This window comes from Acidobacteriota bacterium (assembly GCA_040754075.1).
Taxonomy (GTDB): domain Bacteria; phylum Acidobacteriota; class Blastocatellia; order UBA7656; family UBA7656; genus JBFMDH01.
The window spans coordinates 1-57,671 of sequence record JBFMDH010000034.1 but is presented as its reverse complement, the minus strand read 5'-3'; the positions used below and the strand labels follow the sequence as shown (position 1 = coordinate 57,671).

Genomic DNA, 57,671 nt, shown 5'->3' with positions numbered 1-57,671 from the left:
CGCCGCTTGCGGAAACCGAGGTCACATTTTCAATCGCGGTTTTGCCGCCCACCGATTGAATATATCTATCAAGGATGCGCGCGACTTCTGCGGTAACCGCTGCGCCCGGTTCCGCGGGTCGCGGGTTTGCGGGTCGCGTAGGCGTAGTTTTACGCGCGGGGTCAGATGGCGTCGGATAAGCGCGGCGTCTGGCTAACCCCGCAAAAGTGCCGTTCGGATATTTTTCCAGATAGGCTTTGAAATCTTCGGGGTCGTTGCTGTCTTTTATCGTTTCCCAGAAACTGAGTTCGACTGCCGCCGGGTCAACCCGCGCAGGCGGCGTGGTACTGACGGCGCTCACCGTTGAACCGGCAACCGCTAGAACCAGTTCGTCAGCTTTGTAGCCTTGAATGTCTGCCCACGGGTATTGTCGTTCGCCCGCGCCATAATCGATAGCGACGCGCTTGGGCACGGTTTCCTGTACATATTTCACCAACCCCGCAAGGGTGACTTCGCCTTTGCTGTTTGCCGCAGCGCCTCTCATGCCTTCAACCAATGCCCAGGTGAAATAGCCCTGCTTTTTATCTTTGAATTCCAGCGCCGCCTGTCCGACCCCTGTGGCATACAGGGTTGCAAACGCCGTGATGTCCTGATTGCGTAAATCAAAATTGAAGCCATCGGTATAGGTGCGGGTTAAAATGCTCCGCGATTCGCCGCGTCCGGTTGTCGGATTGTTGCGACAGGCATCAAGGATGAGCAGCACCTGCCCGACATTGGTTTGCCGTATGCGGTCACGCATGGCTTCGACATTAATCGCGGAATCTTCGAGCAAGGCGATGTCTGTGCTGACCTGCGCATCCATCGGCAACAGGTAAGCGCGACCATTGCGTTCAATGCCATGTCCTGCGAAGGAAAACAATAAGAGTCCATCTTTAGGAACCACCTGCCGCAAATTCGACAACCGGCGCAGTATGTTGGCGCGTGTCGGTTGCAATTCGACCGCCTGATTGGAAGTCAAAAGGATGACATTTTCGCCCGGAAATCCTGCGTATTTGACCAGCGCGTCGGCGAGCGCCTTGGCATCATTGGATGCGCCGGTGAGTTTGTTGATTTGCGAATCCTGATATTCATCAACCCCGACAATCAACGCATAACGTTTGGCATTGCCGGGCAGGCGATTGACGGATGGTTGTACCTGTAGGCGTCGCTGGTCATCTGCCGATTGCGCGGGGGATGTCGAAACCGCCATCAGCAAAACACTGAAAGCGAAAAAAGTGGCACGAACAAAAGGTTTCATCAGATTAGATTTCATTGCGATCCCTCTGACAAACTGAGTTGTTAAGAATTTTCGGCGCTTGTTCGCGAGGTTTTTACTCAAGCGTCCGGTTGCGAATCCTTGGCTGTTGACCTACTTAATCATACTCGCTTCGGCGAAATTGAAAAACATCAATGTAGAAATTACGGAAGGTTTTTTAGAATGGATTTCTCAGGGCGCTTGATTATCGCGGGTTGAAATGCTGTCGAGGATTAAACGTCAGGAAAAAAATATAGAGCTTTGCCTGCAAGTATAGGAGGACCGTATTACCATATAGACCCGTGTCTCGATGGTAAAGCCAAACTTACAGGCAAAGCTTATCGTTGGGCATATCGGCAATTGAGCCATGAATGATTGCCGTTCGCCCGATTCTAGGGTTTGGTGGATTGCGCTTTCGTTGTACATTCCGTCGTGCTATCCCGCATATTGGAATCGCTCAAATATTCTTTAATCGGTTCAATATCGAATTTATTTCCCCAGCGCGTGAAAATTTCAATAGCCGCTTTTGCCTGTTGGTCGCATTCATCGACCGAAGCCAGCACCCGATGGAGTTTATCGATTGATTCAAAAGTCACTGCACAGCCATTTAATTTTACGGTTCCTATACCGGCAAAGGTCAGACCATCACGGCAACGATAAAATTTGTATTCGCCGCTTGAAAGACTGATGAGTAAAAAATTCCCTGTACTGTCATCTTGAATCGTGATGAGGTCGCTTTCGGGAATCGGTTGACTATAAAGGGTTATGTATTTCTCCTGCGCGACGACCGGAGCGACCAGCAGGCAAGTGACGGTGACTAAAATGCATAGAACTCTCTTCATGAGGAACTCCCTTGTTGTTTATTTATTCAGGTCGCTCCTACATTTTGGAAGAACTGCGAAAGCGCAAAAAGATACATTGGGAATTGTTAAAATTTGTTAAAAAGCCTGAATTTGGTGAGTGTTTGATTATGCATAGGAGAGGTTGCAGCCACTTTCAGCGGATTGATTTCCAGGCGATAATGCAGAGCAAAGGCGTGCCAGGAGTTGCGGAGTTTTAAAAGATAACGCTTATCAACCGGATTCTCCGCCGCTTCTGCAATCCGCACACGCGAGGCAGCTTCGCGTACCCTTCACCCTTTGTCACATCTTCTGCTTTTTTTCCCTGCATTGCTTTTTGGAGGAGATTTATTTAATCAATATTGAGAGTGGCGTTGTTTGCATTGAGCAAAGTTTTTGCGGTATTGACTGAAGCTTCGTCGCTGCACCGCACAGCCATAACCACCTTGTCATCGCTGACCGCTTCATCGTAATCAACCGGCGAGCCGCCGAATAATCGCGCTTCGTAAAGCATTCGCCCCAGTGCGAACAACACGGCAGTGAACATCGCGGTTTCAAAGATAATGACCCCGAAAGCCCAGAACGAAACGACCGGCATTCCCCCTGTGACAATGTTGACGTGACGCGAGGTCAGAACGGTTAGTAATATCGCCGCCGTCGCGCCGGTGATGCCGCCCGCAATCGTAAACCAGGTGATGAGGCTTTTTGACGAGTCGCCATTCATCGCTTCGTGAATCGGTTCGCTCGACATCAGTTCGATTTCCCGTAGCCCCTCGCGGCGCAAAGCGCGCGCCGCCTCTAAGGCGTCTTCGTGAGTGGCGAATGCTGCCAGAATGGTTTCAGTCATAAATTCCAATGGAACCTGAAGCGCACAAAGAACCCGAAACAAATTTTATTTTGTTCTTCGTGGCTTCGTGTCTTTCGTGAAGAATTCAACTTCAATAGCTAAAACAATCAAACGCCCCTGCTTAATCGCTTACCATCATTGCCGGTTCTTTCACAACCGGATGGAGTTCTTCGCGATGATGACGCAAGCCTTCTTTGTATTCCCAGATGGCGACGATTGGAAAAAGCTTGGTAAACATGGCATACAACAACACGAAATAAGCAATCGTGCCGACGGCGATGGCGATTTCATAAATCGTCGGCTGATAGCTGCCCCAGTTAAACGTGAAGCGCGGTTGCGCCAGCGTCGGCACAATAATTAAAAAACGTTCAATCCACATGCCAACCAGCACCGCCGCCGAAGCAATGACCATTCCCGTAATGGTGCGCAATTTTTTAATCGCCAGAATCGGCGCGGGGATAAAAAAGCAACAGATGACCATCGTCCAGAACATCGGCGCATAGTGCCCGCTCACTTTGGAATCGAACACCACTTTTTCATGCGGCTCGTTGCCGTACCAGACGGTCAGGTATTCGGCAAAGGTGAAGTAAAACCAGATCAGGCTCATGGTCAGCAGCAAAAAGCCGAGGTTCGTAAAATGCAATGGGCGCAGGTATTCTTCGAGATGAAAGATGCGGCGGATGACAGCCATTGCCAAAATCAACGCCGCGATACCGGAAAAGATTGCCCCCGCGACAAAGTACGGACCAAAGATGGTTGAATGCCACATCGGTTGAATCGCCATCGCAAAATCCCAGGACACGATGGTATGCACGGAAACCGCTACCGGAATGATGATGACCGCCATCACCTGTACGGCTTTCTCCAGTCGCGCCCATTGACGCTGGGTGCCGCGCCAACCGAGACTCAGTTTGGCGTAAATCCGTTTGCGCGCGCCGGTGGATTTATCGCGCACCAAAGCAAGGTCTGGAATCAGCGGCAGATAGAGATAAATCAACGAGCCGATAAAATAGGCATTGATAGCGAAGAAATCCCAGAGCAGCGGCGAGCGGAAATTGGGCCATAATCCGCGGTCGTTCGGATAAGGCGCGAGCCAATAAAACAATAAAGGTTTGCCGAGATGGACAATCGGAAAAATGCCGCCAATCATCAACGCAAAGACCGTAATCGCTTCGGCGCAACGGGTGACCGGCCGACGCCACTCCGCGCGACTGACGCGCAGAATGGCTGAAATCAAAGTGCCGGCGTGGGAAATGCCAATCCAGAAAACGAAATTGGTAATATCAAACGCCCACATCACCGGGCGATTGATGCCCCACACGCCGATACCGCGACTCAGTTGCACAAGAAACGAGGCAAATGCCGCCGCTAAAAATAACAGGCAAACGATGACCGTGACGCGCCAAGCCCATCCGGTCTCTTTGAGCGGTCTCAACAAATCGCTATTGACTTTTTCGTTGGTCATTTCCGTTTCTTGCATGGTGATGCTACTCTCTCAGCCCGCCATCCGGCATCAATTCAAAGTAAAAGAGACTACGGAACAAATGGAAATAACCGAATAGACAAAACCGCATCGGCAATTTTTTGCATTACCTTTTTCAAAAGTTTTTCGATCTGTTTGTTCCGATATTTCCGTTTGTTCTGTCATCTTTGGGTTCATCTTTAAGTTCAAAGCATTGGGTTACAGGCGCAACGATAAACCTCAATCATTCGCCGCCTTTGAGATAAATCACGCGCGGTTTAGTGCCTAAATCTTCGAGTAATTTTTCCGCGCGGCTGCTCCTGGATAATTTCGCGACGGCGCTGGTCGGGTCAGCGATGTTGCCGAAAACCATCGCCGTCGTCGGACAGGTCTGCACGCAAGCCGGGGTGACATCGCCATCTTTCACCGGGCGATTTTCATCTTTGGCTTTCTCTTCGCCGGCGCGAATGCGTTGAATGCAGAAGGTGCATTTTTCCATCACCCCGCTATCACGAATTGAAACTTCCGGGTTCCAGGCTTTTTCGAGAGGCGCATCATATTTGGGGTCGTAAAAATTAAAGAAGCGCACCGAGTACGGGCAATTGTTGGCGCAGTAGCGCGTGCCGACGCAGCGATTATAGACCTGCGCGTTCAAACCTTCGTCGGTATGATAAGTGGCATAGACCGGGCAGACCGGCTCGCATGGCGCTTCTTCGCAGTGCTGGCACATGACGGGGCGAAACTTGACGCGCACGTCGGGAAATTCGCCTTCAAAATAACGTTCGATGCGAATCCAGTTGATGGTGCGCCCGCGCGCCGCTTCTTCTGCGCCGACCTGCGGAATGTTGTTTTCGACGTTGCAAGCGACAACGCAGGCTTCACACCCTGTGCAACGATCAAGGTCAATGACCATCGCCCACTGCGGTTTATTAGTTGTTGATTTGGCTTCGCTCATAGTTTTTTTAGTCTCGCGGTTCGCTGCGCTCCCAGTCTCGCGAGTCTGGCGAGTTTTAGAATTTCGATTGTGAATAACTCTTTAGGCTCGTCAGTCTGCAAGACTCGCCAGACTCGCGAGACTTTCTAGACTCGCGAGACCTTGCTCATCTTTTCGATTCAATATGCTCAGGCAATCCCGTGCCGAAGCGAATGAGTTTTCCGTCACTTGAAATCTTCGTCACTTTCACGCGAATTGGTTTTGAATCTTCAACCCAATCGGCAATCGGCAATTCAAACAGGTTGGTGCCAATATTTTTCGCATAACGTCCAAAACTCGTGTGTCCTTGACCGAGCGGCATGGCAATCACATCGGGGCGGATTGCCGGATACAAAACTACAGGAGCGCGCACGGCACCGTTTTGCGAAGAGACTTCAATTAAATCGCCATCTTTGATACCAAGTTGCGCAGCAGTCTTAGGATTAATCTCAACCCAACTGCCCCACATCACCGAAGTCAACGCATCCGGCAGTTCTTGAAGCACGGGCAAATTGGCCTGTTCGCCTGAACCATGTGTCGGGTGTTCGTAAGGCAAAAAGGTCAAAGAATATTCGGAATTTTCCTTTGCAACGGTAAGCAACGAATCATCGAGAGTTTTTGCCGGCGCAGTTCGTTGCGGTTCACTCGTTGTCTGATTTTTAACCTGACTGATTAAAAATCCCTTTTCGCTGAGCGGCGTCCAGGTATCTTCTTCCTCTTCAGCTTCTTCATCTTCAGACTCTTCGGCTTCAGAAGCTTTCTGTTTCGGAACCGGCGGAGCGCCGTTATTTGCAAAAGCGGTGAAATCCTGTTTAACGATCTCTTCGGCTGACGTAATGGGAATTGAGGAAGCCACTTTATCCCCCAACAAGCGACTAATGGCAATCAACACGTCGGCAGTTTGCCTAGTGTTGAATTCGGGTTGAACGACCGGTTTCGTCAAATTCACAATAAAATCGCTAGTGATGTCACTGGTAGTTAAATCCCAACTCTCTAAAAAAGTATGGTCGGGAAGCAGTAAATCTGCCAGTTCAGTTGTTTCATCAAAAAACGATGAAAAACTGGCGATGAAGGGAATGGCTTTCAACTTCTCTTTTGTTGCTGGAAGAACATAAACCGGATTGAACTGATGAATCATTAAAACTTCTATTGGGCGGTCAGCCAGTATCATCGGAATATTGCCATACCTGACATCGGGGAATCGGTCTACAGGGTTTAATTTTTTCAATGGAAAATTGTAGTCTCTATTCGATAACAACACGCCGCCTTTTTGATTAATATTACCGACCAAGGTGTTTAAGAAATTTCCCCACACTTGACCAGGCAAACCATTCGTCATGGCGACCGCATTACTAGTCAACGCAAGCGGCTTTTCAGCTTTCGCAAATTCACGCGCAACCTGAATAATTTTTTCGGCAGGAATATCGGTTAAAACGGCGGTTTTTTCAGGCGCGTAGTTTTCAAGCGATTTAACAAACGCCGCATCAGGCGCATGCTTAGCTAAACCTTCACGGATAATCACCTGCGCGATAGCAAGCGCAACCAATGCTTCACTGCTGGTTTTTGCAGGCAACCACTCATCAGCGTTTGCGCCGGTCAGCGACATTCGTGGTTCGACTTGAACGAATTTGCCGCGCGCTTTTCCGCTTGCGCGGCGAAACTCGCCATAGGCGCGGGCGTACATTAATGGCGAATGCCAATTTTCTAAAAACCGCGCACCAAATGAGAGTAAAAACGTCGCATTCGCTATATCAAAGACCGGTTTATTAACCCCTGGAAAACTATCTGAGTATCCACCTAGCGATTGTTCTTCGCTAAACAACGGTTTTACCAGATAAGCTTGCGAACCATACGCATTCATCAAACGCGATGCGACGTGCGCAGTAATCCCTCTCTGGTCAGTTGTAAAAAAGTGTGCGGCGTTTGCCTTTCCACCCGCGCTTAGTTCGCGCAGTTTATCACCAAGCGTCTTTATCGCTTCGTCCCAAGTGATTTCTTCAAATTGACCTGCGCCGCGTTCGCCCGCGCGTTTCATCGGCGCTTTGATGCGGTCGGGGTTGTATAGCACTTGCAGTCCCGCTTGCCCACGCGCACACAGCGCGCCGCGATTGACCGGGTGATTGGGGTTGCCTTCGATTTTATTGGCTTTGTGGTCGCGGGTTCTCACAAGAATGCCGCAGCCCGCGTCGCACATCGCGCAGGTCGAAGCTTTCCATACATCAATACCGGGGATGTATTCTTCATCAGGAATGAGCGCGGGAATGAGTTTTTCTTCCGGGTGCCCGCACGCCGAAAAGACGCCCGCTGCACTTGCGCCTACGCTTGAAAGGATGATGAATTCACGTCGTTTCATATCAGTGGTCGGTAGCCGGTAGCCGGTGGTCGGTAACTGGCAGCGAGTAATCGGTGCCGGTTATTTATTCTGTGTTTTGCTTCGTAAAAATCTGATTAAACCGTTCAGCAATCGCCCTACCTCTCCTGTTTTAGCCAATAAATGATTTGCTTCTGATGAAGCCAGATAATTGAGCCGTGCGGCTATTTGAATATGCGTTTCCAACTCTGTTAGCGAACCGGGTGCGACATATAGAAATTGAATAAATTCTGAGTCATATTGCCGCCCTTGCCCTTCCGCGATATTAGCCGGAATTGACACGGCAGCGCGTTGTAACTGATTGGTCAATCCATAAACTTCGCTCTTTGGAAAAGCTTGTGTGACCCGATAGCATTCAACAACCACATCCATTGCTCTCTGCCAAACTTCTAAATCTTGATAGCTTTTTGAAGTCATACAAAATCCCGGAAGAATCAAAGCCACCGGCTACCGGCTACCGATGGCATACGTAACAATCGATGCTTGCCTGACGCTGGCGATGACAATCCAAACACCAGCTCATGGTCATGTTGACTTCGCGTTTGACTCCGGGCGATGCGGTCACCTCGCCGTGACATTCTTTGCACTCCATTTTGGCTTTGAGGTGCGGCTTATGCGAAAAAAAGACATTGGCTTCGCGCTCGAAATAATAAACCCGCACCCACTTGGGTTGTTCTTTGCGCTTGTAAAATTCCGCGAGTTTTTGAATCTCCGGGCTTTCGGTTTTGACCGCGACGTGGCAGCCCATACAGGTTGAAATATTCGGGATCGTCGCGTGCGGAGATTTATCGGCATTTTCATGACAGAAATCGCAATCAAGTTGCGGGCCGTCTTGGCTCACAACGTGCTGCCAGTGATTGTATTCAATCGGTTGTTTGGGCGCGGTTGGGCGATTTGTGGCGCGAGGGATGAAAAATCCCAAGGGCACAAAGATGATGACGAGAAGCGCGATGATTTTTAGGCTTCGGCTCATTCAGATTTCGAGTGTGTGCTCAAGAATTTGTCGGCGGTCACAGATTAAATCATCAAACCGGCATTTTAGAAAAGCAGGGAATGATTTTTTTGATTGATGAATTGATAAATGTGGTTCAGATAATCGAGTCGGGAATCGGGAGTGGGGTTTTAGTCGGGTTTCAAAATTCGTGAATGCTCAGACGGAAAATCATTGTTCTACATTCCGTTTCATCCGCCCGATCCGGGAATCAAGATTCAAACTGATTCCTGAGCCGGTTGATTTTCCATCAATCTACTTCGCCTTAGAAAATTGTTTTTATAGCAGTTTGCAAAACTATTTACTCAAGTTGAGAAAGCGGTCTTTGACCGGGTTTCCCGTCATACGCGGTCAAAGACCGCTTTCTCAACCGAGGCTGAGTAAACTCAATCGCAAACCGCTCTAGTTCGCAAACGCAGAGGGCACAGAGTTGCAGAAGGTCACACGACGGTTTCTACAACTGCTGTGTCTGCTCCGCGCGGAAGCGGCGAGACACTTTATGCCCAAAATGCTCTACCCGCTTTGACTCAATAAATTTTCTGCACGCTGACCCCGGCGTAATATTTTTGCAGAATGCCAATGTAGGATTGTCCCTGTTTAGCAAGTCTGGCTGCGCCGATCTGGCACATGCCGACGCCGTGTCCCCAGCCTTTGCCTGTAAAAATAAAGTTGGTGATTTCACCCTGGGCGTTGCGTTCGCGTTCAATCATTAAAGGATTTTCTTTGAGTCCGAATGCCGTGCGAATCTGTTGCCCGCGCAGTTGCAGAGTTTTATTCGAGCCGACGATTTCGAGTTCAACCACGCGACCCGACGCGCCATATTTGAGCGGCGTAATGGTTTCAATGTCGCCGACATCAATACGAGCGCGTGTCAAACGCCTGGCTGTATCATCGGGGCTTAAACTCTCCTGCCATTTCGAGGCGTCTGCGACCTGCTCTCTTGCGACATCGCGATGCGCGCCATCGACTTCGAGGAAATCAATTCGCCCGCTGGCGTTCAAATGATAGGTGAGGCGTTCGCCACCGATGATGCCGAGGCGTTCAACCGCGTAGCTGTGGTCGCCGAATACTTTAAATAACCGCGCGTCCTTTTCAATTTCTACATCCTGTTGCCCGTTCGCTGTCCTCGATGGACGTGCGCTTGCCATCGTCACAGATGGGGTTCGCGCGATGGCATTTCTGGCTGCGACAATCGTCAACACGTTGTTTTTTGCAATGACAGCGGTGGCGCTCTGTAAATTTATCGTGCCGGTTTGCGATTTGAACCGAATGGCGCGGGCAAAGGTTTCAAGCGCATGAGCGCGTGTAATGGACGAGCGGGTGTTGATTTGCCCGCTTCCCGGCAAACGCAAAATGTTGTCTTTGATAAGCAAGGCTAAATCGGCGCGCATCTCGCGCGAAACTTCTTCGCCGCCAAGTCCCGCCAGGAGATAATCGGTTTCGGATTGCGACATAAACAAGCTTTCGCGATTTTCGCCGTAGGTTGCAAGCGCAATCAATGTTGCAAAAGACGGAAGTTTGGTGATGTCGCGTTTGTTCGAGCGCAGCAAAGCCATTTCATGGTGGATGTCAAAGGCGTTTGTTTCATCGCGGCTCGAAGAGTCCCGGCGCGAATCTCTTGGGGCAATTTCCCGCGTCAGTTTCGCGGCGCGTTCAGCCCACGTCTGCAATTCGCTGCGGTCAACCGCATCGTCCAGATAATCTTTGGAAACCTTATTGGGCAGGTTGAATCCTAAAACCGCAAGCAGGGCGACATCACGCGACAGCGAATGCCCGAAGGGTTCATTGAGTTGTTCAAATTTGGCGACCGATGCAAGCTCGCGGCTTTGGGTCAAATCCTTATCCATCGCGCAATCAACCGAACGCAGATAACCGATTGCCCGACCGCTAAAAATATTTTCACTGTTTTCGGTTTTGCCGCCACAATCCGCCGTGTAGAGGGCTTCGATGGCGCTGCCTTTGCCGCTTTCATTGAACGTTAAAGCGACCACCCCGCGGGTCTCTTCGACGGCGCGATTGGTGGTGGGGTGTTCAACCGAATAGCCGCCATAAACTTGTGAACGCTGGTCATCGCGCAAATCAAATCCTTCATCTTTAAAGCGCCCTAAAGTCGCAAGCGCATAGGAGCGCGCCGCTACCGCCTGCGCTTTTAACGCTTCGATTTGCGCAATCGAAGGCGAGAGTTCAACGGGAACCACGCCGCGCAAATAATCTTCCATCGGCAGGACATTGATAACATTGATGCGCCCGCGTTCATTGAGTTTCAGATGAATGTCGCCGCGATAATCCTTGCCGCTTACGCGAATGGTCAAGGGTTTGCCGGTTGATGAAGCAGCAGTTTTCGCTGTGCGATAGGAACGGTTTTCTTGGTCATCACCGGCTTCGATATCAGAGGCTTCGGCGGAAATGATAAGCGTTTTATCGCTTGCGGCAATCATTTTGCTGGCGCTGAATGCGGCAATCTGGGTTGTGAGAATCGCCGGTCGCGAATTGGGCGCTGCGGGTTTTGCTACATCCTTGCTTGCCGGTTGGGCTTTGTAGGTTACCGGTTTGGTGCTGCTGGTGTTTTTTGCGGCGTTGTTTTGTATGGCGACGAGTCGCGCTTTGCCGTAACCGGCTTCGCGTAAAACCGCGAGCATATCCAATGCCTGAACTTTCGATTTGTAATTGCCGGTGATGATTTTATAAGTGCCGTTTTGCCCGTCGTAGCTGTATTTCGCAGTCTGGTCATAGCGGGTTTTGACATTTTCAGTGATGCGTTTGGCTTTGGCTAAATCGCTGGCAGAAGTGATTTCGACATGATAGGCGCTGCCGGTGGCGGTGATGGTGGTCGAAGTCGGCGGTTTGAGCGGCGCATCGTCAGAGGCCTGCGCGATGGTGTCGGGTTTGGTCGGTTGGTGAATTTCGGCAAGGATTTGCCCGTTGGCAAAAACTTTTTTATCCGACGAATTTGCGCGAATCGCCAGTCCGGTTGCTGAACTGAGCGCGACGGATGCGACATCCGTAACCAGTGCGATGCGGACGAGGGGCCCGCTTGCGCCGTAACTATTGGTCGCGCTGGTGCGCGTCGTTGATGAAGTTGCACTTTTGTTGATGGTCGCGCTGGTGCGATTTTTACTGTTTTGCGCCAACGTCAGATTGTTAAAAGTCAAACCGGTTACGAGTAAACCGACAAGCGCGAAAGCCAGGCTTCGCTTGTAATAGAGAAAACTTCTTTGTGAAAGCATGAGAGATCACCGCCAGGGCGCATAATAAACAGTCACCGTGAGTGTGATTGTATCTCCTGCATTTGAGGGGTAGCCGTCGAAGGGCTTAGCTGTGTATATCGCTTGTCGCGCGATGTTGTCAAGCGCAGAAAATCCGGTTGAGCGCAGTTGTTGCAAAGAAGCGATCTCACCGCCGCGCCGAATGACCAATCGAAAGTCAGCAGAAACGCGGTCGCCGAGCAAATCTTTGACCAATTCTTTCGGATAAATGCGTTCGTTGACCTTTTTGATTTTGGCGCGAATATAGGCATTGTACTGGGCTTCGGTTTCCTGTGTGCCGAAAGCTTTATTCTGTTGGTTTCCGGCATTGGGAGTTCCCGCAGGGGTAGCCGGTTGCGCCTTGGTGGCGGGTTCACTCGGTTGCGGCGCGGGCGCTGTGGCAGGGGGTGAGGTTGCCGGTTGCGATGAAGTTTCCGCTGTTGCAGGGGTTGGCGGCGCAGTTGCCGGTTGCACGCTTGGGCTATCGGCGGGGCGGGGGGCGGGCGTCGCTGGGCTTGCCGTCGCCGTGTTTGCCGTGCCGCTTCCAGAGGTGGCGTTGTTTCGCGTCCGTTCAACCTGCTTTTCAATCTGGGTGGCGCTCGGCAGTTTGGTTTCTACGCCGCGCGCGGTGGTCGGATTGGGCGACCGCGCCAGCAAATTTTTATCGTTGGCATTATTGGGGTCGTATTTTAACTGGCTGAGGTCTGCGCGTTCGAGCGGTTCATTAATCGAACGCGGCAGTAAGCCTTTATTCGCGGGCGGCGCAACTTCGACAATTTCGACGCGCTCGCCTTGCCCGCGCGCTTTTTGCTCGGCGAATTCCATCTTCAAATCGAAACGAACGAGAATGGCATAAAATATGAGATGCCCGATAATCGAAGCGATGAAGATTCTGGCAAAGCGGCGGTCATGACCAAGTTGCCGCCAAAGCGGCTCCAGCAGCCAGTTTGCGGTCGGTTCATCGGTGAGGTAATTTTCTAAAGTCTTCAGCACAACTTCACTTAATCAAATTCTAAATTTCTATCGACAACTTCATCTGGGTTTCCAAACCTGTATGTCAGAAATATTATCAAAATCATTATCGTTGGTTGCAAGGTGTTCGATGCCGAATTTTTTCATGGTCGTAAGAATGAGCGCGTCATTGGTGAGCAGGCGATATTGAACGGACAGTTCAGTTGCGGCTTCTAACAGTTCCAAAGTGATGGGTTCAACAATTACATTTAATCCTCGGATGATTGGAGGAATTGCTTTATGCAAATTTAATGAATCTAGCAACTCTGGGTGTTTTTTTACTCTTGCCAATATACCTGCCCGGGGAATGCCATGCAGAGCAACCAACTCTGTCATCATCACTTTATGCACAGCATCAGCAAGAATATCTGACGAAATCACCCGTGTTAATTCGCCCTGTTCCACCCGATATAAAAAATCCGAACATTCCTCCGAAAGTGGTGGGGTATCAAAAATGTGATAATAAACGATGTTGGCGTCAATAAAACAAACCGCTCCTTGAGGAATAGCTCGCAACATAGAGTTAATCCTCAAGCAAACTATATTTATCCGAATCGCCTATTTCACGAAAAAGTTCCGGATCACCTTTAATGCGGTGGCGGCGTTGATAATCAATCAAACTGACAGGATTGACTGTCAGCTTCACCTTTTCGTTTTCGGAAATATCCTTAACCGGCGTTAAAGGCTTGAAAACTCCGTTCTCATAAATCGCTTCAATGGTTATGCTCATCGCCCGTCCCTCCACAGACGATTCTATCATCAAGTTTCGGCTAATTCATACTGCGCGATTCGAGTTCCGCATAGGGGCGCAGTTCTTTCATCAACTGGGCGAAATCCGCAGGCGTGAGCGATTGCGGGCCGTCCGACCAGGCTTCCTGCGGGCGCGGATGCACTTCGATAATCAAGCCGTCTGCGCCTGCGGCAATTCCGGCTTTCGCCATCGCTTTAACCAGGCTGCGCTTGCCTGTTGCATGCGACGGGTCAACGATGACCGGCAGGTGACTGAGTTCATTCAAAACCGGCACCGCGGCAATATCCAGAGTGTTGCGGGTCGCCGTTTCAAAGGTGCGAATGCCGCGTTCACAAAGCATGATTTGTTCATTGCCGTGCGAAGCGATGTATTCGGCGGAAAGCAACAACTCTTTAATCGTTGAACTCATGCCGCGTTTCAGCAGCACCGGTTTACCGACTTTACCCAGTCGTTTCAGCAAGGCGAAATTTTGCATATTGCGCGCCCCGACTTGCAGAATATCGGAATATTCGGCAACCAGTTCGGTGTCATCGGTGGTGACGATTTCAGTGACGACTTTCAGCCCCGTCTGTTCACGCGCTTCGGCTAATAGTTTCAAGCCTTCTTCTTCAAGCCCTTGAAAATCGTAAGGCGAGGTGCGCGGTTTATATGCGCCGCCGCGCAAGATGTGCGCGCCTGCGGCTTTGACGGCGTGCGCGGTTTCCAGCAACTGGTCGCGGGTTTCAACCGAACAGGGACCAGCCATCACAATCAAATGTTGGTTGCCGATTTCCAAATCGCCGACGCGAACCGTGGTCTTCTGTTTTTTGAGTTCACGGTTGACCAGTTTGTAGGGTTGCAGAATTGGCACAACGTTTTCAACCCCCGGCACCGATACCAGACTTTGCAGGTGGTCTTTGTTGTCGCCGTGCCCGACCGCGCCGATGACGACGCGCTCTTCGCCGCGAATCAAATGCGGTTTGTATCCGTACCGTTCGATTTGCAGGCAAACTTCCTGAATTTGTGCTTCTGTGGCTTCCGGCTTCATTGCGATAATCATTTCTTCTCTCCTCATGGTTTTGCTCCTTTTGGCTTTGCGCCTTTGCGGTATCACGCGCTGAATACCGGGCGCAAAGACGCAAGGAAAAATTTAGTCTTTGCTGCGATAATATGACCCCAGCACACGGTAGCTTTCGGTCATCTCCGATAAGTGCGATAAAGCGCGTTGGACATTCAAATCGGTTTTATCGCCTATCAAATCCAGATAAAAGGTGTATTCCCACGGGCGACCTTCAATCGGTCGCGATTCGAGTTTGGTCAAATCAATATCCCGCAACGCGAACGCCGCCATGGCGCGAAAGAGCGAACCCGGAATATTAGCCACGCGAAAGATAATCGAAGTTTTTCGCGTATCGCTGGTCGCCTGGGGGTGAATGTCGCTGGCGCGTTCGGGTTTGGTAAGCAGTAAAAAGCGTGTGAAATTTTGCGGGTTGTCTTCGATGCCTTCGGCGATAATATTTGCGCCATAAGCTTGGGCAGCCATGGTTCCGGCAATCGCCGCTTCGTCCGCGCGTCCGCCCTCCATCATCAATCGAACGCTTCCGGCGGTGTCGTGCGCCGAAATCGCTTCAATCTGCGGGTGAGCGCGTAAAAATTTTTCGCACTGCGCGAGCGCCACCGGATGCGAATAAATGCGCCGCACCTCACCAAGCGTCACCTTGGGCGGCGCAATCAAGTTATGAACAATGCGCAGATTGATTTCACCGATGATTTCAAAATTGTGTTCTTCGAGTAAATCGTAATTTTTATGAATCGAACCGGCGAGACTGTTTTCGATGGGCGCAAGCGCCGCGTCAACCGCATCGGTGGCAACCGCCGAAAACATTTCGTCGAACGAATGGCAGGGAACACTTTGAATGGTTGCGCCGAGCAGTCGTTTGGCTGCCGCTTCACTGAACGCGCCGCGTTCGCCCTGATAGGCGACTTTGGTTGAGGTTGTCTGATCTGTGGTCATGAAAAATATTCGTCCTGAAAAATTTAAAAGCCCGCTGCCTTCGTTTGAAGGAGCGGGCTTTTAAAAACCTTTGCGATGTTTATCGGTTTACACCATCGCGTTCCCCGCTCCTCTGGCGATGCTAAAAAAGCTAAAGTAAAAGTAACGCCACGCGCCCTGCGTGTTGGAGTGGGAAGTGAATTTTGAATGATGGTGATTCATAAACCTGATTTGACTTTGCGCATTACAAAGTCAGGCGGCATTATCGGCAATCGAGCGCGAAGTTGTCAAGCGCGATGCTGATTTTCGCCGTTCGTCTTTTCGGGTTCATTTTTCAACACAATTTTTAATCGTCCCCTTGCGCGAGGAATAATTTATCTTGGGATTCGGCGGATGAAGCGGATTCATCGGATGCCTTCAAACCGCCCGACCTGCTCAATCCGACGAGAAGTTTTTCCCTTTCAAATAATCAGCATTGAATTGGAAGATGGAACTTTCCTGAATCGTTTACAATTTGTTGCAAATTATTTTTCGGTTAATGGTTGGTGTTTTGCAGAAATTCAATTAAAGTATGTGCACCCTTAATTTCGGGTAGCCAAGCGTCCGATAGAGCCGAATTTCTTTGCACCGGGAGCTTAAAATGTTGAGCTTCAAAAAAACTTTAGTCCTGCTTGCTGCACTCCTGCTATTTGCCGTCAGCACAACGGCTGCGCCGCGTTCGGACGACTCATCTTCGCAAGAGCATTTCGACGCTTTGTTTGACGGGCACAAAATCGTCAATGTGGTTGATGACTTTCTCAATTTCTGGGAACAGGCGCGCGGCAAAAAAATGAGCCGCCAGTACAAACTCTGGAAACGATTGGTAGAGAGCAAGCATCAGGAATATTTCGACCGCGCCATTTATCAAAACGCCACGCCGCCCGAACGCCTCGTAATGCTTCATCAATTTCTGATTCGGGTGCCGTCGCGCATTAATCGTTTGCGCGAATTCAACAAGATTGCCGAAGAAGAACTGCGCATCGCGATTTATAACTTCAAATCGCGCTTCCCGTTTTATCATCAACGACAGGATATTTTCATCGGTCTCAGTTTTTTCCTGTTCGATGGTTCGGTGCGTCCTGTGGGCAACGAAAATGGCGTACCCGACACCCTCTGTTTAGGCGCAGAAGTGCTGACCGAATACAACATCGAGCAATTGCAGATTGCTTTCACACATGAATTTTTTCACCTCTATCATTTCAATTACCTGCTCAATCAACCGACGCTGGCACAGGTGCGCACCGCGCACATCCCTTTGATTGTCGAGGGTCTCGCGGTTGCCGGAGCCGAAACCGTCTATCCGGCGATGCCGCCGACGCTGTACTTGCATTTCACCGATAAGCAATTTGAATCGCAGCGCGAAGAACTCGCCGCCAGTGCCCGCAAATTTTTGGAATTAATTAAAGCTGAAGCCACGCCCGACAAATATGAACAATGGTTTACCGATGCTGCGCCAACAGAGGTGCCCAAACGCGGCGGCTATCTGTTAGGTTATGAAGTCGTGCAACGCATCATGGCAATGTATACACTCGACCAGATTGTTCGCATGCCACCCACGCAACTGCGCGAACATGTCGAAGAGCAACTCGCCGCCATCGCCGCCGAGCGCGTGCTGCTCATCGAAACGGCTAACTGAATACTCACCTTTTGCGGAGGTTGTATGTTTAACCAAAAGCCTTTTTCGTTAAGGCAGTGGTGCCTTTTCTGTTTAGCTTTATTAGCGTTGTTTACTTCCGTGTTTGCGCAAAAACCGCAAACGGAATCCCCGGCAAGTGAAAGAAGAAAATTATTTCCTGCGCCGACCGTCGGGCTTGAAGTGATTACTTCGCGCCAAACCGAACCGGTTTATAAAGGCATTGTGGGACATTTTTCCATTGCCCGTGATGCGCTGGCTATCGTCAACACAGAAACGGCAAAGGATTTCTCGCTTGTTGAGGTTCAAGCCGAAATGGTAACAGGTGTCATTCGCGTTCGGTTATCGGTTATCTACAATAAACTTTCCGAACCGCAGTGGTGGAAAAATAAAAAAGAGAAAATGGTCGGTGAGTATTCTATTGCGATTGGCGAATTTTTACGCCCTGCCGAGTTGCTGCAATTCGGCATCGAGCCTTTTGAAATCAAAGCGATCAGCTTTAACCCTGTCGTATTAAAGCGCGATGAATATCCGCGCATTTTCAATCCTTCAAATGCGATTGAAATTACCGAAGTTGAAAAATCGGTCGCCGGTTATCGCTTCACAATCAAAAACGTCTCGGATAAAACGATTACGGCTGTTGAAATGCGGAGCGGAAGTAACGGCTTGGGTGCAGGTGATATAAAACCGGGAGAGACCTACGAAGCGATAAACAGGTTTTCCTCAACCAACATCGAAAAATACGGACTGACAATAAAAATGATTTTGTACAACGATGGCACCTATGAAGGCGATGCTAAATCCGCCAGCCGCTACCTTGCCAGGAATGAAGGCTATAAAATCCAAGCGGCAAAACTTCTGCCAATCATTGAACAGGCGCTCGCGGTTTCAGATGAAGAGTTGCCCGATGTTTTCATTAAAATGGAAGCCGACCTCTGGCAGATGCAGGAAGCAATGGATAAGCCAACAGCGATTGAATTTTTGAAAACCCAATACCCGGCTTTTGATGAACCAACCATCAGTATGTTGTACGAGGAGTTCAAAAGCGGATTTTATAACGCGAGAAATACTCTCCTAATGAATATGGGACCAGCCAAAAAAGATGTTGAAGCGCAAAGTCAAAATTATTCAAAGGCAAATCAAGTAACGATGTTCAGAGGTATTTTGACGCGCCTTAAAGAAACGATGATGAAAACCGTTTCATCCAACAACTAAATCAATGCCGACAAACTATTACCAACGAACTTGTAGTCCCTGCTTTCTCGAACCGCTGGGGCTGAGTGCAAAGGTTTGACTCAGCTTTTCCGCGACAGATACAATCCGCCTTCAAAGCTCGTTTCGTTTTTGCGAACCTGCCTGGTAAACCCGTTTTGATAAAAGGAGACTACATTCATGGATGAATTACTGACCAAAGAAAATATTCATTACCGCAATTTAACTAGAGAAATCGCCGAGAGGTACGTCCGCCCGATTGCCGCCGAACACGACCGCACCGGCGAATACCCGTGGAGCGCCATCAACGCCTTGAAAGAAGCGAACCTCATGGGCGTATGGATTCCTAAAGAATACGGCGGCGAAGGCGGTGGCGAATTGAACCTCTGCATCGTCGTCGAAGAGCTATCAAAAGCCTGTGGCGGCGTCGGCGTTTCTTACGCCGTCAACGCCCTCGGTTCATTTCCCATTATCGTCGGCGGCACCGACGAACAAAAACAGCAATATCTGCCCGACATCGCCAAGGGCAAAAAGTTAATCGCTTTCGGGCTTTCGGAAAAAGTTTCGGGTTCTGACGCCGGCAGTTTGAAATCGCAAGCCGTGAAAGACGGCGACCACTATGTTTTAAACGGCGATAAAAAGTGGACGACCAATGGCGGCGCGGCGCACCTCTTCACAATGTTTTGCACCGTCAGTCCCGAACGCGGCACACGCGGCGTCACAGGCTTTATCGTAGACCGCGAAACCCCTGGGTTTGAAGTTGGCAAACGCGAAGATTTGATGGGCATTCGCTGCGTTCCGGTTAATGAAACCCATATGAAAAATTGCCGGATTCACGAATCGCAAATTTTAGGCGGCAAAGAAGGGCAAGGATTCAAACACGCCATGCAGGCTTTAGACGTAGCGCGTCCGTTTGTTGCCGCACAGGCTGTAGGGCTTGCGGCGGGCGCTCTGAATTTGGCTTTGCAATACACCAAAGAGCGCCAGCAATTCGGGCAATCGGTTTCATCATTCCAGGGCATTCAATGGATGCTCGCAGATATGGCAACCCAGGTCGAAGCCGCGCGCCAACTGGTTTACACAGCAGCGCGGGCGATTGATGCAGGCGCAAAGAATGTCGGCAAACTTGCGGCAATGTCCAAAGTTTTCGCCACAGATGTTGCCATGCAGGTGACCACCAACGCCGTGCAACTGTTTGGCGGTTACGGTTATTCGCGTGAATATCCAATTGAAAAATATATGCGCGATGCCAAGATTACTCAGATTTACGAAGGCACCAATCAAATCCAGCGCGTCGTCATCAGCCGCGCTTTGATTAAAGAAGGCGCATCGGCTTAATGAAAACACCTGAGCCTGCCAAATTGATATTTGACAGGCTCAGGGAATAATACTTTTGATGCGCTTTTCAAGCAGCGGCAAAATCCGTAAAGGGGCGCATATCGGGATGCTGAAACGCTAAAACAATATCCTCTTTTGGCACTCCCGCCTCCAGCAAATCCGCAGCAATTCCCTTTTCTGTCCAGTCGGTCTCTATCCAAAACTTGCCGTCACGCAATCGAACATATACGGTTTCGGCATTCAGTCGTTTATTACCTGCCCAGCCTAAATTGAGCCACATATAATGACCCCGCTCATCATCGGCAATCAGCAGATACTCGACACCCGCTGTCGGTTGTCGTTTATCGAGTTCGATATACTCGTTGAGGATGCGTTTAATGATTTCCCGGTAATTCACTAGCTTATCCATTTGTTAATCTCCTCGTCGGCGATATTGATCAGTACCAGAGAGAGTTTCTGTTGGTGAATGATTAATTGGATTGCCTTGCCGCTTAAAAAATTATCTTCAAGCAGGTGACTCACAGCCAGATAAAGTTTTCGTTCAGGAGCCACGAGCGTCAACAATTCACGATAGACATTATATTGCCCAAGCGCCATTTCAAAATCATGAATCGGCGAAAGGTTGAGAAAGCTTTTGACTTCAACGACGATTTTTTGACCCGCGCGTTCTGCCGCAAATGGTCTTTCAGCCGCCAGATCAGCATACAGTTTGACTTCTTCATATTCAATTCGATACGGGTCGTCGGTAATTGTCCATCCGTCTTTGATGAGCGCATTCTTCACAGCCTCGTGAATCGTATCCCGCTTTGCCCTGCCAACAGTATATGAATTGCTTAAAAGTAGAGTAATTGACAATGTAAAACTGTTTTATCAATCGCCAGAAACTTTCCTTATTGCTAGAATACCCCTTCTTTTAATTCTATTTCGAGGAGAGTCTTATGCAACCCAACAACCCCCCGACCCCTGAACGGATTTTTGAAACCATCATCGCCTATCAACAATCCGCCGTATTGAAAGGCGCAATCGAACTTGATGTTTTTACAGCGATTGCCGAAGGCGCAAACACCGCCGATCAGCTTGCAGAAAAATGTCACGCTTCAGTGAAAGGTATGCGCGTGCTCTGTGATTACCTGACGGTCAAAGGTTTTTTGACCAAAGAAGGACAGACCTACGCCTTAGCGCCTGATGCAGCGTTTTATCTGAGTCGCCATTCCCCAGCCTATGCGGGAGCGGTGTCACGCTTTTTGCTCTCGCCAACCCTGATGTCGACTTATGATGATATTGCCGCGACGGTTCGCAAAGGCGGCACGGTTATAAGCGACGAAGGCACGGTTGAAGACAACCATCCTGTGTGGGTCGATTTTGCGCGCGGCATGGGCGGCATGATGGCGATGCCCGCGCAGTTGATTGCGCAGTTGATTGATGCCGCCTCGATGGCGAGTTGCAAAGTTTTAGACATTGCCGCCGGTCATGGAATGTTTGGTATCGCCATCGCCCAAGCCAATCCCCATGCCGAAATCGTCGCGGTTGATTGGCAAGCGGTGTTGGCAGTCGCCAAAGAAAATGCCGAAAAAATGGGCGTTGCCGACCGCTTGACCTGCAAACCCGGTTCGGCGTTTGAAGTTGAATTTGGCGATGGCTATGACCTGGTTTTACTGACGAATTTCTTTCATCACTTCGATGTGCCGACCTGCGAAGGCTTGATGAAAAAAGTTCATGCGGCGCTCAAGCCCAGCGGTCGCGCCGTGACTTTTGAATTCGTTCCTAACGAAGACCGCGTCAGTCCGCCGCAACCGGCAACCTTTGCGATGGTGATGCTGGCGTCAACCGCAAATGGCGATGCTTACACCTTTGCCGAATATGAAAAGATGTTTGCCAATGCGGGATTCGCTTCGACCGAGCTTCATCAATTGCCGCCGACATTTCAACAGGTGTTGATTTCGCATAAATAATTTTCATCTTGAAGGGTTGATACCGAAAAATCAGAAGGGTTGATATGGAAAATCATTGGGCAACCCATTAAGGTTGGCTTCCCAGCGGATTAAGCGGATGCGGCGGATCAACGCGGATTTTTTAAAACGGATAAATCTCTGTCATCGTCGTAAACTCTTGAATCAAATTATCCGTCTTCATCCGCTGTATCCGCTTAATCCGCTGGGAAATTCAAATTGGCAATTAGTCCGATCTTTTTCCGTAAGCCACCTGCCGATTCAGCAATCGGTTATCAGATGACCACCGATATTTATAAGGAACAGCTATGGCAAAAAAAGTAGAGCGCGTGAATGTCCGCCAAGGTTACGATCTGTGGGCGGAAACTTATGACACCACCCCCAATCCGATTGTGGCGATGGATGCGCGGCATACTTTGAAATTGCTGGCACCGCGAGCGGACGAGCGTATCCTTGATGCAGGATGCGGAACCGGCAGAAATTTGCGCGGCTTAATCAACGCCGGAAGTCAGGCATTCGGGTTGGATTTTTCTTTAGGCATGCTGAAAGTCGCGCGCCGCAATCACCCGCAAGCGCCGCTTGTGCAAGCCGATTTACAAAAACCTCACCCGCTTAAAGCCAACTGTTTCGACGCCGTGTTATGCGCCTTGATTGGCGAACATCTCGATAATTTACCTGCGGTCTTTCGCGAAGCTCACAAAGCCTTGAAAGCCGATGGTCGGTATCTGTTTTCGGTCTATCACCCGGAACTTGCCGCCGCCGGTAAAGAAGCGAATTTCGAGCGCGAAGAGGTTGAATACCGTCTTGGCGCGGTTCGTCATACGGTTGCCGATTATATGAATTTGCTCACAGATGCGGGATTCAAAAGTTTGCGCAAGTTTGAGTTTTTCGGCGATGAACAACTGGCTGAAAAAGTTCCCGCCGCGAAAAAGTATTTGAACTTTCCGGTGCTGTTGGTTCTGGAAGCGCGAAAAAATTAGCCCTGTTTAAAATCGTTTTCGACAGGTTCAACTTCAAGCGCGAGTTGTTTGAAACCGATGACGCGCACGCGCCTGCCACTGGGGATTTGAGTGTGCGCGGTGGCGTGCCACAGTTCGCCGCGCACCATCACCATGCCGCTTTCTGCGATGTCGGTTTTGGCTTGTCCGATGATGCCAATCATTGAGCCGCCATCAACCGGCATTTTTATCCGCCGCGAATAGAGCGCGAGTTTCAACAAAAAAAACAACAACACACACGCAGGCAGCGCAATCGCTAAAATGAAAATAATTTTGCCGGTGTATTGCATCAACGTTGTGCAGATATTAGCAGATTGCAAAACTATCAAACCTCAGTAAATCATTTTGCAAAGTTTGAGCTAACCATCCGCAAAAAATAAGGGATGAAGACCGCGCCTCATCCCTTAAATTGATTAACTGATTTTACAAACTTATTTCAATCGCATGGTGGGGTCGCCAAGCAGCACCCAGGTTCGGCGAACGTCGGTGTCGGTGATTGCCGCTTTCGCTTTTGTGGTGGCTTCACCAAGCGTGGTTTTACCGGGTTTTGCCATCAAACGGAAAAGCTGTTGATTCATCTGCGATTGAATATCGGCATAAGTCATGCCCGACGATGCCCAGACCGCAATTGCACCGCCTTGTTCGGCTTTCATGAGTCCTTCACCCAATGAATCAAGCGCGGCATCGTGGAAATAGCCATTCAAACAGGTCATCATAATGAATATCGGCAGATTGCCTTTGTTGGTCAAAGCCCGCGCTTCATCCGTGGTCAGAAAATTTCCTGCCCACAGATTGACCGAACCGTGCCCGTAATAATTCACGAATTTCTGTCCGGCATTAAGCGCGCTGATGAGTTGCGTTTTCGCCTCTTCGGTTGAAAGGCTACCGCGTTTAATCTGCGTCACCGAAACCGCGCCCGCAATCAATTGATTGATTTGCTCATTGGCTTCTTCAAAACTTGCGCTGGCGTCGCTCACAAGCAGCGCCGATTTTTTGAGTTTCGCAAGTTTGGTGCTGATGATTTTCGCAACCAGAGTTTCGGCTTCGCCAACCGTTCTAAACGGCAGACGACCGACTGCGAGATCGGCAAGGTCATCGTTGTTGAAATCAACGAACCAGTCGTCGCTGGCGCTTTCCATAAACGCTGTGTCAATCAATTTGGTCGGCACCCAATCGTTGTCGCCACGCCCCAGATAATTTTTCGGGTCAAGCGAGGCGTCGCCTGCAAAAATCACGAACTGCGGCGCGACGCTCCAGTTATTCCTGGCGTACAGCAGAAAATCTTTCACCGCCTGCGGTGATTTATTGCCGTTATTGAATTCATCGTAAATGTCTTCGGTATCGACGACGGCAACTTTAAATCCGTCGGCTTGCCGTTTGGCGACAAGCGGCGCAAGCGCGTCGAAAAACTCGCTGCGGGTGAGAATGATTAAATCGGCATTTTGTGAAGTGTTGCGCCAATTCGTCACCCTATCCAAAGCGACCCGCGCAGGCGCTAAAGATTGTTCGTCGGCAATCGCAAGCAAGCGTCTTTGCCCCGAACCGGTTGCCGCAAAACTGATGGCGTAGCCGGATTCTTTTTGCGCGACTTCGCCTGTGAGTTCTTCGACCACTGTAGGGTTGGTGACATCAAAAACGTGAATCGCCGCAGAGGTAAAGCCATCGATGGTCAACCGTTCATTGCCGTTTGCGGTAAAATTCAAACGGTCGCCGTCAGCGGTGTATTGATGCCTGTAGGTCAAACGAATCGTATCGACCAGCGAAATATCGCTGCCCTCAGCCATCGACGTTAGCGTGAAGGTGTTTCGTCCTTCGCGCAAAAACGGTGCGGGAATAGGGAACTGGCTTGCGCCTTGATTTTGTTCATCGAAATGCAATTCGCCAAGCACCAATCCGTTGAGTGAAACGCCGACGCGGTGCGCCTGTTTGGTGACGCCTTGCAATTTGAGTTCAACGCTTGCGGTTGCGGATGCAGCCAAATCGAGATGGGTCACGTCGAGGTGTTGTTCAACCGGCGCGCGACCGATGACTGCGCCAAAGAAATTTTCGATTTCGCCATTTCGCAGGCTCGAAAAATAGACCGAGCGATTCGCGAGTTCAACGGTTTGCTCGAAACTTTGCGCGCCGTTTGGCGAGGCTTCGCCTTGGCTTACAGGAATGCGCAAGCCCGGTTGACTATCGGCGGTCAACCAGTAGGCGTGAAGGTTGGTTGAAGGGGTGTTTAATCCCAAGCCGTAAAATTCGATTGCCGAAGATTCGTCAAACCTGCCGTCTGCATTGGTGATGACCTTGATGTGCAGTTCCTGCCCATCGGCGCTTAAATGCCAGTTGCGTGGGTCGCTTGCCGTGTTCCAACCGACGCGAGAGAGTTCGCTTTGGGTGATGCGATACCAGCCGGCGCGATTAACGGATACTTTCACAGCGGGGTGTGACGATTTGACTTTTTGCGCTCGCGCGGCATCGAGTGATAGACCCGCGACCTCGGCAAAGGGTTCAACGACGCGGGTGCGTCCGTTGTTGTCGGCGGTTCCGAGTTGACTGAGCAACGCCGCCTGTGAAGTTTTCGGCGGTTCGCCGCCAACGAATTTGGCATAGAAGGGACCGTGCCAGCTTGACTCGCCGTTCAAATCAATGTCTTCAATCCAGTAAGCGGAATGGCGCTTTGCGCCGTTATCCCACCAGCCGTATTTTTCGCCGGATAGTAACGAGGCTTCGGCTTTGAGCGCGCTACCGGCAATGAGGTTGGCGTTGATGCGAACCCTTTGCCCATTCTCTTCACGATAGAGATTGAATCCCAAGTTATCGGCTTCGCGCCCGGTCTGCCATTCAACACTCACACCCCGGTCATAAGCCGCCACATTCGTAGTCGACATGGCAACCGCCGTCGGTGCTGCGCCGATGGTAATGGTTCCATTGACTGGTGTCGATGGTTTCACACAATCGTTGTTGGCATCGTCTAACTGAGTCAATGTCCAAGTCAATGTTGTCGATGTTGACTGCGCTCCGAGTCGTGTGAAGTTCACATTAATAAGAGTTCCCGATCCACTGATTGCGGCAGCACCGGCAGCAGTGATTCCAAGTGCCCCAGCGGTGGTGGTGTTGGTAACAACGGTCATGGCACTACTCAAGGTGCCCGTCGTAGTCACAGGCGTTCCCTGTAATCCTAAAACCGATGAGTTGTATGTGAAACGAATATTAAAGCCTGTCACGCTTTCGCCGGTCGTATCACCAATCAGGATAGGCAGCGTAAAGTTTGTTACATTGGTGCCGACTGATGCAGTCGGCAGTGTTACTGGAATCGGTGGTGCCGCACAGGGCGCTTGTGGAGTTACGGCTGAATTTGTTGGTTGCTTTGAACTGGAATCCGATTGAATGGAGGCAGGTGTTGGACCTGCGGGTGTCCAGTTGCCCGACACATCACCGAGCAATACAGCTCCATAATCTTGTCCTGTCTGATCACTGCTGACACTGACATATGTAGTGCTTGATTGGCAGGCTGGAGCCGTACAGGAAGAAGCAGGAAAGCTACTGAGCGGCATACGATAAAAACGCCATTCAGCAGTATGATTACTAGCAACCGGAGGATTGCCCGCAATATTATTCAGAATATGGGTTACATCAGTGGTGTTGATGACATTGTTTTGACTGGTATCAGCAGCATATTGCTGGCAGGGAGTAAGCGAAAATGTCCCAGCAATAAAATTCAAAACTCGCGTCGCATCTGTCGTATTGATACCACTGACTGCTCCAGTTTTGGTTGGAGTAACCGTGTACGTCATAATTCCGGGAAGATTGGTAAATGAATAATTGCCTGAAGTGTCTGTGGTCGACATGGCGCTTGAGTCGCCAGTAAGGTTTACCACTGCGTTAGGGGTTCCAGGTGGTGTTGCTGCCGAGCAATAAGTAATCGTTCCAGAAATCTCTATGGAAGCTGTTGGCCCTTTTTGTGTCAGCGAATTACTACTAACCGTTCGCCCCATAAAATATGGCAACAGAACGAAAGTAGCAATTATGCAAAAACAAATAATCGCTTTACGAAATACTAGTTGACCAACTAATTTCATCTTCCCCTCCTAACTAATCCAGTACCTAAAAACGGTACTAACTGGCAGGTGTGTTGTTACTTCTCCAAAGTTAATCGCTTACACTGGTGTTGCAATAAATTTTCAAGCTTTTCATCTGACTTTTTAGTGGACTAACTCAATTGTCTATGTCGCTAAAAAGTTTCGCCCTTGTTCCTGGGAATTTGCTTTACTTAAAGCATCCGCAACCGTTTTTACAACAATCACACAATTGCTTTAAAACAATGCAAAGCAGAATTCCTCCGCAGAATCAGGGATTAAATTAATGAGGTAGAGGTTACACGCACTTACTGGCTCAAGGGTTATCTTGAATCATTCAAGATAATGATGACATTGCGAACAATAGCACCTGCAACTAAAGCCTGTAAAGGCGCGGTAAAACATGTCACTTCAAGCCGTTTAACGGAATCAGACAACCGGCAATCGTTTAAAATTGCCTGAGCAAAATCACCCCGATGATTAACAGCGCCACACCAATGATGCGCCAGAAATTGATGGGATGCGCTTCATAACCCAGCCAGCCGAAATGATCCAAAACCAATGCTACGATTAACTGTCCGGCGGTAATCAAGCCGATCAGCAAAGCTGCGCTCATCTTCGATGCCGCCACCGTCGTTGACGCGATAAAGAATGCCCCGAGCACACCCGCCGTCCACATCCACAACGGCGCTTTGGTGAGTTCATTCATCGCCGGAAATGGCACGCGCAATACCAACATATACACCAGCATCGTCATCGTGCCAACACTAAAAGAGACCAGCGAAGCAAACGACGCATTGCCGCCTGTCCATTTCGCCATCGAGGCATTGATGCCGGTTTGCAAAGGCACAACCGCGCCCGCTAAAAACGCCAGTAATAAAAATATCCAAATCATATTTATGGGGAGTCAGGAGTCGGGAGTCAGGAGTCAGGAGTCAGAGAAGCTGTCTGCTATCGAGTACCGACTACCGACCACTGATTACCGCCTACCGGTTAAACGCGAATCTCTCTTTCGATTTCACGAATGCGGGTGACCAGTTTCAGCAATTCGGATTCAGAAACCGATTCGCCCTGCGCGATGCCTTCGCATCTCTCCAGCAGCCTGCCGAGTTCCTGTTCGTCGCCTTTCATGCGCCGCGCCACGACCGCCGCCAACCGCCTCGCTTCAACGCGCGTCGGCAGCCCGCTGTACCGACAAAGCTTGCTGTGAAAATCGCTGTAGATGTTTTGCATCGCCAGGTCGCTTGCCCTGGCAAGTCGCGTGATGTTTGCCATCGATGAGACGAATTCGAGATTGGTGGTGCGGCGTTCACGCCTGAGCAGAAGCGGACGCGCAAAGCGCCGTCCAAAGCTATAAACCAGCAATGCAGTAATCAGTAGAGCTTGCCAGTAAATCCATTTCACCGGCGTGCCGTTATAATAGGCGAGCGTGCTGCCTTCGGTGCCGCTTTCGCCATAGCCGTGATGGTATTCATCAAAAGCGATTTTACCGGCGGGCGCATTCACAAACAGATTCACTGCCAGCGCGACATTGTCATCTTTATCGATGCCGTTGTTGGCGACGATGAATGGGTCTGTGAGCATCACCACCCGCCCGCTGCCAACCGTGGCATCGGCAAGAATCGCGCCTTTGTCATCGCCGATGAGATAAGTGCCTGCACCCTGTTCGATTTTCACCCGCGTCGCATATTTGGAAAGTTCGAGTTTCGTAACTTCTTCACCGTAGCGTGTCGGTTGTAAAAGGCGTGGCGCGGATTCGCCGAATTGACTGCCGGTTTGAACTTTTACATCGCCCATTTCAATAGCGATTTCGCGGTCAATGATGACCAGATGTTTGCCCGATTCGACCCAATCATTGAGCGCCGCAAACTCTTCTTCGTCGGGATTGCCCGCAGGCGGCAATCCGATAATCACCAATGTTGAAATGTCCGCGCGGTCTTTGAGAGCGGTAAACGGTTTTTCCAGGCGAGTGACGGCAAAACCGCTCTCTTCCAGCAAGCTGTAATAAGCCATCGTGCCGTAAGGCGTCGAACGATAAGAAGAACGGCTGCCGGTCAGTTCGTTCTCTTTGTTCTCTTGCTCTTCGGTCATGAAAAGAAAGTTCAACCCGACCAACAGCAAAAAGAGTATCAAGATGAGCGATAACGCGCCGAGGTTTCGTTTCATGATTTCAGGATACAGGATACAGGATACAGGATACAGGGAAGAAGAAACGATGAAGGCTGAACGATGAATATGGTGATATTCTTTTTGTTCATACTTCATCGTTCAGCGTTCATCGTTCCTACTTCATACTTTCCTTTCCCTGAATCCTGAATCCTGTATCCTCGTTGGCTATTTCACATCGAACAGTTGAATATCTTCGAGCATCCAGCCGGATGAAACTTTGCTGAGAATAAAGACTGCCGTCCCTGCCTGGTCGCGTCCGCCGACTTTGGCGGTAATCTTTACATCAAGCGCCAGACGACCAGCATCTATCACATCTGTGCGTAACACTTCGGTTGTCCACACGGTCGGTTGACTGACCACCAATCCCTGCACAAATCTTTTCAGATTGCTCTTCATGACAATCGTGTAAAGCGCATCGGAAGTTGGTTGTTTGATCAGCGTATCGAATTTGCTAATGAAACCGCGCACCGCTTCATCCGCTTGCGCATTGGGTGTGGCGGCGCGCTCGGCTTTCGCGGCAAGTTCACGCGAAGCAAATTGCGCGGGTGTCTCTTCAGCTTCAATGACGGCGCGACGCGTATGCGATAGGGCTTCAGAGGCTTGATTGCGGGCAAGCGCCGCCTGTCCGAGCGCGACGTGCGACCAGGCGAGCGCCGAAGTCGTGGTCGGCGTTATCGCCAGTGCCGCATTGGCTTCGCGCACCGCATCGTCATACTTGTTTTGCGCAGCATAGGCGCGCGCCAACCACGCGTAAATCGTGGCGTTTTGCGAGTTGGTTTTTAATGCCTCTTTGAATTTATTTTCTGCGCTTGCCAGTTCGCCTTTGTTAAACGCGGCGATGCCTTCATTGAACAGCGTCTGACCCCAGGCTTTTGCGGGTTTGGCGTCGTTATCGTAGTTCGATTGAATGATGAGCTTATCGGGGTCAGCTTCGATGGAGTTGATTTTTTCAGCAGTCGCCAACTCAAACGAGGTAATGTTTTCCGAAGGCACTTGAACAGTTGTCGTGAGTGCTTTTCCCGAAGCCGTTGTAGCAACGACATTGACGCTGACATCACCTGTGCCGAGGTTGCGGATGTTGACGACTTGCGTGCCCGGTTTATCCGACGGTTGCGGGACACCTACAACAATATCGGGTTCGATGATGGTATCAACCCATTGTTGGAAAAGTTTGGTGAGATTGGCATCGTTGCCTTTTATCAATGCCTGACGCAAGGTATTGGTGGTAACGATTTTGGTTTGATTGCCGTCAAAGAGTGAACGCAGGGCGGCGATAAATTTATCGCGCCCAATGGTCTCGGCAAACAATCGCAACACCAGCGGTCCTTTGCCAAAGGCTGCCGCAGAATAGGTCGGCATCGCCAGCGTTTGCACATCAAGTTCGGCGTCGCGCCGCGCCTGGGCGACCGGCGTATAAATCCACCGCATGCGGTTGAGCGATTCCAACCCGGCTTCTTTGCCGAAACGGTCTTCAATATAGAGCATCGCGAAATATCTCGGCAATGAATCACGAAGGAGTATGAAACTCAGCGCCGATTGTCCGGCGCGGGATTCCTGTCCGCGAAAACGCACACGTCCGTCAAACCACATGCGCCCGATGGCATCGGCTAATACTTCAATCGTGTTTGCTGTCAAAGTATCGCGCCGCAGTGTCTGTTCATTAAGCACCACTGCGCCCGGCACGACTAAATTACTTGCCCGCCATGAAGAGATGATTCTGAAGGTTGCACCGGCGGGCAATGCGCCGAAAGTTTTGGTGTAAAAGTCGGTGATGCGTCCGGCTTCGGCAAGCAGTTTTTGGAGATTGTCCTTCGCGCTGGTTTTGCCGTCCGCCGCCAGCAGTCCGTTCGGCGCATAGATTTCAAGTTTGACGCCGCTTTGTTCGAGGCTTAGCGGTTGGTCATAATTTCCCCCTACCAGAAAAGGAATCGAGTTGAGGGTCTGTTCAAAGGTTTGATTTCCGGTGTCATTTTTTGCCGTGCCGGTTGAGGCAGCGCGTAAATTTCCGACCGAAGCGGTAAGCGTTACCGGGGCAGTTAAAACCCCAGTGGGCGCAAACCCTGTGGATGGCATCGGCACCCAGACGCTATCGGGTGAAATCAGAATTTCGCTCGGCGAAACGGCAATCAAGGCACTGGATTCGGGAGCTTCTAGGCGATAGGTAATTTCAAGGTTGGCGGTTGCGCCGCCCGCGATGGCAGTGGCGGGTGAGATGATGAGTTGGTTGAGCGTGGTGACGCGGCGGTCATCCTGCACCTCGAATTGCGCCGTTGCGCCACCGACGGAAACCGCGCTGACCTTTGCGTTTTTTGCGAGTCGCAAATAGATTCGCGATTTCGGCGCTTGACTGAGGTTGGCAATTGCCAGCATTGCGCGAATATCCAGCGCGCTTGCCGCCGTATCGGCACGGACATTGATGTTGTAGCGGTCAACTTCCGTGTCTTGCGCGGTGGCGGTGAAAGCACAGAACCACATCAGACAAATAGCTAAAGAAATTTTTCTCACCATCACACTTCAAACCTTGTGTTTAGATTTCATCACGCACGAGTTCGTGAATCGCTTTGAGTTTTTTAAGTAGCGACTCCAATCTATCCAGCGGCAAATTGTTCGGGCCGTCCGAGAGTGCCGCTGCCGGATTATCGTGAACTTCCATAAAAATGCCATCGATGCCACAAGCTACACCTGCGCGCGCCATATACTCGATGAACTGCGCGTCGCCACCGCTTGCCGTTCCCATCCCGCCCGGACGTTGAATGCTGTGGGTTACGTCATAGATGACCGGATAGCCGAAACTCCGCATAATCGGAAAGCCGCGAAAATCGACGACCAGATTGTTATAGCCAAATGACGCCCCGCGTTCGGTGACCATCACGCGCTCATTGCCTTGCGCGGTCACCTTCTCTATCGCATTTTTCATATCGTGAGGAGCGAGAAATTGTCCTTTTTTAATATTCACGGCGCGACCCGATTGTGCCGCGGCAATCAGTAAATCGGTTTGTCGCGATAAGAATGCCGGTATTTGCAATACCTCAGCGACTTCGGCGGCGACTTTCACCTGTGCGACTTCATGAATATCGGTGAGCACCGGAAGCCCCAATTCCTTACGGATTTTTCCAAGCACGCGCAAACCTTCATCCTGTCCTGGCCCGCGATAGGATTTTGCCGAGGTGCGGTTGGCTTTGTCATATGAAGCTTTGAAGATGTAAGGAATTTGCAGACGGCGAGTAATGGCGCTGATGGCTTCTGCCATTTTCAACGCATGGGCTTCGCTTTCGACCACGCAAGGACCGGCGATTAAAAAGAGTTCCTTGGCGCCAGCTTCGACATTTCCGATTTGAAACGATTTGATAACGGCTTGCATAAAATAATGAAGAGACATTCTACACGTCAGACAGAAGGAAGCAAAAGCAGGAATTGGTATCTCGTGAATCGTCTGGCAAACGATTTTCAAAGGCGCTACTTCAACTAAATCTTCTTCAAGAGGCGGAAGACTTGAGGGCTTCATAAAGCAGCCCCCGCTACAGGCAATTGCTCAGGCTGACGGTAACCGGAATCTGCGGCAATGGGTTTTGCCAAACGCTCGTGTGACCAGGGTCGGAAAAGTTTTCAACAGGATTTTAAAAAAGTGGAAAAAGTGTGGAAAATCTGGGGGATAAAAGTTTATTTTGTTGACATCAAAGGGGTTTTCAGAGTATAAAAATGGTGCGCTGAATCCCTTGACATTCAGGATTATCTTAGCCCCCACGACCTCGATAGTCCTAAAAAATTCCGCGCACCACCTAAAACCTTCCGAGCTACGGCCCCACCCGTAGCTCGGTGTTTACCTCATACGCGACACAAAATATCATAATAATCAGTCGTTTGCAAGAAAAAAGTTAAAGTAATGCTTCAACAAAATTTGAAGCCTTGTGCCTTGTCCCTCTAAGGCAATGTTTTTGGTTGCCCCTCTGCACCAAAGGAGAGGTTGCTGTGTCACAGACATTAAAGCAGCGCGCTGCTGAACTGGAAGTTCGGGTAAAAGAGAGAGCTGAAGTTGTTAAAAAGGTCTTAAAAGATTACCGGGAAGCCGCCAGAGCTGCCTCCGTTACGGCTAAAGGCAGCGGCAAATCCCGCGACCGTGTGCGGCTCACCAAAAAACAGCTTGCTTTGGAACAGGCGAACGCCGAATATATGCGTTTGCAAAAAGAACTCGACGCCTTGCTTTCGCGTATTCAAGCCCGGAAACGACCCGTCAGACATTTATCCCGTTAGTTTTCGTTTTTCTCTTTCCAAAAGAAAAGGGGCTTTTGCAAAAGCCCCTGATTCGCTTTTTCTCTAAAATCCGTTATTTCATACTGTCGCCCAGTTTTTCCGCGAGCGGGTATTGCGGCTCGATATCAACCGGCACATTCGACAATTTATCCAGGGCTTTTTGCATGACCGGGCGAATCACCGCATATTTCGTAAGCAGGGCTTTGGCTTTTTCACCGCTGCCTTCTGCCTGCAACGTCATGATTTCGCCTGCGAGTTTACGAACCGCATCTTTGATTTTGCCGAAATCAATACTGAAGGTCCCGGAATTTTCATCAACTTTTATCGCGCCTTCATCCACAAAATAATTGAATTGCAACGCAATGCCTTTGCCATGCGCTTCGGTGATGCCAAAACGCACCGAGCGGAAAATACTCGCCAGAAAGGTCGTGTACATGGCTTTTTCCATGCTCTTATCGACGATGCCTTTGTCCATCAAATACTGCAACGCCCAAAGCCCCGTCACATCGGCTTTGGCTTCTTCAATCGCCGAATAGTTTTCCTGAAGTCGTTGACGAACCGTTGTCGTTTTGCCATCAACTTTGATGTTGTGCGGTCCCAGTCCATGCATCAATTCGTGGGCGAGAATGTGGGTGAAGAATGGGTCGAATGCCACATCGCTTTGCTGCGTTGCGTCGAGCACGACTTTGGAAATCGGCACCAGCGTTTGATTGAATTTGGCTTCCTGCACATTTTTTAACATCACCCGTTTGGAACCTTTTTCCTGCACCACCTTTTCATCATTCGGCAAGTTGAATGCAGCAGTTTGCACGCCGCGATTGCCTTCTCCCGAAGTAAAGACCACATCCACAACGCGAATCGGCGAAGATGCGCCAAGCTTGGGATTGCGATATTTCGGGTCAATCGGCAGGTTGTTTTCAAGCTCCTGCAAATAGCCGCCGAACTTCGTCAGCTTGCCGCTTTCAGCCTCATCGCGCAAGGTCACATAGGCTTCAAACGCGGCTTTGTAATTGAAAAGTTCGTCTTCGTAAGTTTCATAAGGTCCGATGGTCACATCAATCGGCGCGTCCAAATCCATCCACGCCACATCACTCGCATAATAATCATTCGAGGCAAAAGCGTCGGCGCGTTTGCTTAAAAAGTTTTTCAACGTGGCATTGGTGGTTAGTTCTGCGGCTTCTCGCAGAAGTTTGGCTGCCGGTTCGAGAAATTCTTTGTACGCTTCGCTGTAAGGAACCAGTTTGAGTTTTCGGTCATCGCCGCGTCGCGCGGTGTAGAAAAATCCTGTAGCTTTTTTCTGTTCCGCTTCGGGCAAAGTTTTTACCCAGGCTTCAAATTCTTCTTTGGTTATGTCGTCCGGGTAATACCCGGCTTGTGGCGGTTTTTCGGCGGGTACGCCATCAATGAACGGTTCGTTTTTATCGAGCCGGTCCCAGGGACCGACATTGATTTTGAAATAGTGCAGACGTTCTTTACCGGCGTCGCTCGTGTCAGCTTCGAGTTTTTTACGCAGGTCGACGTTGCCGCTCCAGACCTGTCTCAAGAAAATCGCATCCATATAACGCGCGGCTTCGATAATTTTATCTAAAGCTTTACGGTCGTTTTCCGAGAGACTCGTGGCGTCAGCGGTAATTGGTGTGGGAGCGAAACGACGGATTTTTGCCGCAAGCGATTTGTCATTCATCTTTGAGTTATCCGCATTTTTATTTTGGGTTTGGGGTTGAGGAGTTGTACACGCGATTAGAACAAAACCTAACAATAGCATTAAAAAACAAATTTTTGTAAAAGCGTTCATCTTTCACCTTCCTGTATTTGATGAAATTGAAACTGCCCATCAATCTTACCTTACCAACTTGTCACCTGCCACCGGTTCAAGCGTATTGACGCCCTTATTTACCTGTCTTATTATCTAGCCGTCTTCAAACAATCTGTCAGTTATTCATACGAATAGGGGCAAGTGAATTTCGATTTTCAAACAATCGCTTTTCAAATTTTCTGATCGCTGCGTCACCCGGAAAGGAATTTTTTATGCAACGAAACCTGCCGTTTTTATTTATCCTGTTGAGCCTTTGCGCCGTTGTCTGTCCAGCTCAACTGAATGAGCGTGATATGAAAAAAGAAGAGAAAATCTGGCAGCAACTGGAAAAGGTTGCACCCAAATCGGTTGAAACTTTTAAACAAGCGACAACCGCGATGGATAATGGCGATGCCGAAAAAGCGGTACAGCTATACGAGGAGGTATTCAAAAAAGCGCCGGATTTTGACCCTGTCATGCGACGTTTGGGGATGATGCTGGTGCAGGTCGGGCGCGTCAATGAAGGCATGGGGTTGCTGGAAATGGCTGTAGAGAAAAAACGCTCGCCGGAAAACCTCATCAGCCTGGCGCAGTATCTGACCTTGCCGGTTGATAACGCCGCTCAACCTTCACGCGCTAATCTGGAACGCAGTCTGGCTTTAGCCAAGGAGGCTTATCAAAAGAAGATTGAAACGGATGATGAAAGTTATTTAGCAATTATCGCGCAACTCGCTTTGGAACTTGACCGGGAAAAAGATTTCCGCGAAGCCGCAAAAAATCTAAAGAAAGAATACCCCAACACCATGACGACACATTATTTCAGCGCCATTGTTGCCGCGATGGATGAACACTGGATGGAAGCCGAAGATGAAATTAAAAAGGCGCAGAGTTTGGGGTTGCCTGCCGAAGCCGTAAATAAATTTTTAGAATCGGGCGTCCATTCGCGGGCAAGCGTCTGGCGTTACGCCTATCTTGCCGCAGTGCTTGTCGTCATCTGGGCGGTCGGGCTTTTGCTGCTCTATTTGCTCGGCAAAGGGATGTCGAGAAAAACCTTGAACTGGATAGAGAACAGCGATCCCAACTCAACGACAAGTCAGGATCAGGTGTCGCTTCGCAAAATTTACAAATCGCTGATTAACTTCGCAGGCTTTTATTATTACATCTCTTTGCCGGTGATTCTCTTTCTGGTCGTCGCGGTTGCGGCGTCCGTGCTTTACGGGGTTTTCATGGTCGGGCAGATTCCCATTAAATTGGTCGTCTTCGTCGTCATTGGCGCTTTGGTAACGATATTTACCATGATTCGCTCACTGTTCATTCGCGTCCATAGCGAAGACCCGGGTCGCCCCCTGAAACCCGAAGAAGCGCCTGCGCTTTGGGCATTGACGCGCCAGGTCGCCGATACCCTCGGCACCCGCCCGATTGATGAAATTCGCATCACCCCCGGCACCGAAATGGCGGTTTATGAAAACGGCAGTTTCAGAGAACGTATGCAGGATCGCGCGCGGCGTATCCTGATTTTAGGGGTCGGCAATTTGAACGATTTCAAAGCCAATAGTTTTCGCGCCGTGCTCGCACATGAATACGGACACTTCACGCATCGGGATACGGCGGGCGGCGATGTGGCGATTCGTGTGAATAGCGATATGATGAAGTTCGCTATCGAAATGGCGAAACGCGGACAAGCAGTTTATTGGAATATCGCCTTTCAGTTTTTGCGCCTATACCATTTTATTTTTCGCCGCATCAGTCACGGGGCGACCCGCTTGCAGGAAGTATTGGCAGACCGCGTCGCTGTAAAGAATTATGGAGCCGACGCCTTTGAATCGGGGTTGCGCCACGTCATTCGCAGAGGCATCGAACTTGAAGAGGTCGCATACTGGGAACTTCACGGCGCGCAAAAGCAGAACCGGGTTATGCAAAATCTATACGAACTCACCGTGCCCGAAAGCGATAAAGACCGCATCGAAGATAAAATCGAAGCAGCCATCAAGCGTCCGACTTCTGAAGATGACACCCATCCGGCACCGGCAGAACGCTTCCGTCTTGCGAGAAAAATCACCTGCAACCACGCGGTTGCGGATGCCGGAATGGTCTGGGATTTGTTTACCGACCGACAAGCCTTGACCCATGAGATGAGCGATTTAATCGCCAGACGCGCGCGCGGCGCGAGTTATTAAACTTCCTGACCGACGGCGAGTTTGCACACTTTATAAATCATGATCTTTCGGACTGGTTGCTCGTCGCCGAGCAACCGGTCATTCAACCATTTCCATTGGCATCCCATAAAGTTGCATTTGTGTTATTTCGCTATGGTCGTTGACCTTGTAACTTGAGACAATGCCAATCGAATGCTATAAGTGGCGTGCCCGGTGTTTTTATTAAGCGACCCAAGGAGTCATTTTGAGCGCAGTGCTTTCTCTCACCCTACGACGCGAATTTCATCCCTTCGACAAATTGTTAATGGCGGTTTCGGCGATTTGCAGTCTGCTCTATCTGGTCACCGTTGATTATCAACCCTACCCTGGCAGCGTCGTCATCAAAGCCTTGAGCATCGCGCCGATTGCGCTTCTGGCGTTTCGGGTTTTGAAAACCCTCGATGGCTTGATTCTGGCAATCGTATTTATCTTTTCCTGCACAGGCGATGTCTTGCTCGGTTTACATCGCAATGATTTATTTCTTTATGGCTTGATTGCTTTTTTAATCGCTCACCTGTTTTACATCTGGTTATTCACGCGCAATTTTCATTCGTCACTCGCAGTCACCGGTAAGCACAAACTGCTGGTGCTTTCTTTGTTGGTTTACGGCGCAACGATGGCAGCCTGGCTGTGGCCTGGACTTGGCGAGATGCGCATTCCCGCGCTCATCTATTTAAGTGTGATTATCTTGATGTGTATTACCGCGACGCTTGCCGGATTTACACATTATTCAATCGTTTTCGGCGCTATTCTTTTTCTGATTTCCGATTCCCTGATTGCCATCGGCAGATTCAAAATGCCGGTTCCTTATAATGGCTATGCGGTGTGGGTGACCTATTACCTCGGACAATGTTTGATTGCTTTCGGTTTTTTGCGTGAAAAACTTCGCGCTTGAACCAGGGCAAATGCCTGCCAGGGGTTGAGGAGTTTTAAGAGATACCGCTCATCAGCCGGATTCTCCGCCGCTTCTCCAACCCGCACAGGCGAGATGGCTTCGCGTATCCTTCACCCGTTGTCAGATCTTCTGCTTTTCTTCACCTGCGGTTGCCTTGGGGGCAATGCAAAAATTCACCATCCCATCTGATTCGCATATTGCAGAAATTCGCGATATAAGTAAGCTCTCGTTTGAATGAGCCTTATGTTCATCATCATTATTATTCTGGTAGGGTGCGTCATTGCGGCGAACGCTTTTCATCTGTTGGCGCTTTATGCAGCGGCGAAATTTTTTCTGACGCGAACCGCGTCGCCACAAATTGAATGCCAACCGGCTTCGGTATTGATTCCGCTTGCCGCAGCCGATTTAAGCGTCTATCAAAATTATGCGCGCCTGTGCCGTCAACAATATCCTTGTCCTTATCAACTGGTATTTTGTGTTCGTGACCAGAACGACCCGGCGATTTCGCTCATCAACACCCTCAAGGAAAACTTTCCCGATGCCGATATTGAAATTGTCAAACATCCGTCAATAAATTCCGCGAATCCGAAAATCAGCAATCTGCAACGCATGTTGGAACGGGTCAAATACGAACAGTTAATCATCGTTGATGGTCGTTTCCGGGTGCGCGAAGATTTTCTTTCCACAATCGTTGAACCGCTTGCCGAAAGACAGGTCGGAATGGTGACGACGCTTTACCGCAACAGTGAAGCGCCCGATTTCAATGCCAAAATTGAAGCTTTGGAGATGCCTGAACTCGCCATCGCGGTGTTGCTTGCGCGACTGGCGAAGGGGTTGGATTTCGCGCTTGGAACCGTCATCGTAACCACGAAAAGTATTCTCCAACTCATCGGCGATTTTGAAAGCATCAGCAATCATTTTTCCGAAGCCTTTTCGCTTGGCAATCTCGTCGCGCGCGCCGGATACGAAGTGCGATTGGTCAATTATCCGGTTGAAAAACCGTTGCCGCTTTTAACTTTTACTGAAATGCTGCGGCGACAAATTCGCCGTCGCCGTGTGCTTCGCCGGTTACGTCCCGCAGGATTTTTTGTCTGGGCTTTAAATTACGGAGTGCCGCTGGCAGTGCTGGTTTGTGTGGTTGTCGGGTTTTCCGCAAGCAGCCTGATGTTGCTGGCAGCAACCTTGTTGATTCGATGGCTCACGGTTTGGATGATTGGCGTTCAATGGATGCGCGACACGGTTTTGCAAAAACCGTTGTGGTTACTGCCCTGGCGTGATGCGGTTAGCTTGCTTGCCTGGTGCGCGGCGCTCTTTAGCAACCGGATTGAATGGGATGGACAGGTTTTTAAATTGCAAAGCGATGGCAGCTTTACTGAGACAGGGAGAAGGGAAGAGGGGAAGCCGGGGAGCGGTTGATTTTGCAAAGTCACTTTGCCGGTAGCCTATCTCAGATAAAGGTGTGAATTGCGAAAGATGGCTTCCCAAAAATTTGAGCGAACTATTGCTTACTCTGTATACTTGCAATTTGAAGTTCAATCACCGGACGAAAAATAATAAGGAGACGCTTGAATGGATAGTGAAGGTGTAGCGCAAAATCTTGCGGCAGTAGAGAACCATTTCCATAGTGAGGCGCTCAATGAAGTCGAAGCGGCGCTTGAAACATTTACCGACGACATCGTTTGGGAAGCGCCTGCCCCGAACGGCTTGAATCGTCGCTTCTCCGGCAAAGAAGCAGTTGCCCGGAATTATCGACAATTGTTTGCCTCCATGCGCGATGTGCAGTTTCAGTTTCTTCAGCGCTTTGCAACCGCAGACCGCGTGGTCGATGACAGCATTGTCACCTTCGAGGTAGCCGAAGATGGTTACTGGCATTTTCCGGTTGGCAGCAAAATTAATATGCGACTGGTGCATATCTTTGAGATGCGGGACGGGAAAATTTCACGCGAACTGGTCTATGACATGGGCACTGTCGCGTAATTGGTTGCGAGATGTTCAAGTAAGAAAGCGAAGGTAAGGATGTTAAAAAAAGTGGTATTGGCAAAACCGCGCGGATTTTGTGCAGGCGTTGTAAGAGCCATCGATATTGTTGAACGGGCTTTGGATTTATTTCCCGAACCCATCTATGTTTTTCATGAAATCGTCCACAATCAATATGTTGTTGAAAATTTGAGCAAACGCGGAGTGATTTTTGTAGATCGTCTCGAAGAGGTTCCGCCGGGCAATGTCTGTGTGTTCAGCGCCCACGGCGTATCGCCGCAAATTCACGAAATTGCCGAGGACAAAAATCTCAAGGTCATCGACGCGACCTGCCCGCTGGTTACGAAAGTGCATCTCGAAGCGATTCGCTACCACAAAGACCGCAAATCCATCGTGCTCATCGGACACCCCGGACACGAAGAGGTCGAAGGCACGATGGGCGAAGCGCCCATGCATCTGGTGAGTTCGGTTGCCGATGTCGAACACCTCGAAGTTGAAAACCCTGATGATGTCGTATGCATCACTCAAACCACCCTCAGCATGGATGATGTCGCGGAAATCAGCGAAGCGTTGAAACAAAAATTCCCCAACCTGAAATCGCCACCCAAAGATGATATTTGTTATGCCACGCAGAACCGGCAAAATGCCGTGAAAGCGATTGCTCAGGAAGTTGATGTTTTATTGGTTGTCGGTTCGCAAAACAGTTCCAACTCGCAACGCCTGCGCGAAGTCTCGAAGGTCAACGGCGTACCCGCTTATTTGATTGATGACGAAACCCAAATTCAACGCGAATGGTTGAAAGCTGCCGAAAGCGTCGGGGTGACCGCCGGAGCCTCTGCGCCGGAAGAACTCGTCAAGCGCGTGCTGGAGCATTTGCGCGAGCTTGGCGCAACGCAGTTTGTTGAACTCGCGGGCGAAGATGAGAATGTCCATTTCGCTTTGCCACAGGAATTGATTCAATTGCAACCCGTGGGATTCAGCGCAGATTGAAAGCAGAAAACTGAGCAGTCAAATATTGAAAATGTAAAGTGACGCGCTGTTCACCACCGCTTCTGTGTGAACATCTTCATCCGGCATTAACTCATTGGAGGGCGCAATGAAAAAAGCTTCCCGGCGATTAATCGTTTTCGTTCTTTTCTTGAGTTTTTCAGGTATTCCAATGTCTTCACCTGCACAACAAAAACCTCGCGCCAGAGATTTAGGCGTTCCCTTTGAAGGAACTCCCGGCGCATTCAACGCGATTACCGATGTCAAAGGCGTCGAGGTCGGGCACACTACTTTGATTTCCGGCGACGGCAAACTTGTCGTTGGCAAAGGTACTGTGCGCACCGGGGTCACGGCAATTTTTCCGCAGGGCAAAAATTTCAAGGAGCGCGTATTCGGCGCGTGGTTTTCTTTGAATGGCAACGGCGAGATGACCGGCACCACCTGGCTTGAAGAATCCGGCTGTCTGGGTTCGCCGGTTTTAATTACCAACACCCATAGCGTCGGCGTGGTTCGCGATGCGGTGATTGAATGGAACGCCAAACGCAATCCCGGCGAAGGCTATTCGGGCGATTTCAGCTTGCCTGTGGTTGCAGAAACCTACGACGGGTTTTTGAATGACATCAATGGTTTTCACGTTAAAAAAGAGCATGTTTTTCAAGCGATAGAAACGGCAAAATCGGGCGCGGTTGCCGAAGGCAATGTTGGTGGCGGTACAGGAATGATTGCGCACGGATTCAAAGGCGGCATCGGCACTTCGTCGAGAATGCTCATCGCGCAAGATGGCGGTTACACCGTCGGCGTTCTGGTGCAGGCAAATTATGGTCGTCGCGATTTATTGCAAATCGCCGGTGTTCCGGTCGGCAAAGAAATTCCTGACCTGTTGCCGCAGCCGGGCAAAAAAGATGACGGGCAAGGTTCAATCATCGTGGTTGTGGCAACCGATGCGCCGCTGTTGCCACATCAATTGAAACGGCTGGTGACGCGCGTCGCGTTAGGCATCGGCGTGATGGGCGGCAGAGGCGAAAATTCATCGGGCGATATTTTTATCGCATTTTCAACCGCTAATCCCGAAGTCGCCAAGACCGCAGAGGTCGCCAATATCAAGATGTTGCCGAATGAAAGAATCAATCCGCTATTTCGCGCTACTGTGCAAGCCACCGAAGAAGCCATCGTCAATGCGATGGTCGCCGCCGAAACCATGACCGGGGTTAATGGCAACAAAGTTTATGCGCTGCCGCACGATAGGTTGCGCGAGATTCTGAAAAAATATAATCGCTTGACGAAGTAAAAAGATTGCGAGTTGTTAGGAATGCGCCGGAGGCGCAGTGGAGATTAGCCAGCGGTGCAGCCGCTGGAATGTGCAGGGTTGTCACACGCGCGCCCTGAATAGGTGCGCCCATTCAGGGGGCGATTGATTGGGCGTTCTCATACACCTGTGGTAACGCCATAGGCTAATTTCCTTTGATTAGGCAACTGGCAACCTGATTAAGTAAAGAGAGTAATTTCATGAAAGCGATGGTGCTTGATCAGCTTTGCAGTCTTGAAGAAAATCGCGCGCCTTTGCGTCTCGAAGAACTTCCTCAGCCAACTCCAAAAAACAATGAAATACTAATCAAAGTCTCAGTGTGCGGCGTCTGTCACACGGAACTCGACGAAATCGAAGGACGCGCGCCGCCGCTTCTGCCGGTTGTGCTCGGTCATCAAGCCATTGGTCGGGTTGTGGAGAAGGGAGGCGAAGTGACGACTCTCGACATCGGCGACCGCGTTGGCGTAGCGTGGATTTTTTCGGCTTGCGGCAAATGCGCGCTCTGTCTTGCGGGCGATGAAAATTTATGTGCCGAATTTAAAGCGACAGGTCGCGATATGAATGGCGGTTACGCTCAGTATATGACAGTGCCGGAGCATTTCGCTTATCGCATTCCCGAATTCTTCACCGATGCCCAAGCCGCGCCATTGCTTTGCGCCGGAGCCATCGGCTATCGCTCGTTGCGACTGGCGAATTTAAAAGACGGACAAAATCTCGGACTCACGGGATTTGGTGCGTCGGCGCATCTGGTCTTAAAGCTGGCGCGATTTCAGTATCCGAACTCGCCGGTTTTCGTTTTCGCCCGCAGCGCCGAAGAACGCGAGTTTGCAAAACAGTTGGGCGCAATCTGGGCGGGCGATACGGCAGATGCCGCGCCCGAAAAATTGCCTGCCATCATTGATACCACTCCTGCATGGTTTCCGGTTGTGAAAGCCCTGGAAAATCTCGCGCCCGACGGTCGATTGGTGATTAACGCCATTCGTAAAGAGGAAGGCGATAAAGACGCGCTGCTCAAATTGGATTACCCGACGCACCTGTGGATGGAAAAAGAGATTAAAAGCGTGGCGAATGTGGCGCGTCGCGACGTGAGCGAATTTCTGCAACTCGCCGCCGCCATGCAAATTAAACCGGAAATTCAAGAATACGCCTTAGCCGAAGCTAATCAAGCATTGATTGAACTCAAGCTGAAAAAGATTCGCGGCGCGAAAGTTTTGAAAGTTAGCTGAACCCGGAAGAAGAAGGGGAGAAAGGGAGAAGGGGAGAGGGGGAGATTTTTCTTGCAGTCTGAATTTTTCTAAATCTCGAAATAATGCATTCGATGCAGCGAGCTAAGTAGAACCGAAAAAGTTCTTTGACACGAAACCGCGAATTTCCTAAGAAATTCCAATAGTTTTTGTCAAAGAAGTTTTTCCTGCCTACTTAAATAAGCGCCAAACAAATTCCATCACCCCTTCTCCCTTTCTCCCCTTCTCCCCTTCTTTCTCTCTCTCCCCTTCTCCCTTTCTTGCGCTCTCTCTCCCTTTCTTCTCAGTGTCGCTGTGGTAAATTTTATATTGTTATGAACAAAGCGCCGGTCATTGGTATTACTGTGAGTCTCGACCACGGAAAAAAAATTCGCGCGGGGCACGATTATCTATACATTCGTCGCGCCTATTCGCAAGCCATTCAACAAGCGGGCGGGCATCCGATTTTGCTGTCGACGGAAATTGCGCCCCAGGCGGTCTTAGGAATTTGTGATGCGCTGGTGATTTCCGGCGGCGATGATATTCCACCGGAACTTTACGGCGAAACATTGAGCGAGCGAACGTCGCTGGAATCTATTGAAAGACTCGAATGGGAAAGGCGGTTGCTGGATATATTCGCGCAACAAGCAAAGCCTGTGCTTGGGGTCTGTTATGGCATGCAGTTGATGAATGTCCATTTTGGCGGCAGCCTCTATCAGGATATTTATGCGGCGCATCTTGACGCCATCGACCACGGTGACAGCAATCAGGCAACCTTGCATGAAATTAAAATAGCTGAACCTTCATCGCTCTTTTCGGCGCTCGGTCGTAAGGCAATCGTAGCCTCGCGTCATCATCAGGCGGTCAATCAAGTGGCTGCGGATTTCCGCGTTGTGGCGCGTTCCACAGATGGCATCATCGAAGCCATTGAATCAAAAAATATGCTCGGTGTGGAATGGCATCCCGAAGCCGACGAAACCGGCGAGGCAATTTATTCCATGTTGGCGCGCCTGGCGCAAAATTCATAGGCTCATCAACTTCGGGATGGTTAAAAAAAACAAGCAGCGCGGGTAATCATTGATGAATTCTCGTCAATGATTACTCGCGCCGCTTGTTTTTATCTGACCGGGCTGTTTAATTGAATTCGCCCTGAATGGGCACTTCAATCATTGGTGAATCGGGGTCGTTGGTTTCAATCATGATTTTGCCTTTGTACGTGCCTTTTTCCATGCCTTTGGTTTTCTTAAAAGTCAGGGTCACTTTGTAGACCTGTCCTTCAACGTCTGTGACCAGGGTTGGCTGAATAAACGGCAAGGTGGAACTCACCTTTTTAATTTGCAAGCCGCCATCGCGAATCTTGCGAATGTTAATGAATGGCAAATTGACCGCCGATGCTTCAATCGTCGTTGGCATCAACGGCAAGATGATACTGGTCGGCGTTGTAAAGACATGCGAATAAACCGTCGCATCGAGTTGAATGATGACTTCGGGCACCTCTTTGCTGTCGGTGGTGAGTTTGACCGTTTGATGATATTGACCGGGTTTCAATGCGGCATTCGTAGAAACAAACAATTCGTAACGTTTGCCCTCTTCAATGGTCGTCAGTTTAGCGGTGAACTCATTGCCGCTAACGGTTGCCGATTTTACCTTAATCGGATTGCTGTCATTGTTATAGATATGAATCGTACCGGATGACGGCGTGCCTTTGAGGATGCTGGTAATCCAACGGTCAGTAGGCGACAAACTCAAGGGACCAAGATGTCTTCCGGGTTCGGGCGCAGGGGTTGCGCCGGGTGGCGTCGGCGGTGGTTCATATTTAAACCGCGCCCGCAAAGTCAACACGAAGGTTGCGTGTTCCGGGTCGTTGGTGGTGACGGTTGCGCCTTTGGCAACTTCACCGGCTAAGCCTTCGGTGTGTGGAACTGAGAGAGAAATTTTGCCTTCCTTACCAGGAGGCACGACTTTATCAAAGTCGCTTGCCGTGCAACCTCAGCCAGGCGCTACTTTGGTAATCTCCAGGTCGGCTTTGCCTTGATTTTTAATGACGAAAGTAAAGTTCAGCGGGGTGCCCGCTTTCACTTCGCCGAAATCGTGAATGAGCGAATCAATCACCAGTTTCGGCGAGCCATTGGCGGTGCTGGGACCTTTTTTCTCCTGCGCCGCAGCGGTCAAAGCAAATGCCAACGCCAGAGCCAGCGAAAGAGAAATAAGTTTTAACTTCATGTAATGTCTCCGGGTTGATTTGAGTAACAGAAGTCGGAAGTATAGCAAATCAATTTTCCAGTGTCTTGCGATTTTTTCACCGCCCCGAAAAAACGAAGCAGGAGTTGAGAGTTACGCCTTTAGGCGTGAAGCGTCCGGCTCTCACGCCTAAAGGCGTAACTCTCAACCTCAAGAAATCTAGGTTCCGATGTAATAAGATTCTGAGAGAAACCTATCTGTCTTCAAATGACACAAAAGCGGTGACCAGTCACCGCACTCCAAAGCAAGTCCCACGTTAATCGCACATCGAATATTCGCTTTACAGGAATTTCAGGTGACAAAAATTAACAACCGGGAATATCTTAACGTCGTTCTTGCGTTTAGACCTGAAAACAATCTCAGCCAATCGTTGATATTGTATCCCGTGCATCATGGCAATAAGCGATTTTGCCGACAGATGGAAATAAATTTTAACTATCCCTTACAGATTTTTTAGATTGAAGTGAACAATAAGGTTTCGGTATGTCTTTTTACTCCGAATACAAATGCCGGATGTTACTAAAGTTGATGATGTCGCTTCGTATCTGCAAAAGGAGACTTGCATGAAATTTAATCTTAATAAGCTTGCGCGTAGTCAATCTCATACCCCTCCCCCTGCAATTTCTAATCCATAAATTTTCACGCGCCGCTATCAGAAGAACGGTTTGCCTGATTCTGGTCGCCAGTCTGTTGCTGTTGCCGATGTCCTCACAAGCCTTTTATCAATTGCCGGTGGTTGCTTCATCGGCTTTCAATTCCGTCGCTTCGCCGGTTAGCTATCTGGCTTCGATACTCAAATATGTATTTGGCTCTCCTGCCGCGCAGCGTGAAGAGACGCTTGATGACCGCCTCGCCCAGGTCGCGCAAATTCGCCTATCGCCATCACGCTTTGTGGCTTATCAAGGCGATGCATTGAAATTCGATGCCGTCGGTTTGAATGCGCAGGGGCAAGTCATTCAAGGCGTAGTCTTCACTTGGGAATCCGCTAGTCCTGAAAAAATTCACATTGATGATACCGGCAAAGCGACCTTTAACGAATCGGGACAAAGCCGTATCATTTGCCGCGCCGGAACCGCGCAAGCGTCGGCAACCGTGTTAGTGCGACCCGGCAATCGTCCCAAACAAAACGATAGGGAATGGAAAAATGATCAGGATGCGTTGAGCGATGCGGAGTCCACCGGTGTCGGGGCAATTCTGCCAGCCTTGGTTGATAAACTCATGCCAACGGCTCAGGCGCAAGGCGGCGGTTACGCGGGAACCGATTTTCCTTTCGATGAGATGTGGAGCGAAGCGCGCAACCTTACAGGCAATCCGCGCAATCGTGTGCTTGAACCGATGGCGCTTGGCTCGGTGTTGCCCGAAGGCAGCAATTTTAATTTTGCAACGCCGTTAATCGGACTTGGCGGCAGAGGCATTGGCGCAAGTCTCAATCTGTTTTATAACTCTCGCGTGTGGTCGCGGCACGGCAATTATGTAACCTTTAGTCCGATTGGCGGCAATCCGTTTGCCGGTTTTTCATTGGGTTTCGGGCGCATTGTGACTTATGGAACCGGCACCAGCACAAAATTTGTTTTGGTTGACCCGGATGGCACCCTGCACTATCTCGGCACCGGCAATGGGTCAGTGACGACGACTTATCAAACCACCGACGGAACGCATATTACTTACGTTGGCAAATCCATCAATGGCGCGTTGTATTACAGCGACGGCACCAAGGTTGATTTCAATACCTATAACAATCGGCTGTTGCCCAAACAAATAACCGATGCAAACGGCAATTATATTGAAATCGCTTACAAGTACGGCGTTGCCTCGCCGCTGGCGATTGATTTTGTCACCGATACCAAAGGCAGAAAAATTCAATTCAACTATGATGCGTCGGGACAATTGATTTCGATTACCGCGCCGGGTTATGGCGGCACGGCGCAAAACCCTGTGACCCGCACCATCGCGCAATTCGATTATGAAACGCGAACCTTGAGTTATACCTTTAGCGGACTAACGGTCGAAAATGCGCCAGGCGGCAGCGTCGCGGTATTGAAGCATATCTATTTTCCGGGAACGAACGCGGGTTATCTGTTCACTTATTCCGATTACGGCATGATGCACACGCTTTCGATGCGGCGGCAGATGAGCATAGATGCCAATGGCGCGATCAGCGACGGCAACGAAAACGCGACGGTCAATTTCAATTATCCGACGGTTGGGAGCACGTCGCTTACCGATGCGCCCGCGTTTACCCAACGCACAGAGAGCGCCCCGAATACCTCAACCGGGGTTTACACTTATTCGAGTTCAACGGACGCCATCGCGCAAACGATGACCTTTACGATTGCCCGACCCGATTCATCGAATCTGATATTGACGCGCTCGACTAATAGCTCAATACCGGCGAACGGGTTATTGACGCAAACCGAAATCACTAAAAATTCAATCTCCTACTCAAAAACCGTAACCGCTTATACGACAGACGGCGGCAGCAATGTGCAACCGCAAACGATTACCACTTATGACGACACCAACAGCGCGACCAAAGTGGATTTCGATTATGACCAGTATGGCAATGTCACCAACAAGCGCGAGTATGGTTCGCCAATCAGCGGCAACTGGCAAGTTCGCAGGCGAACCCGTCTCACCTACAAAACCGATCAAGTTTATCTGGATGCCTATCTCAGAAGCCTGGTAACGTTGACCGAAGTGTTTGACGCATTGGAAAACACCAATGACGCGGATGATGTATTGATTGCGAAAACATCGTTCACTTACGATGATTATGCGGCAACCGGCGGCATGCAGGATCGCGCGCCGAAACCACCCGGTCACGATTCGGCGAAATATACCACCAGCTACACGTTGCGCGGCAATGTCACAGGCATAACGCAGTGGACGGATATTGCCAACAACACGACGTTGCCGACGCGCCTCAGAAAATATGACCGCATGGGCAATGTGATTCAGGAACAGGTGACTTGTTGCAAACAGAAAGTGTTTACCTTTGCGTCGAACGATTACTGGGCAAATCCGCCGACGGTGACGCAAGGCGACCCGCAAGGATTGCATCTGGACAGTAACACGACTTACGATTTCAACACCGATTTGCCGAAGTATACCGAGTACGCCAATATGGGCAAGCGATGGTTTTATTATGACGCGGCGCTCAGATTGATCAGAAAAGAATTGCCGGGCGGGACCCAGGAGACCGCAACTTACGATGATGTGAATCTGACTGTGGCAACGGCAAGAACGGGACAGGGAACGACTACGGTTAGCTTTGACGGGTGGGGCAGAACCAAGCAACAGGTTGACCCGAATAACGGGCAAGTGAATACGACCTATGATGCGTTGTCGAGAGTCGCAAGCGTTACCAATCCGTTTACGGCAGGCGGCTCGCCGGGCGGCGCAACCGCTTATCAATATGACGCGCTCGGCAGAGTGACGGTGGCGACCTTGCCCGATTCGCAAACCGTGCAAACCGCTTATAGCGGCGCGGCGATGACCTTGACCGATCAAGTCGGGCGGCAAATCAAACGCGAAATAGATGGACTCGGCAGACTTGCGAAAGTCACCGAGCAGGATGTCTCAAGTGGCGCGCTCAATCAGGAGACGACTTACAGTTACAATCTGTTGAATAAATTGACGGGGGTGAGTCAAGGCAGTCAAACGCGAGCGTGGAAGTACGATGCGCTGGGGCGAATGCTCTATGAAAAAATTCCTGAGCAGACGGCGACGATAAACGATGGCACAGGGACGTTATGGACGATGAAATACACCTACACCGATTTTCATGCGGTGCAGACGCGCGCGGATGCGCGCGGGGTGATTACGACGTATAGCTATGACAACCTCAATCGCTTGACGAGCGTGAGTTACAACACGAGCGGGGCGAGCGGAGTGGCGGCGACATCCGGAGTACACTACACGTTTGACAACACGAATGGGAGCGCGACCAACGGGTTGTTGTTATCAGTGAGTAAGACTGCGGCTTGGGATGCCTATCAAGAGAGTTATGGCTATGACACTTACAAGCGATTGAGTTCGCTGACGCGGACAATAGATAGCGCGAGTTATGCGACGAGTTATCAATACGGGGCGGGCGATGTGCGGAGTCGGATAACCTATCCTTCGACGCGGGTGGTGAACATCAACCGCGATAGCGTCGGGAGACTCACGTCGTTGACGGACGCTGCATCGGCAAATTATTTGAGCGGAGTGGGGTATAACGTCGCCGGGCAAGTGACCGGGTTGACCTTGGGTAACGGCGTGGTTGAAGCTTACGGGTATGACGCCAATCGTTTGCAGTTGACTTCGCAGACGGCGACCAAAGGCGCGACTTCATTGATGAGCCTCACCTACGATTATTCGGCATCGGCGGGACAGAGCGGGGCAGGGTCAACGGCTGGCAACAGCGGACAACTCATGTCAATCAGCGGGACGATTGATGCGACGGCGGAGAGCGCGGCGTACACCTACGACAATCTCGGCAGATTGGTGACTTCTAATCAAACGACCAACACGGTGACGGCGCAACGGCGCTTCGTCTATGACCGCTGGGGCAATCGCACATCGGTGTATGATGCGACAAGCGGCGGCACGCAGATTCAATCACTCACCTTACAACAAAGCGGCGGCGCGCCGACCAACCGACTGACGAGCGTGACGACCAGCGGGGTGACGAAGAATTACAGCTATGACGCCAACGGCAATGTGACCAGTGACGGGGCGCACAGCTACACTTACGACGCCGAGAATCGCTTGGCGAGTGTGGACAGCGGAGCGACGGCGAGCTATGCGTATGACGCGAACAACCGGCGCATCAAGAAAGCGATTGGCGCGAGCGTGACGCACGCGGTGTGGGAAGGCGGTCAAGTGATTGCCGAGTACGATGCGGCGACCAGCGGCTTGCTCAGTGAAAATATTTATTCGGGGAGTCGGTTGATAGCGCGGTTCTCATCATCGGTGACGCGCTACTATGTGAGCGACCGCTTGAGCGCGCGCTTGACGTTGGATGCGAGTGGCGCAGTCGTTGGTCGGCAAGCGCACCTGCCATTCGGGGAAGAGTTGGATGCTTGTTTCAAAAAGTGATGCTTATGAGAAGAAATTGTTTACTTATTTTAATTTCTTTTTTTAGCCTTTTTAGTCTCACTAATTTTGGCTTGAAGGATGGAGGGCAAGTTTCTGCCAAACTATTAAGCGAACCGTGGCAAACAGGAAAAATTAAAACCCCTTTGCAACTCACGATAAAGATACTAAAGAAAAAATATTGTAATCCTTACGGGAGTCAACATGACCGCCTTCAATTAAGATTACAATTAAAGTATTCAAATGTAAGCCAGCGAAAAGTGATACTTTACAAATATAGTAATATCGTTTTCAAGAAATTAGTTGCTGATACATTGGAACGTGCAAAAGCAGGGCGATATAAACAAATCTATGATGTGTCGTATGAGATTGTAGGACAACACAAACCTTTCGATAAAAACAAACCTAATTCTGCGTTTGTTATTTTAGCTCCAAAGCGTTCTTTGCAAATAAATCTTAATGTTTCTTTGGTGATTGCAGGGCATAATCAAGAAAAAGATGATGACTACCCAGACAGCGGAACACATTTTCTTCAAATCAGTGTCCTCACTTGGAATAATTCAATAGAGGAAGCAGAAGAACTTCGTGAGCGATGGCATAATATTGGGGAATTTTGGTTCAACGAAATTACTTCTGAGCCGATGCTATTTCAAATTGAGAAGTACCGGCAAGTTAAAAAAGATTGTGACTCTTAAAACCACTACGAATTGAGCATGGCGAATACCAGCGTCAGTAAAGTAGATAGTTGACCAGCATCAGCAACAAAATTTAATGGGGTGACTAAAAACCATAGTTATGGAGGGTGTAAAAAATTATGTGAACGGTCATAGACAGTCATGAAGGAGTAGTAAGATGAAAAAAAAATCTCTATTTATTTTGTTTACGCTTTTTTATCCAAGTTTTTGGTGGTTGTATTACCCGCCAACTTGTTCTGCCCATTATAGACAAAACGAAAATCCAAACATTCAGCGAAAAGATTGGAAATTGCTGAAGGATTTTAATTTCCCGTTGTGGCTTGTAGCATATTTACCGCCTCCAAAGGACGGGATAAAAACACGTGAGGTGTTTTTGTATTTGGAACCTTCATATTTTAACGAAGAGAATATCCGAACAGCGATAAAACAGTTGTCTCCCAAGTTCCGAGCCTTTGTCTTTTCTCCCTATGAAGAGTTGCAAATTACCATCTTCAGCGATAAAGAAATGATTGAGCGAGCAGTGAAAACAGCGCGTCTCAGTGTGTGCTTCTTTTTTGATGACAGCGAAGAAGGGAAGCGGGCGGCAAAGGAGTATTATGATAACACCTTTCCTTTGAAGAGCGGATATTTCCGTGCTTACTATTATTGGAAACCTGATGAAAAAGAACAGCTGATCTTTAGCCCTGATCCGAATAGTGAGAAAGTATTTTCTATTCCAGTAGAAGCCAAATAAGTTTTATTGGCGTCAATCAAGGCAATCAAATGAGAGGTAGTGCCCTAATCTCAGGGCACTGCTTCAAGAAATCCATTAGGGCGCTACCCGATAATTCATGAATTACTTCATATGGCTACCGATCAAGATGATCCTTAATCTGGCGAGTACACTTGGAATAACAGTGACAGATAGAAAGAGTTTTTCAGAAGCTATCATGCCTTTTTGCAGGAAGGCTGTCCAAAAAACTTTCAATAAACGCGATGAGCGAATCGACGAGTTATGCCGACAACGCTTGAGTGGAAATTTTCACCGAACGAATGGCAAATCTTTAATGGCTTTTATCAAGCGCAATCCTGCCGATAAACTTTCAAGATTATCTCACCCAATTCTTTCTGTCTTTGCCTGATTCTGAATTCCTGACTCGCTGTGGTATCTTTGAGGCGATGAAAGTGATACCGCTGGGTACGAGTTCCGGAAAACCGACTTTGAAACGTAATGTGAGCGCGCTGGCGATGGTTCGCGAAGGCGAGTGGCTATTATTCGATTGCGGCGAAGGGGCGCAAACCCAAATCATCCGCGCCGGACTTAGTCCGAATCGGCTGGCGGCGATTTTCATCACTCATCTGCACGGCGACCATTTCAACGGCTTGCCGGGATTGCTATCAACGATGGGAATGGATAGCCGCGCGCGTGAACTCACGGTTGTCGGTCCGCCCGGCATTCGCGAATATCTGGACACCTTGGCGCGGTTGAAAATTTTGTGGATTAATTATCCGCTACAGGTCTTTGAATACGGCAAAAAAGATTTGCCCGAAGGCAAACTCGCAGCAGTGTTTGATACCGCCGCTTACACGGTTTCGACCATCGCGCTCGACCATCGGATTTTTGCGCTCGGCTACCGCTTGAGCGAAAAGCCGCGACCCGGCAGGTTCAATGTCGAACGGGCTTTGCAGTTGGGCGTGCCGATGGGTCCGCTGTTCGGACGTTTGCAAAACGGGCAGGAGGTGACGCTTACAGACGGCACGGTTGTGCGTCCAGCGGATGTGCTGGGCGCAGCGCGACTCGGAAAATCGGCAGCCTATTGTCTGGATACGCGACCTTGCGAGGCATCCGTAGAACTTGCGCGCGCAACCGATTTGCTGATTCACGAAGCCACCTATACCGAAGACTTTGTCGAAGAGGCTAAACACTTCGGTCATTCAACCGCGGCGCAGGCGGCACAAGTAGCCAGAGACGCGCAAGCCCGCAATCTGTTGCTTACGCATTTCAGTTCGCGTTTTCCCGATGCAACCTTGCTGCTTGATGAAGCCAAAGCCGTTTTTGCAAACGTAACCCTCGCACAGGATTTACTCGAAGTTGAAGTTTGATTAAAGAGTTTCCGGTTTCTAGTTGAATAGAACCAGAAACCAGAAACTAAAAACCAACATTATGATTGTTGCAATTGGCATTGATATCGTTGAAATTGTGCGCATTGAAGAAAATCTGGCGCAAGGCGCGACGCGATTCCTGAACCGCATTTATACGCCGTATGAAATCGCTTATTGCGAAGCGCGGGCTTCAAAATTCGCCAGCTTTGCCGCGCGTTTTGCCGCCAAAGAAGCGGCGATGAAAGCTCTGGGAACCGGTTGGGCTGAGGGCGTCGCCTGGAAAGATATTGAGGTGATTAATGACGAAGCGGGAAAGCCGATGATTAACTTAACCGGTAAGGCGCTTGAACGATTTATCGCCTTAGGCGCGCGCCACATTCACGTTTCGCTGTCGCATTCCAAAGAACTGGCTATTGCTCAGGTGATTTTGGAGTCTTAAAAAAGGATAGGACAATGCCGAGCGATTGAGACAGGGCTAGCTGTTTTTACTGACTTGCGCCCGGCATTGTCAATGGGGTTAGCCAACCGCCAGGTATTCGCGCAACATCTGCCCTTCTTCGATTTCCCGCAACTTGGCAAAAGCTCCGGCTTCGATTTGACGGACGCGCTCGCGAGTCACAGACAAATCCTGCCCGATTTCTTCCAAAGTGCGCGGTTCGCTTTCGGTTTCCAGTCCATAATGTTGTTTCAAAATCATGGCTTCGCGTGGCGTCAGTCGCGCCAGGGCTTTGCTGATGGCGTCTCTGCGGGAACGCGCCACCGCCGCTTTGAACGGATTGTTGCCGCCGCCATCATCAATGAAGGCTACGGCAGATTCGCCGTTGTCATTTGCCGCGACATCGAGCGGAATGATTTGTTGCGCAAAACCTCTGGCTTCACCGACGCGGTCGGCTTGAATGTTGAGTTTGTCGGCGATTTCATGATTCGATACGTCAGCGGCTTTTTCTTCGCCCATGGAACGCGCCGCTTTGGTGACTTTGTTAATCAACTCCAACTCTGATGCCGGAAGTCTGACGATGCGGCTTTGCGTATCAAGGGCGCGCGCCATCGATTGACGAATCCACCACATCGCATAAGTTGAAAAACGAAAGCCTCTGCGCCAGTCGAATTTTTCCACCGCCCGCATCAAGCCGATGTTGCCTTCCTGAATCAAATCCAGAAACGCCAGCCCACGATTGTTGAAATGTCGCGCCACCGAAACCACCAGACGCAAATTGGATTCGGTCATGCGCTGTTTGGCGTTGCTCATTTCGTAAGCCGCCGCATTCACCCGTTGCGAAAGTTTGACGAAGGTTTTTGCCGCGTTCGGATTTTCAAGAATGGCTTTGGCAACCAGCGGTCCCACAGCAAACGCGCCATCGTGACTCACGTGAAGTTCATCCAGAGTCACCGTTTTTTTATGGCTTGAGCGTTCATGCGATTTTTTGACATACGACGAAGCGAGGTTTGCAGCGATTTCCAATAGTTTAACCACATGACGTTCGGTTGCCGGTGTGAAGACCAGATTTCTTACGGCGCGATGCAATTTGATATGCTGCCGCGTTGCGTAAGTTTTCGCATATTTTTTGAGAAATCGTTTCGCCGGTTTGCGTCTCGGTGAATTGAGTTCGAGGTGAGCGATTTCAATATCTTCAAGCGCCAGGTCGAGCGCATCAATAGAGGGTTGCGAAAACCTGTCGCTTTTGATTTGTTCGATGATGTCCGAGGCGGTTTCTTTGTTATCGGCGAAAGCGCGTCGCAGATAGATTGCATATTCCGCGACAATCGGTGAGCGAGCAAGCAATCTCATGAACCGATTTCTTGCTCTTTCAATGCGTTTAGCCGCCGCGATTTCACCGGCTGCATCAAGCATCGGTGTGCGGCTGGCTTCTCTGAGGTAAAGTTTCAGCAAGTCTGCGGTGTCTGGGTCGTAGCCTTGCTCTTCAAGTGTAATTTCATCAGACGAATCATTTGAGGCTTCTTCGTCTATATTTTTTTCTGCAAAGTTGTTTTCAAAAAGCTCATCAATATCTTTTTTCATACCCGCTCCTTGCTAGCCCCGTGCAAGTCGCCTACGTCGTGTGCACGCCGGTTCTCCGATCTTATTTATACGTTTTGAATCTTACCAAACGCCTGGAAAGATTAGGAAATTAAAAAAAATTATTGAATAGACGCAAATTACTTATACTGAGTCTAATTTAGAAATTGTCTGGAGTGCGCCTCGCAGGCTGGTTAGAATAAAACTCGTGCAGCCCAAAGGGAAAATTTATCGACTGGTGCGCCGCCTCACTGTTGCCCGAACTTTTCTGATGTTCGCCCTGACGGTTTATCTCGAATCGAAAAACTGGTTAGGCAAAAAAGGCGAAAAACGTGAACAAAAGCTGAGAAATCAAGCCGCCAGGTTGCGCGACCGCCTCATTCATCTGGGACCCACATTTATTAAAGTCGGGCAGATGCTGGCGACCCGCGCAGACCTTTTACCGATTGAATACGTCGATGAACTGAGTTTCCTGCAAGACCGGGTTCCGCCGTTTTCAAACCACCAGGCAATGGCAATCATTGAACGTGAGTTGGGGCGACCGGTCAACGAAGTGTTTGCCGAAATCGGCGAACAGCCGGTGGCATCGGCAAGTCTCGGTCAGGTTTATCGCGCCAAACTTCATACCGGCGAAATCGTCGCGGTCAAAGTTCAACGCCCCAATCTTGAAACCGCAGTCAGTTATGATTTGGAACTGCTGCGCTGGATTGCGCGGTTTATGGCGCATTACCCGAAACTTTTTCCCGGCACCGACTGGCTCGGCGCGATTGATGAATTTGACCGCGTCATTCACGAAGAGATGGATTACAGTCGCGAAGCCTCGAACGCCGAGCAGTTCAAACATAATTTCCGCGAATGGCGGACGATTCATGTTCCCTTGATTTATCGCGCCTTTTCGAGACGCCGTTTGATTGTCATGGAATTTATCACCGGAACCAAAGTGACCGACCTTGATGAACTGCGCCAGCGCGGTCACAGCCCGCGACGTTTGAATGAATTGATTTATCGCTCGTATTTCAAACAGCTTTTTGAAGACGGTTTTTTTCATGCCGACCCGCATCCGGGAAACCTGCTGGTGATGGCTGACGGGCGGTTGGCGATTTTCGATTTCGGCATGGTCGGTCGCGTATCCGACATTGTGCAACGCAAAATCATCGAAGCCTTTTTTCACCTCTACAATCGCGATGAGCAAGGGCTGGTGCAGGATATGATTGACCTCGGATTTCTTGCGCCCGAAGCCGATGCCGTAGCGATTCGCGCCGTCGTCGCGGATGTGATGAAACGTAAACTCAATCTCCGGTTAAAAGAGGTGCGCTTCAAAGAACTCACTTATGATTTAGCGCCGGTGATTTATCAGCATCCGATTACCACGCCTTCGCATTTCACTTATTTGATGCGGGCGTTGATGACCCTTGAAGGCGTCAGCATCGTGATGAATCCCGATTTTAATTTCTTTGAAGTCGCCAAGCCTTATGTGCGCGATATGCTTTTCCGGCGCGAATCGTCAAAGTTAAGACAGATGGCTTGGGATTATTTGAAAGAAATCGGCACAGGAAAATTTGAATGGAATCGTTTATGGACAATGGCAAAGATGGCTTATGACCTCTATCTTGGCGGCGATTGAATAAATTTTGATGCCCTTTATTCGGGCGGCTGACGCCGAATTCATGTTAGCTGTCATGAATGGTTGATTCACAACCAACGATGAAAAATGGATCGAGTCGGAGTATGCTCTTTGAAGTCTCAGCGTCAATCAGGTCGGACTCCCTTGGTGCCTCGAGCCCGTATGTTAGC

The 57,671-nt window shown here is 49.9% G+C and carries 47 protein-coding genes (1 of these 47 running past the window's edge); 21 read left to right on the top strand and 26 right to left on the bottom strand.

Annotated features, from left to right (window positions below):
- From AB1757_26280 to pheA, 14 genes are all read right to left on the bottom strand, one after another.
- On the bottom strand, positions 1 to 1,291 hold the 5' portion of the coding sequence (locus AB1757_26280; protein ID MEW6130570.1) for a caspase family protein. It extends 563 nt beyond the left edge of the window; the window shows 1,291 of its 1,854 coding nt (coding positions 1-1,291); it begins with the start codon at positions 1,289 to 1,291; its stop codon lies beyond the left edge, outside the window.
- A gap of 374 nt (positions 1,292 to 1,665) precedes the next feature.
- Positions 1,666 to 2,115 (bottom strand): hypothetical protein, encoded by a 450-nt coding sequence (locus AB1757_26275; GenBank protein ID MEW6130569.1) that lies wholly within the window; start codon positions 2,113 to 2,115, stop codon positions 1,666 to 1,668.
- A gap of 349 nt (positions 2,116 to 2,464) precedes the next feature.
- Entirely contained in the window at positions 2,465 to 2,959 is a 495-nt protein-coding gene (locus tag AB1757_26270) for a quinol:electron acceptor oxidoreductase subunit ActD (protein ID MEW6130568.1), read from the bottom strand.
- A 121-nt stretch (positions 2,960 to 3,080) separates the two neighbouring features.
- A complete protein-coding gene (nrfD, locus tag AB1757_26265) occupies positions 3,081 to 4,439 on the bottom strand; it encodes an NrfD/PsrC family molybdoenzyme membrane anchor subunit (protein ID MEW6130567.1) in 1,359 nt (452 codons plus the stop codon).
- Between the two features lie 226 nt (positions 4,440 to 4,665).
- A complete protein-coding gene (locus AB1757_26260) occupies positions 4,666 to 5,376 on the bottom strand; it encodes a 4Fe-4S dicluster domain-containing protein (GenBank protein ID MEW6130566.1) in 711 nt (236 codons plus the stop codon).
- Between the two features lie 145 nt (positions 5,377 to 5,521).
- Positions 5,522 to 7,747, bottom strand: a complete 2,226-nt coding sequence (locus tag AB1757_26255; protein ID MEW6130565.1) for a molybdopterin-dependent oxidoreductase — start codon at positions 7,745 to 7,747, stop codon at positions 5,522 to 5,524.
- A gap of 60 nt (positions 7,748 to 7,807) precedes the next feature.
- Positions 7,808 to 8,182, bottom strand: a complete 375-nt coding sequence (locus AB1757_26250) for a four helix bundle protein (protein MEW6130564.1) — start codon at positions 8,180 to 8,182, stop codon at positions 7,808 to 7,810.
- A 37-nt stretch (positions 8,183 to 8,219) separates the two neighbouring features.
- Positions 8,220 to 8,738 carry a cytochrome c3 family protein gene (locus AB1757_26245; protein ID MEW6130563.1) on the bottom strand — a complete coding sequence of 173 codons (519 nt, stop codon included), beginning with the start codon at positions 8,736 to 8,738 and terminating at the stop codon, positions 8,220 to 8,222.
- A gap of 545 nt (positions 8,739 to 9,283) precedes the next feature.
- Complete coding sequence (locus tag AB1757_26240) at positions 9,284 to 11,983, bottom strand: SpoIID/LytB domain-containing protein (GenBank protein MEW6130562.1); 2,700 nt, start codon at positions 11,981 to 11,983, stop codon at positions 9,284 to 9,286.
- A gap of 6 nt (positions 11,984 to 11,989) precedes the next feature.
- On the bottom strand, positions 11,990 to 12,994 hold the full coding sequence (locus AB1757_26235) for a TonB C-terminal domain-containing protein (GenBank protein ID MEW6130561.1): 1,005 nt from the start codon (positions 12,992 to 12,994) through the stop codon (positions 11,990 to 11,992).
- A gap of 39 nt (positions 12,995 to 13,033) precedes the next feature.
- Entirely contained in the window at positions 13,034 to 13,531 is a 498-nt protein-coding gene (locus tag AB1757_26230; protein ID MEW6130560.1) for a type II toxin-antitoxin system VapC family toxin, read from the bottom strand.
- 4 nt (positions 13,532 to 13,535) lie between these two features.
- On the bottom strand, positions 13,536 to 13,742 hold the full coding sequence (locus AB1757_26225) for an antitoxin family protein (GenBank protein MEW6130559.1): 207 nt from the start codon (positions 13,740 to 13,742) through the stop codon (positions 13,536 to 13,538).
- Positions 13,743 to 13,782: 40 nt separating this feature from the next.
- A complete protein-coding gene (gene aroF, locus AB1757_26220; protein ID MEW6130558.1) occupies positions 13,783 to 14,802 on the bottom strand; it encodes a 3-deoxy-7-phosphoheptulonate synthase in 1,020 nt (339 codons plus the stop codon).
- A gap of 90 nt (positions 14,803 to 14,892) precedes the next feature.
- The gene (pheA, locus tag AB1757_26215) at positions 14,893 to 15,756 is read right to left on the bottom strand and encodes a prephenate dehydratase (GenBank protein MEW6130557.1); all 864 of its coding nucleotides are present in this window, start codon (positions 15,754 to 15,756) and stop codon (positions 14,893 to 14,895) included.
- 619 nt (positions 15,757 to 16,375) lie between these two features.
- On the opposite strand from pheA, the gene AB1757_26210 reads away from it, so the two are divergent.
- The 3 genes from AB1757_26210 (at position 16,376) to AB1757_26200 (ending at position 19,957) form a co-directional block, all read left to right on the top strand.
- Positions 16,376 to 17,410 (top strand): DUF2268 domain-containing putative Zn-dependent protease, encoded by a 1,035-nt coding sequence (locus AB1757_26210; GenBank protein ID MEW6130556.1) that lies wholly within the window; start codon positions 16,376 to 16,378, stop codon positions 17,408 to 17,410.
- A 24-nt stretch (positions 17,411 to 17,434) separates the two neighbouring features.
- Entirely contained in the window at positions 17,435 to 18,622 is a 1,188-nt protein-coding gene (locus AB1757_26205) for a hypothetical protein (GenBank protein ID MEW6130555.1), read from the top strand.
- A gap of 177 nt (positions 18,623 to 18,799) precedes the next feature.
- Complete coding sequence (locus AB1757_26200) at positions 18,800 to 19,957, top strand: acyl-CoA dehydrogenase family protein (protein MEW6130554.1); 1,158 nt, start codon at positions 18,800 to 18,802, stop codon at positions 19,955 to 19,957.
- 67 nt (positions 19,958 to 20,024) lie between these two features.
- Here AB1757_26200 and AB1757_26195 read toward each other — a convergent pair whose 3' ends face one another.
- Both AB1757_26195 and AB1757_26190 read right to left on the bottom strand, forming a co-directional pair.
- Complete coding sequence (locus AB1757_26195; GenBank protein ID MEW6130553.1) at positions 20,025 to 20,366, bottom strand: XisI protein; 342 nt, start codon at positions 20,364 to 20,366, stop codon at positions 20,025 to 20,027.
- A complete protein-coding gene (locus AB1757_26190) occupies positions 20,354 to 20,812 on the bottom strand; it encodes an element excision factor XisH family protein (GenBank protein MEW6130552.1) in 459 nt (152 codons plus the stop codon). The genes AB1757_26195 and AB1757_26190 overlap by 13 nt, the downstream gene beginning before the upstream one ends.
- Positions 20,813 to 20,895: 83 nt before the next feature.
- On the opposite strand from AB1757_26190, the gene AB1757_26185 reads away from it, so the two are divergent.
- Together AB1757_26185 and AB1757_26180 are read left to right on the top strand one after the other, a co-directional pair.
- Positions 20,896 to 21,909, top strand: a complete 1,014-nt coding sequence (locus tag AB1757_26185; GenBank protein ID MEW6130551.1) for a class I SAM-dependent methyltransferase — start codon at positions 20,896 to 20,898, stop codon at positions 21,907 to 21,909.
- 305 nt (positions 21,910 to 22,214) lie between these two features.
- Positions 22,215 to 22,886: a class I SAM-dependent methyltransferase gene (locus AB1757_26180; GenBank protein ID MEW6130550.1), complete on the top strand. Its 672-nt coding sequence runs from the start codon at positions 22,215 to 22,217 to the stop codon at positions 22,884 to 22,886.
- Here the strand turns inward: AB1757_26180 and AB1757_26175 are convergent.
- The 6 genes from AB1757_26175 to kdsA form a co-directional block, all read right to left on the bottom strand.
- Positions 22,883 to 23,224, bottom strand: a complete 342-nt coding sequence (locus AB1757_26175; GenBank protein ID MEW6130549.1) for an NfeD family protein — start codon at positions 23,222 to 23,224, stop codon at positions 22,883 to 22,885. The genes AB1757_26180 and AB1757_26175 overlap by 4 nt on opposite strands.
- A 111-nt stretch (positions 23,225 to 23,335) precedes the next feature.
- A complete protein-coding gene (locus AB1757_26170; GenBank protein ID MEW6130548.1) occupies positions 23,336 to 26,737 on the bottom strand; it encodes a C25 family cysteine peptidase in 3,402 nt (1,133 codons plus the stop codon).
- Positions 26,738 to 27,413: 676 nt separating this feature from the next.
- Positions 27,414 to 27,860 carry a DMT family transporter gene (locus AB1757_26165; protein ID MEW6130547.1) on the bottom strand — a complete coding sequence of 149 codons (447 nt, stop codon included), beginning with the start codon at positions 27,858 to 27,860 and terminating at the stop codon, positions 27,414 to 27,416.
- 98 nt (positions 27,861 to 27,958) lie between these two features.
- On the bottom strand, positions 27,959 to 29,131 hold the full coding sequence (locus tag AB1757_26160) for a DUF4350 domain-containing protein (GenBank protein ID MEW6130546.1): 1,173 nt from the start codon (positions 29,129 to 29,131) through the stop codon (positions 27,959 to 27,961).
- Between the two features lie 168 nt (positions 29,132 to 29,299).
- Positions 29,300 to 31,642, bottom strand: a complete 2,343-nt coding sequence (locus AB1757_26155) for a tetratricopeptide repeat protein (GenBank protein MEW6130545.1) — start codon at positions 31,640 to 31,642, stop codon at positions 29,300 to 29,302.
- Positions 31,643 to 31,661: 19 nt separating this feature from the next.
- Positions 31,662 to 32,495: a 3-deoxy-8-phosphooctulonate synthase gene (gene kdsA / locus AB1757_26150; protein MEW6130544.1), complete on the bottom strand. Its 834-nt coding sequence runs from the start codon at positions 32,493 to 32,495 to the stop codon at positions 31,662 to 31,664.
- Positions 32,496 to 33,103: 608 nt separating this feature from the next.
- Between kdsA and AB1757_26145 the strand changes: the two genes are divergently transcribed.
- Positions 33,104 to 33,385, top strand: coding sequence for a hypothetical protein (locus AB1757_26145; GenBank protein MEW6130543.1), 282 nt, complete (start codon positions 33,104 to 33,106; stop codon positions 33,383 to 33,385).
- Between the two features lie 73 nt (positions 33,386 to 33,458).
- On the opposite strand, the gene AB1757_26140 is transcribed toward AB1757_26145, so the two are convergent.
- Complete coding sequence (locus AB1757_26140; GenBank protein ID MEW6130542.1) at positions 33,459 to 35,069, bottom strand: hypothetical protein; 1,611 nt, start codon at positions 35,067 to 35,069, stop codon at positions 33,459 to 33,461.
- Positions 35,070 to 35,413: 344 nt separating this feature from the next.
- Between AB1757_26140 and AB1757_26135 the strand changes: the two genes are divergently transcribed.
- The 8 genes from AB1757_26135 (at position 35,414) to AB1757_26100 (ending at position 44,791) form a co-directional block, all read left to right on the top strand.
- The gene (locus tag AB1757_26135) at positions 35,414 to 37,357 is read left to right on the top strand and encodes a tetratricopeptide repeat protein (GenBank protein MEW6130541.1); all 1,944 of its coding nucleotides are present in this window, start codon (positions 35,414 to 35,416) and stop codon (positions 37,355 to 37,357) included.
- A 232-nt stretch (positions 37,358 to 37,589) separates the two neighbouring features.
- On the top strand, positions 37,590 to 38,270 hold the full coding sequence (locus tag AB1757_26130; protein MEW6130540.1) for a lysoplasmalogenase: 681 nt from the start codon (positions 37,590 to 37,592) through the stop codon (positions 38,268 to 38,270).
- A gap of 243 nt (positions 38,271 to 38,513) precedes the next feature.
- Positions 38,514 to 39,686 carry a glycosyltransferase gene (locus AB1757_26125; GenBank protein ID MEW6130539.1) on the top strand — a complete coding sequence of 391 codons (1,173 nt, stop codon included), beginning with the start codon at positions 38,514 to 38,516 and terminating at the stop codon, positions 39,684 to 39,686.
- 153 nt (positions 39,687 to 39,839) lie between these two features.
- The gene (locus AB1757_26120; GenBank protein MEW6130538.1) at positions 39,840 to 40,247 is read left to right on the top strand and encodes a nuclear transport factor 2 family protein; all 408 of its coding nucleotides are present in this window, start codon (positions 39,840 to 39,842) and stop codon (positions 40,245 to 40,247) included.
- Positions 40,248 to 40,286: 39 nt separating this feature from the next.
- Positions 40,287 to 41,237 (top strand): 4-hydroxy-3-methylbut-2-enyl diphosphate reductase, encoded by a 951-nt coding sequence (gene ispH / locus AB1757_26115; protein MEW6130537.1) that lies wholly within the window; start codon positions 40,287 to 40,289, stop codon positions 41,235 to 41,237.
- Positions 41,238 to 41,343: 106 nt separating this feature from the next.
- Complete coding sequence (locus AB1757_26110) at positions 41,344 to 42,522, top strand: P1 family peptidase (protein ID MEW6130536.1); 1,179 nt, start codon at positions 41,344 to 41,346, stop codon at positions 42,520 to 42,522.
- 218 nt (positions 42,523 to 42,740) lie between these two features.
- Positions 42,741 to 43,766, top strand: a complete 1,026-nt coding sequence (locus AB1757_26105) for a zinc-dependent alcohol dehydrogenase family protein (protein MEW6130535.1) — start codon at positions 42,741 to 42,743, stop codon at positions 43,764 to 43,766.
- Between the two features lie 332 nt (positions 43,767 to 44,098).
- Entirely contained in the window at positions 44,099 to 44,791 is a 693-nt protein-coding gene (locus AB1757_26100; GenBank protein ID MEW6130534.1) for a gamma-glutamyl-gamma-aminobutyrate hydrolase family protein, read from the top strand.
- Between the two features lie 106 nt (positions 44,792 to 44,897).
- Here AB1757_26100 and AB1757_26095 read toward each other — a convergent pair whose 3' ends face one another.
- Both AB1757_26095 and AB1757_26090 read right to left on the bottom strand, forming a co-directional pair.
- On the bottom strand, positions 44,898 to 45,722 hold the full coding sequence (locus AB1757_26095; protein ID MEW6130533.1) for a hypothetical protein: 825 nt from the start codon (positions 45,720 to 45,722) through the stop codon (positions 44,898 to 44,900).
- A 30-nt stretch (positions 45,723 to 45,752) separates the two neighbouring features.
- A complete protein-coding gene (locus AB1757_26090; protein ID MEW6130532.1) occupies positions 45,753 to 45,986 on the bottom strand; it encodes a DUF1573 domain-containing protein in 234 nt (77 codons plus the stop codon).
- Between the two features lie 720 nt (positions 45,987 to 46,706).
- Between AB1757_26090 and AB1757_26085 the strand changes: the two genes are divergently transcribed.
- The 6 genes from AB1757_26085 to acpS all read left to right on the top strand — a co-directional run bounded on the left by AB1757_26085 (position 46,707) and on the right by acpS (position 54,299).
- Entirely contained in the window at positions 46,707 to 51,086 is a 4,380-nt protein-coding gene (locus AB1757_26085; GenBank protein MEW6130531.1) for a hypothetical protein, read from the top strand.
- Positions 51,071 to 51,778 carry a hypothetical protein gene (locus AB1757_26080; GenBank protein ID MEW6130530.1) on the top strand — a complete coding sequence of 236 codons (708 nt, stop codon included), beginning with the start codon at positions 51,071 to 51,073 and terminating at the stop codon, positions 51,776 to 51,778. Before AB1757_26085 ends, AB1757_26080 begins: the two co-directional genes overlap by 16 nt.
- A 157-nt stretch (positions 51,779 to 51,935) precedes the next feature.
- Positions 51,936 to 52,511, top strand: coding sequence for a hypothetical protein (locus tag AB1757_26075; GenBank protein MEW6130529.1), 576 nt, complete (start codon positions 51,936 to 51,938; stop codon positions 52,509 to 52,511).
- A gap of 163 nt (positions 52,512 to 52,674) precedes the next feature.
- Complete coding sequence (locus AB1757_26070) at positions 52,675 to 52,899, top strand: hypothetical protein (protein MEW6130528.1); 225 nt, start codon at positions 52,675 to 52,677, stop codon at positions 52,897 to 52,899.
- 37 nt (positions 52,900 to 52,936) lie between these two features.
- Positions 52,937 to 53,860, top strand: coding sequence for a ribonuclease Z (rnz, locus tag AB1757_26065; GenBank protein ID MEW6130527.1), 924 nt, complete (start codon positions 52,937 to 52,939; stop codon positions 53,858 to 53,860).
- Between the two features lie 61 nt (positions 53,861 to 53,921).
- Positions 53,922 to 54,299: a holo-ACP synthase gene (acpS, locus tag AB1757_26060; GenBank protein MEW6130526.1), complete on the top strand. Its 378-nt coding sequence runs from the start codon at positions 53,922 to 53,924 to the stop codon at positions 54,297 to 54,299.
- Between the two features lie 78 nt (positions 54,300 to 54,377).
- Here acpS and AB1757_26055 read toward each other — a convergent pair whose 3' ends face one another.
- Positions 54,378 to 55,880, bottom strand: a complete 1,503-nt coding sequence (locus AB1757_26055; protein ID MEW6130525.1) for an RNA polymerase sigma factor RpoD/SigA — start codon at positions 55,878 to 55,880, stop codon at positions 54,378 to 54,380.
- Positions 55,881 to 56,085: 205 nt separating this feature from the next.
- Between AB1757_26055 and AB1757_26050 the strand changes: the two genes are divergently transcribed.
- Complete coding sequence (locus tag AB1757_26050; GenBank protein ID MEW6130524.1) at positions 56,086 to 57,501, top strand: AarF/ABC1/UbiB kinase family protein; 1,416 nt, start codon at positions 56,086 to 56,088, stop codon at positions 57,499 to 57,501.
- The last annotated feature ends 170 nt before the right edge of the window (positions 57,502 to 57,671 follow it).

Bases quoted from the DNA above. Each gene is read 5' to 3' on its own strand.
- AB1757_26275 (MEW6130569.1), bottom strand. From the start codon at position 2,115: ATGAAGAGAGTTCTATGCATTTTAGTCACCGTCACTTGCCTGCTGGTC.
- AB1757_26270 (MEW6130568.1), bottom strand. From the start codon at position 2,959: ATGACTGAAACCATTCTGGCAGCATTCGCCACTCACGAAGACGCCTTA.
- nrfD (MEW6130567.1), bottom strand. From the start codon at position 4,439: ATGCAAGAAACGGAAATGACCAACGAAAAAGTCAATAGCGATTTGTTG.
- AB1757_26260 (MEW6130566.1), bottom strand. From the start codon at position 5,376: ATGAGCGAAGCCAAATCAACAACTAATAAACCGCAGTGGGCGATGGTC.
- AB1757_26255 (MEW6130565.1), bottom strand. From the start codon at position 7,747: ATGAAACGACGTGAATTCATCATCCTTTCAAGCGTAGGCGCAAGTGCA.
- AB1757_26250 (MEW6130564.1), bottom strand. From the start codon at position 8,182: ATGACTTCAAAAAGCTATCAAGATTTAGAAGTTTGGCAGAGAGCAATG.
- AB1757_26245 (MEW6130563.1), bottom strand. From the start codon at position 8,738: ATGAGCCGAAGCCTAAAAATCATCGCGCTTCTCGTCATCATCTTTGTG.
- AB1757_26240 (MEW6130562.1), bottom strand. From the start codon at position 11,983: ATGCTTTCACAAAGAAGTTTTCTCTATTACAAGCGAAGCCTGGCTTTC.
- AB1757_26230 (MEW6130560.1), bottom strand. From the start codon at position 13,531: ATGTTGCGAGCTATTCCTCAAGGAGCGGTTTGTTTTATTGACGCCAAC.
- AB1757_26225 (MEW6130559.1), bottom strand. From the start codon at position 13,742: ATGAGCATAACCATTGAAGCGATTTATGAGAACGGAGTTTTCAAGCCT.
- aroF (MEW6130558.1), bottom strand. From the start codon at position 14,802: ATGATTATCGCAATGAAGCCGGAAGCCACAGAAGCACAAATTCAGGAA.
- pheA (MEW6130557.1), bottom strand. From the start codon at position 15,756: ATGACCACAGATCAGACAACCTCAACCAAAGTCGCCTATCAGGGCGAA.
- AB1757_26210 (MEW6130556.1), top strand. From the start codon at position 16,376: ATGTTGAGCTTCAAAAAAACTTTAGTCCTGCTTGCTGCACTCCTGCTA.
- AB1757_26205 (MEW6130555.1), top strand. From the start codon at position 17,435: ATGTTTAACCAAAAGCCTTTTTCGTTAAGGCAGTGGTGCCTTTTCTGT.
- AB1757_26200 (MEW6130554.1), top strand. From the start codon at position 18,800: ATGGATGAATTACTGACCAAAGAAAATATTCATTACCGCAATTTAACT.
- AB1757_26195 (MEW6130553.1), bottom strand. From the start codon at position 20,366: ATGGATAAGCTAGTGAATTACCGGGAAATCATTAAACGCATCCTCAAC.
- AB1757_26185 (MEW6130551.1), top strand. From the start codon at position 20,896: ATGCAACCCAACAACCCCCCGACCCCTGAACGGATTTTTGAAACCATC.
- AB1757_26180 (MEW6130550.1), top strand. From the start codon at position 22,215: ATGGCAAAAAAAGTAGAGCGCGTGAATGTCCGCCAAGGTTACGATCTG.
- AB1757_26170 (MEW6130548.1), bottom strand. From the start codon at position 26,737: ATGTCGACCACAGACACTTCAGGCAATTATTCATTTACCAATCTTCCC.
- AB1757_26165 (MEW6130547.1), bottom strand. From the start codon at position 27,860: ATGATTTGGATATTTTTATTACTGGCGTTTTTAGCGGGCGCGGTTGTG.
- AB1757_26160 (MEW6130546.1), bottom strand. From the start codon at position 29,131: ATGAAACGAAACCTCGGCGCGTTATCGCTCATCTTGATACTCTTTTTG.
- AB1757_26155 (MEW6130545.1), bottom strand. From the start codon at position 31,642: ATGGTGAGAAAAATTTCTTTAGCTATTTGTCTGATGTGGTTCTGTGCT.
- kdsA (MEW6130544.1), bottom strand. From the start codon at position 32,495: ATGCAAGCCGTTATCAAATCGTTTCAAATCGGAAATGTCGAAGCTGGC.
- AB1757_26140 (MEW6130542.1), bottom strand. From the start codon at position 35,069: ATGAATGACAAATCGCTTGCGGCAAAAATCCGTCGTTTCGCTCCCACA.
- AB1757_26135 (MEW6130541.1), top strand. From the start codon at position 35,414: ATGCAACGAAACCTGCCGTTTTTATTTATCCTGTTGAGCCTTTGCGCC.
- AB1757_26125 (MEW6130539.1), top strand. From the start codon at position 38,514: ATGTTCATCATCATTATTATTCTGGTAGGGTGCGTCATTGCGGCGAAC.
- AB1757_26120 (MEW6130538.1), top strand. From the start codon at position 39,840: ATGGATAGTGAAGGTGTAGCGCAAAATCTTGCGGCAGTAGAGAACCAT.
- ispH (MEW6130537.1), top strand. From the start codon at position 40,287: ATGTTAAAAAAAGTGGTATTGGCAAAACCGCGCGGATTTTGTGCAGGC.
- AB1757_26110 (MEW6130536.1), top strand. From the start codon at position 41,344: ATGAAAAAAGCTTCCCGGCGATTAATCGTTTTCGTTCTTTTCTTGAGT.
- AB1757_26105 (MEW6130535.1), top strand. From the start codon at position 42,741: ATGAAAGCGATGGTGCTTGATCAGCTTTGCAGTCTTGAAGAAAATCGC.
- AB1757_26100 (MEW6130534.1), top strand. From the start codon at position 44,099: ATGAACAAAGCGCCGGTCATTGGTATTACTGTGAGTCTCGACCACGGA.
- AB1757_26090 (MEW6130532.1), bottom strand. From the start codon at position 45,986: ATGAAGTTAAAACTTATTTCTCTTTCGCTGGCTCTGGCGTTGGCATTT.
- AB1757_26085 (MEW6130531.1), top strand. From the start codon at position 46,707: ATGTCCTCACAAGCCTTTTATCAATTGCCGGTGGTTGCTTCATCGGCT.
- AB1757_26075 (MEW6130529.1), top strand. From the start codon at position 51,936: ATGAAAAAAAAATCTCTATTTATTTTGTTTACGCTTTTTTATCCAAGT.
- rnz (MEW6130527.1), top strand. From the start codon at position 52,937: ATGAAAGTGATACCGCTGGGTACGAGTTCCGGAAAACCGACTTTGAAA.
- acpS (MEW6130526.1), top strand. From the start codon at position 53,922: ATGATTGTTGCAATTGGCATTGATATCGTTGAAATTGTGCGCATTGAA.
- AB1757_26055 (MEW6130525.1), bottom strand. From the start codon at position 55,880: ATGAAAAAAGATATTGATGAGCTTTTTGAAAACAACTTTGCAGAAAAA.